We start from the raw sequence: 56,839 nt of genomic DNA, 5'->3' as shown, positions 1-56,839 counted from the left end.
GCTCCCGCACAGCGCCGATCGTCACGACCCCGGATCCGGAGACGGCGGTGGAGCCTGGAAGAAGGTTGGGTGTCGCTCATGACGAAACGCCGGCGGTCACGGGGACCGCCGGCGTTTCTATCGTTTCGGATCCGTCGGCTCCCTTGCGGGAAGGCCGACGTCCCGGGATGTCATCAGGCGTAGAGAACGTCCGTGCCGTGGAGGCTGGTGACACCGTCGATCTCGAAGGTCTCCTGGCCGCCGCTGTACTGGATCGTCCACACGTCCCCGGCATGGACCAGCTTGGCGCCCGTGCCGTAGCCCTCGAGGCGGAGCACGTCGCCGGCCTGGTCACCATTGCCATTGAAGTCGGTGATCAGATCGCCGTGTGCCTGGCCCTTGCGGAGCACGAAGGTGTCGTAGCCGCCGCCGCCGATCGTCTTGTCGCGCCCGCCGCCGCCGTTGATGACGTCGTTGCCGGTGCCGCCCGTGATGATGTTGTCGGCGGAGTTGCCGGTCGCCGTCGCGCCGTAGTTGATCTTGACGATCAGGTTGTTGACGTTCGCCGGCAGGGTATAGGTCTTCACGTACTGGTGCACCACGTCGACGCCGCCACTGCCGTACTCGACGATCGTGTCGCCGTAGCTGCTGACGACGTAGGTATCGTGGCCGCCGCCCCCGACCATCTTGTCGTCCCCGCCGTTGCCGCCGAGGATTTCGTTCGCGCTGGTGCCATACAGCGTCTCGTTGTTGACGGTCCCGTCGATCGCCTTCGTGGCGGTGGGAGTCTCCGACCAGCTGCCCTTGGGGGCGGTCGTCGGAACGGACGTGGTCGGCGCCGGGGTCGGCGTGGGGCTGGGGGTGGGCGTCGGCGTCGGCGTCGGCGTCGGCGCCTGGGTGGTCGCCTTGTACTCGTAGGCGCCGATATCGGGTGCCGAGCCCTGGACGCGGGCCTGGCCGTCGAGATCCGTCGAGGTCAGCTTGGTGCTGGTGCCCGTGTTGATCGCCGGAGACCCGGTGGCGAGATGATAGTCGCCCGACCCATCGGCCTTGTAGTTCACGAACTTCGGATCGGCCGTGATCGTGTCCGTGTGCTTCAATCCGTTCTGCAGCCGCCAGTTCGTGCCGCTGTCATAGACGAGGTTGTTGTCGTAGACGTTGTTCGTGCCGGTCTGGCCGCCCTCGACGATGCCGTAGCGGGCGTTGTCGTAGACGAGGTTGTTGAGCACGCGGATGTTGTCGGCCGGGGCCGAGCCCGTCACGTGGTCGCCCGCACCGACCCAGATGCCCATGTCGGACTGGAACACGGTGTTGTTGACGACGTCGATGTTCCGGGGATCGTGCCACAGGCTGATGCCCGCTGCCGCGACGTTGTGGATCAGGTTGCCCGACACTTCGCCGGTCGTGGTGTGATAGATGCCCTGGATGGTGCCGCTGGAGCCGACGCCCGCGCCGATGTCGTAGACGACGTTGTTCAGCAGCTTGATGTTGGTGTCGCCGTAATAGCCGTCGCCCTCGATGCCGGCGCCGCCGCTGGAGCCGCCGGTGCCAACCCGGGTGGCGATATCATGGACCTTGTTGCCCTCGACCACCGAGCCGGTGCCGGTGGTGTAGATGCCGAAGTTCCACGGCGTGCCGGACTTGTGGTTCGTGCCGTCGACCTCGAAGCCCTTGATGTGCACGTAGTCGCCGCTGTTGTTCCAGGCGACGCCGTTGCCCGAGCTGGCCGGCGGGACGATCTTGGCGCCCCACTTCACGTCCGAGACGAAGGTAATGGGGGCGGAGGCGGTGCCGCTCTTCGAGGTCGAGAAGCCGCCCTCGTAGGTGCCGGGCGCGACATGCACAGTCGTCCCGGGCTGGGCCGCCTGCGCGGCCTTAGCGATCGTGCGGAAAGGCGAGGACGACGTCCCGGAACCGCTGTCCGAACCACTCGTCGAGACGTAGAGATCAGCCATTTGCAATCGTTTCCTGTGCGGGCCGGGCGCGGCGGACGGGTTCGCGGTCGACGCGAAATCATGCCGTCTACAGCAGCCGGTCTTCAGTTGCGTGCGGACCTCGGCATGCCGCCGGGGTTGGAGACCGGTGGCACGTCCGTCGCGGAACCGTCTCCTCCGCAGAGGGAGGTTTCGGCCGGCACGGAAAGGTTCGGCGCATATGAACGGGTAGTTCGAGGCGCCGCTCTCCAAGCCGAGGCGCCGTATGTATCGAACAGATTACCCCTGACGGATAGAGTCAAAAACGGGTCATAGGTTCTGACATAAAGTGGATATCTGCATTTTTCATGATTGCAACTCGGTACGTGCACACTAGACGGCGGCCATCTTCGGACAGCCCCTCAGACTCCTCAGGTCTGCTCGCAGGAACTTCATTGCCCTCAAAACTGGCGTCTCCATTAATACTCCAGTTTCGGGATGAGCATGGGCGTCGGCGGCGACTTTTCTCGCTCCGTGGTGATGCGGAACTTGCAGATCGGGCAGCGCCCTGGCGGGAAATCGACCGGGCATGACGAAGCGTCGCCGGCCGCAAGGGCCGGCGACGCTCCCCCCAGCGAAAACGCCGCGGAAGCTATCCGATGAAGTGGATATCCGCGTTGCTCAGCCCGGAGAACCCGTCGAGCTCGAACGTCCCGTGTCCGTCGGGGAGTTCGATGGTCCAGACGTCGCCGGACTTGACCAGCTTGGCCACTCCACTGAAGCCCTCGAAGAGCCTGGGCGCCCCCTGATCTGCGGGGTCATTGACTTCGAGGTCGGCGTTCCGGCCGCCGTCCCCATCCCGGGCCTCGACGAGGCCGTCGGAATCGCTATCCCCCGTACCGTCGCCCACATCCGCACGCGTGTCGATGACGTCGTCGTCCTCGCCACCCGCGGCCACGCCGTCGTCCCCGGCCTCCGTCGAAGGAGGCTGGTCCTGGCCCTCGTCCTGGGCCTGATCCCCATCCCGGGGCTGGGCCTGATCCTCGTCCTGGGCCTGATCCTGGCTCTGGGCCTCCTTCGAGTCCTGATCCAGGTCCTCCGCGGCGTTGCCTGCATTGGTCGTGGAGCCCTCGTCGCGGGCCGCGCCGTCGATGTCCTCGGCGGGATCGGCCCTGGTCTCGGAGGGTTCCGTGCTGGTCGGCTTCAGGCCGTTCTGAAGGCGCCAGTCGGTGCCGTTCTGGGAGACGTCGTTGTTCACATAGACATTGTTCCGGCCGGTGTCTCCACCTTCGGCGATGCCATATCTGGCGTTGTCGTAGATGACGTTGTCGCTCACCCGGATGTTGTCCGCGGGACCATCGCCCGTGACGTAGTCGCCACCACCGACCCAGATCCCGAAGTCGGAATCGTGAACCGTGTTGCCGGAGACCTCGATGTTCCGGGCATCGTGCCACAGGCTGATGCCCGCTGCCGCGACGTTGTGGACGGTGTTGCCGGACACCTCGCCGGTCGTGGTGTGATAGATGCCCTGGATGGTGCCGCTGGAGCCGACGCCCGCGCCGATGTCGTAGACGACGTTGTTCAGCAGCTTGATGTTGGTGTCGCCGTAATAGCCGTCGCCCTCGATGCCGGCACCGCCGCTGGAGCCGCCATTGCCGACCCGGGTGGCGATATCGTGGACCTTGTTGTCCTCGACCACCGAGCCGGTGCCGGTGGTGTAGATGCCGAAGTTCCACGGCGTGCCGGACTTGTGGTTCGTGCCATCGACCTCAAAACCTTCGATGTGCACGTAGTCGCCGCGGTTGTTCCAGGCGACGCCGTTGCCCGAGTTGCCGGGCGGGACGATCTTGGCGCCCCACTTCACGTCCGAGACATAGGTGATGGGGGCGGAGGCGGTGCCGCTCTTCGAGGTCGAGAAGCCGCCCTCGTAGGTACCGGGCGCGACATGCACAGTCGTCCCGGGCTGGGCCATCTGCGAAGCCTTGGCGATCGTGCGGAAGGGTGAGGACGAAGTCCCGGAACCGCTGTCCGAACCACTCGTCGAGACGTAGAGATCAGCCATTTTAATTGTTTCCTCTGCGGGCCGGTTGCCGCGGACGGACGCGTTCGCTTTCGTCGCGAGTTGAATCGCGCCGTTCGGGATTTCCGGGGGTCAGTTGCGTGAGGACCTCGGCATGCCGCGAGGGGGGTGGGAATTTGCGGCATGTCCCCACGACTCCGCTGCCCTGTGGGCAGGAGCGAAAAGTCGGTGGGAATCAGAGAAAGTCAGGCGTGCTTCAAAGGACTTCTTTGAATGAAACCTCCTCGTTCCAAGGCGAGGCGCATATCACCCCGCAGACCCCGCCTCACGTAAGAGACAAAAAGCGGACAGCCCTCTCCTTTAGTATACAAGAAATCCGTCCTCTACGATGATGAACATCATCTACTTTGGATTCGATGCCTCAAACTATCCAGCTTCTATGCAGGGTTGCATCGCTCGATCCTTTGAAATTGCTGCAGTGCGAAGATGGAGTCTCCACTTATCCTTCAGGAATGCGCGGTGTATCGCCGCAGCGCCGCCGGGCGGCTATCGATGCCGGTCATGGCCATGACATTCGTGTGACCGGCTGTACAGATGTCCGCCGGAGCACCGGCAAGCGGCGACGAAGCCATCGTTCCGGCCGCGATCGAGGGCGTTCCGAGAATCTCGGCCAGGAGCGCAGACGCCTTTTCCGCCATCGCCGCCCCGGGCCGCCGGGGCGAGCAAGGGAGTTTTAGTTCTTTTGGGTGAAGATCCCGCGGCAATCATCACCCGGCCCTCTCCCCCTGCATGTCCGCTCTACAGACAGTTCTCCGTCCCGGCGGGTGGCGTTTCTCGATGAAGATCGCCGCGCCCATCATGGTCGTGACGGCAATGGTGCTCGGTTTCACGGCCTACGGCATCGTTCGGGCGGCGCGGGAGAGCAACGACGCATCGATCGCCCGGCAGATCCGGGTCGCCAACCACAACCTCGCTCATGTCCTCACCGAGATGGCGCACGAGCTCGAGGTCGTGGCCGTGTGGGACGATGCCGTGACCCGCACCAGTGCCGAGGGCCTGGACATCGCCTGGATCGACGAAAATCTGGGCGTGTGGCTGCACCAGATGTTCGGGCATGACCGGCTCTACGTCCTCAACGCGGTCAACCAGGCCGTCTATGTGATGGAGGACGGTGTCCAGACCGATCCCCAGCGGTATGCCGCCGTGCGAGCCGACTTGGCCGGGCTGGTGGCGGAGGTGCGCCTGTTCGGCTCTCTTGCGGACCACAAGGAGCGAAAGTCGACCGGCCGGGCCGTGCACGCGACGCGGCTGACGCGTGTCGGCGGGCGACCGGCCGTGGCCAGCATCATGCGGGTCGTCCCCTACGGCGACGACGGTCCGTCGCCAGTAGCGGGAGAGGAGAGCCTGCTGGTCGCTGTGCGCTTCCTGGACGGGTCCTTCCTTGAGGATCTCCGCACGAGGGATCTCATGGACGGCGCCCGCTTCTCCGTCGTGCCGGACGCCCGGGAGGGGGAGAGGGTCCTGTCCCTGATGGATGCAGAGAAGCCGATAGGATACCTGCTGTGGCGGCCCGAAGCTCCAGGAGCCCAGATCCTGCACAGGATCCTGCCGCTCTACGCGCTGACGGCGGTCGGCGTCGTCGGGATCATGCTTCTCCTCGTCCGCGTGCTGTGGAAGGCCTCCGGCGAGCTCCGCGCGAGCGAGGCCCACGCCCAGCACCTCGCGCTGCACGATGTCCTGACCGGGCAGCCCAACCGGGCGCTTCTGGCGGAGAGGCTCGAGCAGGCCGTCGCCCGGGTCCGGCGGTCCGCCCCGAGGGACGAGACGAGGTTCGCGCTCCTGCTCTTGGACCTCGACCGCTTCAAGCAGGTCAACGACACGCTGGGGCACCAGGCGGGAGACGAGCTGATCCGGGAGTTCGCGGCCCGGCTCTCCGCCCTCGTCCGGCGGGGCGACCTGGTCGCGCGGCTCGGTGGCGACGAGTTCGCAATCATCCAGATCGGCATCCGCGACCTGGACGATGTCGAGGGCTTGTGCCGACGCATCCTCGAATGCGCGCATCAGCCCTTCGCATTCTCGCGCGGCATGCGCGCGAATGTCGGCGTCACCATCGGCGTGGCGCTCGCGCCGGATACGGGCATCGACGGATCCGACCTCATGCGCAAGGCGGACATCGCACTCTACCGCGCCAAGGCCGAAGGCCGGGACCGGTACTGCATCTTCGCCGAGGGCATGGACGCATCGGTGCTGGAGCGCGGAAGGATAGAGGCCGAGCTGAGGGCCGCCCTTGATACCGGCGAAGGGCTGCTGGTTCACTATCAGCCCCTGATGTCGCGGGATGGGCGGACGCTGACGGGCCTCGAGGCGCTGATCCGGTGGGACCATCCGGTCCTGGGCATGCTGCCGCCGTCCAGGTTCCTGCCGGTGGCCGAGGAGTGCGGCCTTTCGGTGAGGCTCGACCAGTGGGTCCTGGATCAGACATGCCGCGCCCTGCCCACGCTGCCGGACGTGCCGGTCGCCGTGAACCTGTCGCCCGCGCAGTTCTTCACGGACGACCTTTACGAACGTCTCATGGGAACGGTGACGCTGCACGGTGTCAGCCCGCGGCGCATCGAGCTCGAGATCACGGAACGCGCCCTGCTCGACGAGAACGCCGCCTGCCATGGCGCCCTGATGCGGCTGCGCGCCGCCGGGTTCCGGATCGCGCTCGACGATTTCGGGACCGGCTATTCGAGCCTCAGCTACCTTCGACGCTTCCAGGTGGACAAGATCAAGATCGACCAGTCATTCGTGCGCCATCTCGGCAGCTCGGACAACTCGTCCTCGATCGTGCAGGCCATCATCACCATGGGCCAGTCCATGGGCGTCCAGGTCACGGCCGAAGGCGTCGAGACCTCGGAGCAGCTGGAGTTCCTGGCACGGTCCGGATGCAATCAGATGCAGGGCTTCCTCTTCGCGGGAGCGGTGCCTTGCAGCGATCTCTCCTCCATGCAGAGGGCCGAGGAAGCACGGGATCACCTGTTGGAAACCCGCGCCTCCTGATGCTCGCGCCCGAGCCCGTGCGTTCGCGCGGCTCCCAACCAGGGGACAGGCAATGTCGCCTCCGGCGACGCCCAGGGGGCTCCCTCCCCTCGCGTGCCCCTGCATCTAGATCTGGCCCCGCGCCACGTTGAGCGCAGCCTTTCCCGCCTCAGCGACCGGCGCGCCGCCGGTGCGCCCCGGCGCGCCCGGCTCCGAGACCTTGTCGAGCACCACGAAGCGCGCATCCCAGCGCGTCGGCGTCACATCAAAGGCGACATAGCCGCGCCGGGCTAAATGGTACTTGATGTGCGGGCGGTCGGCCTTGGCGTCCTCCCAACCCTCTGCCACCTCACTGCCGTCGCTATTCGACGAGATGCTGGTGTTCGTGAACTCGACGCCCAGCGTCGCTGAAGCCGGCTCATCGTAGCTCTCCTTGAGTTCGGACGCGTAGTGCAGGTGCACGTCGCCCGACAGCGCGACCGGGTTGCGGACTCCATGGCCCTTCAACGATGCCATGAGGCGATCCCGCGAGACGCGGTAGCCATCCCACTTGCCCATGCTCACCCTGCGCTCGCCGGGCTCGCCGTCGAAGTCGCGCTGGTAGATCGCAACCTGCTGCCCGAGCACCGTCCAGGTCGCCTGACCAGCCGCGAGCTGCCGGTCCAGCCACTGCTCCTGCGCACCGCCGAGGATTGTCCGATTCGGATTAGCGGCCTCGGCGCAGCCCGCGAGCTGCGGTCGCCGCAGGCCTGGTCCGAGCGGTACTGGCGCGTGACCAGGGAATGGAAGTCGATCAGGCTGCCGAAGCGAAGGGTCCGGTACAGCTGCAGGTCCGGCCCCTTGGGCAGCTGCGCGCGCCGGACTGGCATGTTCTCGTACCAAGCCTGGAAGGCCATGTCCCGGCGCAGCAGGAAGAGCTGGGGATCGGTGCCGTCCTGGTCGGCGGTCCCGGCCCAGTTGTTGTCGACCTCGTGGTCGTCCCAGGTGACAATAAACGGCGCAGCGTGGTGCGCCGCCATCAGGTCGGCATCGGATTTGTAGAGGGCGTAGCGGTTCCGGTAGTCGACCAGGGTGTAGATCTCGTCGCCGTTGTGCTGGCGCACCCGCCCGGGCCGCGCGGCGCCCTCGGCGCGGTACTCGTAGATGTAATCCCCGGTGTGGAAGACGAAGTCCGGCCGCTCGGCGGCGAGGTGCCTGAAAGCCTTGAAGTAGCCGGTCTCGTCGTGCTGGCAGCCGCACAGGGCGAAGCGGAGCCGGCCGACCGTGGCGCCCGGCGCGGGCGCGGTGACGAAGCGACCGATCTGGCTGGCCTCGTCGCCGGCGCGGGACCGGTACCAGTACTCGCGGCCGGGCTCCAGGCACTGCAGCTCGACATGCGCTGAATGGCCGAGGTCCGGCGGTGCGATCGCGTTGCCCTTGGCGACGACCTGGCGCATGCGCTCGTCCGAGGCCACTTCCCAGCCGACCTCCACGGCCTTCATGGGCATGCCGCCTTCCTCGAGCGGCTCCGGGGCAAGGCGCGTCCAGATGACAGCGCCGTCGGGCGCGGGATCGCCGGACGCGACGCCGAGGGAGAAGGGATAGCGCGAGAAGACGGGCTTGGCCCCGACGCGGCTTGCGAAAGCCGTCGGGGTGATGGCCAGCAGGCCCATGCCGGCCGCTCCCTTCAGCAGCTGGCGGCGATCGATACCAAGGCGCGCGACTTCGCGATCGAACCATATGGCCAAGCCCTCTTGCCGGTTGAGCGGGGAAGGCTAGGTGCGAGGGGTTGCCGTTTCTTGACGGGTACGGGCCGATGACAGGAGCGGGCGAAGGGCAGAACAGGACGGGCGCGGGCAAGCTGCGGCTGGGACCTGCGCGCCTCTGGCTCGTCCTGCGTCCGGGCGGCCGCGCCTGTGCCATGAACCTTCCGTGACGCATGATGACAATGACCTTCAGCGCTTGTTCCAGACCGTGTCGCAGACCTGTCCGAAGTCATCCGATGCGCATCCTGCAACTTGCGCTGGCAACACTGACCCTCACGCCCGGCTTGGCGATCGCCGAGCAGGGCGCCGACTGCCGCAGCCAGATCCGCTCGGTCCGGCAGACCCTCGAAGCCGGGCAGCCGATGCGCGACGGCGGCAAGGGACCCAGCAGCCAGGCGCACGAGGAGCCCCAGGCACTGAGCCCCGACCAGCGGCAGGACGTCCTTCGTCTCGTCGAGGAGGCCGAGACCTACGCGCGTAACGGCAACGAAGGGCGCTGCACCACAGCCGTGCAGTCGGCCGAAACCATGCTGTCCTCCACTGCCAACAGCGGCGTCGACGCGGAGGGGGCGGACGCGCCGGCAGAGCGGCGGTAGGCAAGCGTATTCTGAGTTTCTCCAATAAGAGGGTGGACATGATCGACCGGGACGCTGCAAGCGCACTCAGCACCTACGAGACCGCACGGCTGGAGGGCGCCGAGGAGGTCGTCGCCATACAGGCCGCGGTGTCTGAGCTGTGCGAGGAACACTCGGACATGACGCCTCGGGACGCGGCAAAGGTTACGGCCCGGGCCATAATTGACCGCAACACAGGCCATCAGGCCTGATCGAACACCGGTTTCAACGCTCGTCATGGCCGCAACGGCGTCTCCGCGCGCCCGCACCGCGGGGCGCCTATCTCCGTTCGGACGACCATCTCACGACTTGACGAACCCGCACCCAATTCGTGACCGGCTGACTTTACCAAGCCCTGAAGCCACCTCGCAAGGCGGACCACAAGGTGTGGAAATGGTGGACGGGGCCATGTCCCGTCCCGACGTCCAACTCTCCGCTCGCAGCGATCGCCTCTGACGTGTAGGTCTTGGCGTCGCGGATTGCGCTCGCGATGTCGGGCCTTTGCGGCAGCAGAGAGGCGATCGCAGAGGCGAGCGTGTCACCGGTGCCATGGGTGTTCTTCGTGCGAATGCGCGGAGCCTCGAAGGTGGTGAAGGCAGATCCGTCAAAGAGCACATCGGGACTTGTCTCGCCGCCGAGATGTCCACCCTTGAGCAGGACGTTTGCGGGGCCCAGCCGGTGCAGCGCGCGGCAGGTCTCACGCATCCCCTCCAAATCCGTTGGCGGCTCGCTCCCAAGCAGGACGGCAGCCTCTGGCAGGTTCGGTGTGATCAGCATGGCCATGGGGAGCAGAAATTGCCGGACCGCCTCGACGGCGTCGGGCGCGAGCAGTCGATCGCCGCTCTTAGCCACCATGACCGGGTCCAGGACGACGGCGCGGGCGCCGTGCTGCCGCAGGCGCTTTCCGATTACGGAAGCCAGGGTGGCGTTCGCGACCATGCCGATCGTGACCGCGTCGATGCGGAGGTCGGCGAACACGGTGTCGATCTGGAGTGCGACGAACTCCGGCGGGACCTCGTGGACCCCTGTGACGGCGCGGGTGTTCTGGGCGGTTAGGGCTGTGATGACCGCGGCGCCGTAGGCGCCGCAGGCCGAGATGGTCTTCAGGCCGGCCTGGATCCCGGCTCCGCCGCTGGGATCGGACCCGGCAATGGTCAGGATGTTCGGGATCACCGGAATACTCCCTTCGCTGGAATGACCCAGATCAGGTTCGCGGGTGTGATCTCAGCCCGCAGATGCGGGCACCCCGGATTCAACGGGTTTCACCGTAGCGGATCGTGGGCTTCGTTCAAGGCCCACCATGCGGCATGGTGCGGATGACGGCGCTTCCCGGATCGCGTGGGCTGGCTTCGCTCGCCTACGGGGAGCGCATCACGCGACGATCGTCTATCAGGCTAGCTATCCGGATCCGTTAGGTCCGCCTGGCGAGGCCAACTCGCGACGGCATAGCCGCCGCCGCGCCCGCAGACCGAGGCAGGCCGCGCCCGCAGAGCCCAGACCCAGGTGCGAGCGGGGATCAGCCCGTCCGCGAGCAACTTGCTCAGCGACGCGACATAGGTGCAGGACAGAGGCTCGCGCTCTTCAGGATCCCGGCCGGTGTTCCCGAAGGCCGAGGTCAGAAGACGGTTCAGCCATCCGAGCATCGGCAAAGCCTTCCTGGTTGCGCCTCGAGCCTGCATCGGAAGCCGGGTGAGAGGGACTGCGCGGTTGGTCGCATGGTGCGGCGCGTTCTAGCCAGCATTGCCCATGGAGAGGAGCTACTGCGGGCACCGGTACTGCGTGTGCAGGATGTTATCGACCACCGATGTGAGCGACAGGACAAACGGGATGCCCGTTTCGACATTCCGTCCTCGATAGTCCATCACCCTCTCCACGATGACCTCGGGGTCCGTGGGGAGATCGCAGAACTGCTGCAGCGGTTTTGAGAGCCCGTCCGAATAGCCGAGGAGCAGGCTGTCGTATGCCTGCAGGATCGCGCTGCGGCACGTCGGGGCCGCGGATTGCCCCGAGGCGCACCAATCCGTCATTGCGTCGCGCGAGAGCAGCGGGCTGCGAGCGAGAGGCGGCGGAGATGCCTTTGGGCTCACGCCCAAGGCAAGCTGTGGGACCAGGAGCAAGGCCGTGGCCACCAGGCACAGGGCGCAAAGCATTTCCAGGATCATCCCTTCGGAGTGATGTGGGGGCCTCTGCCAACATGTCCTCGGCCGATACCGTGTCGGCCTGGCGACGTGGCCGGAGCGTACCCGCGATCACCCGCCCAGAAGATTGGCCCGCACGACCTCAAGGTGCTCACGCAGGCTTCTACGAGCCTCGTCCGGGTCACGGTCGCGAAGGGCCGTGACTATCCTCCGGTGCTGCTCCATGTAGACCTTTCGCCGTTCCGTCGTGACGGTCCGGGCCTTGAGCTTGCCCCACTCGGCTTGTCGGCGGACGTCGTTGATCGCTTCGTAGAGGTCCATCAGGAGGCCGTTCTTCGTCGCCCCGACGATGGTGACGTGGAGCCTGCCATCCCAGTGCTCGAACTCGGGCACATCCCCGGCCGCCTCCGAGCGTGCCAGGCATTCCTCCAGCAGACGCAGGTCCTCGGCGTTCGCCCGCCCGGCCGCCAGTTCCGCAGCGTGCGGCTCAAGCATGAGCCGGACCTCCATCACCTCGGCGGGGCTCGCTCCGACAATGCGCCGGAGCAGGCTCTCACCTTCGGGTGCGGACGCCGGCTTCGTGGTCCCCACGAAGGAGCCACGGCCGACGTGCCGGACGATCCGGCCGCTGTCCTCGAGCGGCTTGAGCGTCTTGCGAAGCGTGTTTCTTGACAGGCCGAACATCCGCTCCAGCTCGCGCTCCGTCGGCAGCTTGTCGCCCGGCTGCCAAGTGCCCTCCGCGATCCCGCGCTCGATGAACGCGAGCACCGCGTCGACCCGCTCGGCGGCGCGATCCCGGATGTTCTCCAGCGTCATGCCCGACCTCATAATGATCCATTCGTGAGCCATTTTTAGCTGCCCCTGCCTCTATTGGCAAGGGCCGGTCGCCTCGACAACGGAGATGATAGCGTCGATTAGTAGGTATGGGTGACGATTGGCGTTGACCTCATTGTCCCATACGTGATCCATTTTGCGCTGAAACGAACCGCCTAGTGATCCAATCGAGCGGAAAAGGGCGGATTGGGTCACGATTGCCCGACCGCAGGAGAACACTGGATGAAGCTCGCGACCCTCGAACTCAACGGCCGGCTCACGGTTGGCGTGGTGGACCCTGACGCCGGCCTCGTCCGCATCCTTGACGGGGTGCTGGGCGACGCGGGCTCGGACATGCTCGCGCTCATCCGGCGCTACGACGAACTCAAGGCCGGTCTCGAGGAACGCGGAGAAACCGTCGCCCTGTCCGACGTCCGCATCCTGGCCCCGATCCCACGCCCGCCGCGCAACGTCATCTGCGTCGGCAAGAATTACCATGCGCACGCCGAGGAGTTCACCCGCAGCGGCTTCGACGCCGGCGCCAGGATCGAGGAGGCGATCCCCACCAGGCCGATCGTCTTCTCCAAGCCCCCAGAGACGGTCATCGCTGACGGTGAGCCGATCCGCTACCCGCATGGCGTCAGCGACAGCATCGACTACGAGGCCGAGCTCGGCGTCGTGATCGGCAGGGGCGGCCGCGGCATCAAGCGCGCCGACGCCTACGGCCATGTCTTCGGCTACACCATCGTCAACGACGTGACCGCGCGCGACCTGCAGAGCCAGCACAAGCAGTGGTTCCTGGGCAAGGGTCTCGACACCTTCTGCCCGATGGGGCCCTGGCTGGTCACCGCGGACGAGGTGGATCCGGAGAACCTCGCGCTGCGCTGCTGGGTCAACGACGAGCTGCGCCAGGACGCGAACACCCGCGACCTGATCTTCGACATCCCGACCCTGATCGAGACGATCTCCGCCGGCATCACGCTCGTTCCGGGCGATGTCATCGCGACCGGCACGCCGGTGGGCGTCGGGATCGGCTTCGACCCGCCGAAGTTCCTGCGGCCCGGAGACCGCGTGACCATTGAGATCGGCGGCCTCGGCCGCCTCAGCAACGTGCTCGCCTGAGCCCGGGCCAGGCGCTTCGGGGGGACGGCGCGCCGTCCTCTTCGGCCCCCCGGCCGGAGGGCCGGGACCGACACGATCCACAGGAGGAAACGATGCAGCAGGATTCCCGCACCATCGGTCTTGAGGAGCTGGGCGGCCAGGGCGAGACTCTCGTCCTGGTGCACGGGCTCGGCGGCAGCACGAACACCTGGTTCCCCCAGGCCCAGGTCCTCAAGCGCGACTTCCGCATCGTCGCCTACGACCTCGCGGGGTCCGCCCGATCCCGGGCAGCGGGCGACATCTCCATGGCGCGGCACGTCGAGGATCTCCTCGCAGTCGTCCACGACACGGGCTCCCCCCGGGTCCACCTGGCCGGGCACTCGATGGGCACGATCGTCTGCCAATACTTTGCCGCCGAGCATCCCGAACTCGTCGCGAGCCTGGCGCTGCTCGGAGCGTTTCCCGAACCTCCCGAGGCCGCCCGCAATGCGCTGCGCGAGCGCGCTGCGAAGGCGCGGGCCGAGGGCATGCGCGGCATTGCCGACGCGATCGTCGCGGGCGGAACCTCGGACGACACCAAGACCAACCAGCCCGCCGTGCTCGCCTTCGTGCGGGAGTCGCTGATGGCCCAGCCCCCGGAAGGCTATGCTGCGAATTGCGAGGCACTCGCCGGGGCCAAGGCGGCCGATCTCTCCCGCATCGCCTGCCCGACCCTGGTGCTCAATGGCGACCAGGACCGCACGGCGCCGCCGGATGTGGGCCGTGCGATCGTCAGCGCCGTCAGGGGTGCCGAGTTCGTGCTCCTCCCGGGCTGCGGCCACTGGCCGACGGTCGAGCGCGCCAAGCAGGTCAACTACGCCTTGAGCCTGTTCTACGCGCGGCTGCGCAAGCCCCAGCAGGCCCCGGGGGAGGGCGACGCTCCGGCCCAGCCCGAAGCTGTGCCCGTGCCGGGCTTCCAGCCCTGAGGAGGCGTGGATGGCCGGCAAGATCTTCGTCTGCACGACCTGCAACCGCTATGCCCACGCCCCGCCGGGCGAGCCCACGCCCGGGCAGAAGCTTGCCGAGGCGATGATCGCGATCGAAGGGGGCCGCCGGGGACCCGTGGCGATCCGGACCGTCGTCTGCCTGAACAACTGCCCCAAGCCGTGTGCCGCGGCGCTGCGCCAGCCGGGCAAGTACGTGATCCGCTTCTCGGGCCTGTCGGCAGGCGACGCCCCCGCACTCCTTGAGATCGCGGAACGCTATGCCGCCAGCATGGACGGCGACGTGCCGCTCCGGGACTTCCCGGAACACCTCCGCTGCAAGGTGTCGGACCGGATACCACCGGTCCGGGGCGTCGTGCCGCCGGTTTCCGAGCATGGTTTGGTCCATGACCCAGTCCCGGCCCTCCCCGGGTTCGCGCCCTGACTCGGGCGACCAGAAGAGGACCCGTCCTTCCCAACGGTGCGAGGCGGACTTTTATCGGTGGATGCTTGGCAAAAACGCAAGAATACGGAGGAGTACATGTCCAGGATACTGATCTCAAATGTGATGATCTTCGAGGGGACTGAGAAGGATCTTCGTCCGGGCGAGGTGCTCGTCCAGGGGAACCGGATCCAGGCGGTCGCCGGCCCCGGCGAGAGCCTCCCACGCGAGGGCGCCGAGATCCTCGATGCCGGCGGCGCCACACTCATGCCCGGCATGGTCAACACCCACTGCCACCTGACCTACAACAACGGCACGACGGTCGCCGAGCTGACCGCGTTGCCGGTCGAGGAGCATGTGCTCCTGACCATGCACAACGCCAGGCTGGCGCTGGACATGGGCTTCACCGCGGCGATCGGCGCCGCCTCGGCCAAGCCCCGCCTCGACATCGTCATCCGCAACGAAATCAACGCCGGCAAGATCCCCGGCCCCCGGCTGCTCGCCGGTTCGCCGGAGCTGACCGTCACGGGCGGCCTCGCCGACGACAACAAGTACGATCAGAAGCACCCGTCGATTTCGATCATCTGCGACACCCCGGACGAGTTCCGGAAGGTCGTCCGCACGATGATCCGGGAGGGCGTGGACCTCATCAAGTTCAACAACTCCGGCGACAGCTTCTGCTTCCCGCGCATGGCGGCCTATGACAACCCCATGACGGATGCCGAAGTGGCAGCGATCTGCGACACCGCCAACAACATCGGCAAGCGCCTGGCGGCCCATGCCCATGCGGACTCCTCGGTCCGGCAGTGCATGAAGTACGGCGTCGAATTCATCTTCCACGCCACCTTCGCGACCGACGAGACGATCGAGCAGCTCGAGAAGGTGAAGGACCGGCACTACGTCTCGCCGGCGATCGCGGCGCGCTACAACACCACCTACGAGGCCAAGGATTGGGGCATCACGACCGATGTCGCCGAGATCATCGGCAACAAGCGCGAGCTCGAAGAAGGCATCAAGGTGATGCGCAAGATGCGGGCCGCCGGCATCAAGGTGCTGCCTTTCGGCGACTACGGCTTCGCCTGGCTGCCGCACGGGACCGAGGCGCGTGACCTTGAGCACTTCGTCAACCTGTTCGGCTACGAGCCCTGGGAGGTGCTGCGTGCGGCCACCGCGTGGGGCGGCGAGGCCTGGGCCGGCAAGTCGGGCGAGAAGATGGGACGGGTCCAGCCCGGCTACCTCGCCGACATCCTGCTGGTCGATGGCAATCCCCTCTACGACCTGAGCCTGCTCCAGGACCGTCATTCGCTGCTCGCGATCATGAAGGACGGCCTTTTCCACAAGCCGTTCCAGGGCCGCGCGACCGACATGCGCGTCGCCGCCGAATAGGCGGGACCGACCGAACCTCCAGGCGCCCCGCTTCTCCACCACGCTTGGCGGTCTGATCGTGTGCTTATTGCCCTCTCCCTGAACCCTCCCCGCGTTGCGATGGAGGGAACAACGCCCCCTCTCCCGCGAAGCGGGGGTGGGATGGGGAGGAGGCAAACCTCCGCAACCTGCACGCCGGCTGCCCCGATGAGATTTTACATCCTCCTCTCGCTCAACGCGCTGACCGTGGCGTCGCTGTACTTCCTGGTGGCGAGCGGCTTTTCGCTGATCTTCGGACTGCTGCGCACGGTCAACATGGCGCACGGCGCCTTCTACCTGCTGGGCGCCTATGTCGGGTACGACATCGCCTCCTACAGCGGCTCGTGGGTGCTCGGGTTGGTGGGCGCGGCGGTGGCGGTGGCCGCGGTCGGGCTGGCCATGCACCAGCTGCTGCTGCGCACGCTGGGCAACGATGAGCTGCGGCAGGCGCTGGTCACCATCGGCTTCGCCATTGTCGTCGGCGACCTGCTCCTGGCGCACTACGGCGGCATTACTTACCAGTTCACGCCGCCCGACGCGCTGTACGGCACCACGCCGATGCCGGTGGTGAAGGGCTATCCGACCATCCGCATCGTGGTGATCGCCAGCGCGCTGATCATCGGGCTGGGGCTCTGGCTGCTGATCCACAAGACACGGCTGGGCATGCTGATCCGCGCCGGGGTGGACGACCGCGATATCCTGTCGGCCATGGGCTTCAATGTGCAGCGCGTGCTGCTGCTGGTCTTCGCGCTCGGCGCCGGCCTGGCCGGGCTGGCGGGCGTGATCGGCGGCAGCGCCCTGTCAATCTCGCCGGGCGAGGATGCGCGGTTTCTGCTGTCCTCGCTGGTGGTGGTGATCGTCGGCGGCATGGGCAGTCTGGCCGGCGCCGCGCTGGGCGCCCTGCTGATCGGCTTCGCCGAGCAATTCGGCCTCGCCTTCATCCCGAACTACGCGACGCTGCTGACCTTCCTTCTCATGATCGCCGTGCTGGCGGTCCGGCCCCAAGGCCTCTTTGGCAGAGGGTGATGCGCATGCCTCCCCGCTTCCTCGTCCGCCATCCCTACCTGCTGCTGGTGCTGGCCGGCGTGCTGTTCCCGCTGGTGGGCAGCGAGTTCTGGGTCGGCACCGTCGCCGCCCGCGCGCTGATCATCGGCACCATGGCGTTGAGCCTCACCTTCCTGACTTCCACCGCCGGACTGGTGTCCTTCGCCCAGGCCGGCGTTGCGGGGGTAGCAGGCTACACGCTGGCGCTGCTGTCGCCGAACGTCACCGGCGTCGGGGTCGAGGTGGCGTGGCCACTGGCGGTGGGCGCCGCGCTCCTCATGGGGACACTGGCCGGCGTGCTGGTCGGTTGGGTCTCCGTGCGCTCCAGCGGCATCTACTTGCTGATGATCACGCTGGCGATGTCGGTCAGCCTGTTCTACCTCGTCTCGCAGAACACCGAGGTGTTCAATGGCTTCGACGGCATCAACGGGCTGAAGGCGCCGGTGGTCTGGGGCATCGACCTGCGCGCGCCTCTGCCCTTTTACGGCATGGCGCTGACCGCCGCGGTGCTGTCGGCGGCGGCCGTCCTCTACCTTGACCGCACGCCGTTCGGCTCCCAACTGCACGCACTGCGTAATGCGCCGCGACGGGTTTCCGCGCTGGGGTTCAATGCCGTGGCGCTGCGTATTGTCGCCTTTGGCGTGGCGGGCTTCATCGCCTCGGTTGGCGGTGTTCTCAACACCTGGTTCAGCGGGCAGATGTCACCCGGTGCGGTGGACGTGCACGCGGCGGTCAACCTACTGGTCGTCGCAGTGCTCGGCGGCATCCGCCACCCGCTCGGCGCCTTTCTCGGCGCCATCACCTTCGTCCTTCTTGAGAACTACGCCGCCTCGGTGATCGATCGCGAGCGATTCAACCTCGTCATCGGCGTCGTTTTCATCGTCATCGTCCTGTTCGCCAAGGACGGACTGAGCGGCCTCATCAATCAACTGCGCGTCCATCTCAACCCGGCGTGGACCGGCGGCCGGCGCGCGAAAACCCGGAGGAAAGCAGCATGAGGAAGACCATCGGCACTGTATTGGGCGCGGTCGGCGTTTCCGCCCTCCTGTCCACCACGGCGCTCGCCGACGACATCCGCCTCGGCGCCCTGGCGACGCTGGAGGGGCCGTTCGCCCAGTCCGGCCTGGACGGCCTGCGCGGCGTCGAGCTGGCGCTGGAGAAGTACAACTACACGGTTGCGGGCAAGAAGATCACCCTGGTCAAGGAATCCTCCAATGCCAAGCCGGACGTCGCGGTCGCCAAGACCCGCAAGCTGATCGAGCAGGACAAGGCCGACATCGTTGTCGGCCCGCTGTCCGGCGGCGAAGGCATCGCGGTCAAGGAGTACGCAAAGTCGGTGCCCGACAAGACCTTCGTCAACGGCACCTCAGGAGCCCAGGACACCACACTGCGCGACCCGGCGCCGAACTTCTACCGCTTCACGCTTGACGGAGCGCAATGGCAGGCCGGCCTGGGCAGCTACGCCTACCAGAACAAGGGCTACCGCAACATCGCGGTCATCGGCGAGGACTACTCGTTCCCCTACGCCCAGGTGATGGGCTTCCAGGCCGAGTACTGCACGCTGGGTGGCAAGATCGCGCAGAAGAACTGGGTCCCCGTCGGCACCAAGGACTTCACCTCGGTGATCGCCAAGCTGCCCGACAATGTGGACGCCGTGTACGTGCTGCTGGGCGGCGCCGACGCGGTGAACTTCCTGACGCAGTACTACCAGTCAGGCGGCACGGCACCGCTGATCGGCAGCAGCGTCACAGTGGACCAGACCGTGCTCAGCTCCAAGGGGCCGTTCCGCCAAAAGGTTGTCGGCATGCTGGCCGCCGGCCCGGTGGCAGACTCCAACGAGGACCCGAAGTGGGTCGAGTTCGTCAACGCCTACAAGAAGAAGTTCCCGGATGGGCTGCAGTCGCCGTCGCTGTTCGCACACGGCTATTACGTCAGCACGCTGGCCGTGCTCCAGGCATTGGAGCAGGTGAAGGGTGACCTGTCCAATGACCAGAAGACCTTCCAGGCGGCGCTGGCGAAGACAGAGGTCACTACGAACTCGCCGACCGGGCCCATCAAGCTCGACCAGAATCGGCAGGCCATCGCCGACAACTTCGTCACCGAGGTCGCGCAGAAGCCGGACGGCACCTACTACAGCCAGATCGTGAAGGTGGCGAAGGCCGTCGACCAGACGCTCGGCATGGACCGCGCCAAGTTCCTCAGCCTCGGTCCGGCCAGCCGCGACAACCCACCCTGCAACTGAGGAGCCGCACCATGCACACGGCACCGATCCTGAGGGTGCGCGACCTATCGATCAGCTTCGGTGCCGTGCGCGCGGTCGACCGCGTCTCGCTGAGCCTGGAGCCGGGAGAGAGGCATGGGCTGCTCGGCACCAACGGCGCGGGCAAGACCACGCTGTTCAACGCCATCTCCGGCGACGTGAAGCTGTCGGAAGGCAGCATCGAGTACAAGGGGCGGACCATTTCGCGCCTGCCCATCCATCGGCGCGCCCGGCTGGGCATCGGGCGCACCTTTCAGACGACGCTGACCTTCGCTGACCGCACGGTGGAGGACAATCTGCGCGTCGCGGTGATGGGCAGCCACGGCCCGCGCTTCGCCATCGGCACCTGGAACCGCTACGGGGCGCAAGTGCAGGCGGCGCGTGCCGTTGCGTCCCGCTTCCGGCTGGACGAGGTGATGGAACAGCCGGTGGCGACTCTATCCTACGGCCAGCAGCGGGAGCTGGAGATCGCAATGGCCCTGGCCAGCGACCCCGAGCTGCTGCTGCTGGACGAACCGGCGGCGGGCATGTCGCCACAGGCGCGCGGCCGGCTGATCGAGGTTCTGCGCTCCCTGCCGCGCAGCATCACCATGCTCTTTGTGGAGCACGACATGGACGTGGCCCTGTCGCTGGCCGACCGCATCACGGTGATGCGTGACGGCGCCATCGTGGCATCCGGCACCCCGGCGGAGATCCGTGCCACCCCCCTGGTTCGGGAGATCTACCTTGGCGGCAAGCACTAACGCGCTGGTCATCAGCGGCCTGGAAGTCCACCGCGGCGTGGTTCCGGTGCTGCACGGCGTGGACCTCCAGCTCGATGGGCAGACGCTGGCCATCCTAGGCCGCAACGGGGCGGGGAAGACGACGCTGTGCAACACGCTCCTGGGCCTGCTGCGGGCGGAGAAGGGCTCCATCCGCTTCAACGGCGTCGAACTCGCCGGGCTGAAACCGCACCAGATCGCGGAGCATGGCCTGACCATCGTTCCCCAGGGACGCCGCGTCTTTGCCTCGCTGACCGTGGAGGAGCATCTGCGTCTCGTAGCCGGGCGGCGGCCGGGACCGTGGACGATTCCGCGCATACACGACGTCTTTCCGCGCCTCGCCCAGCGCCGCCGCAACCATGGCAACCACCTCTCCGGCGGCGAGCAGCAGATGCTCGCCATCGCCCGCGCCCTGCTGACGAACCCGAAGCTGCTGGTGCTGGACGAACCGTCGGAAGGGCTGGCGCCGAAGATCGTCGATGATTTGCTCGACGTGCTGCGCGCGGTGAACATGGAGGGCACGTCGATCCTGATCGTTGAGCAGAACCTGCGCGTCGGCACCACCGCGTCAGAGCGCGTCGCCATCATGTCCGGCGGCCAGATAGCGCTGGTCACCAGCTCCAAGCAGCTCTGGGAGGACGAGGAGATGCAGCACCGCTACCTGGGCGTCTCCACCCACTGACCAATCAAGAGGGATCAACACCCATGCGGCTCTCAGGGATGTTCGCAGTCGTCACTGGCGGCTCGGACGGCATCGGCTTCGGCATCGCGGAGGCTTTCGCGCGGAACGGTGCGGATGTCTGCATCATCGCCCGCAGTCCCGACAAGCTGAACGCCGCCGCCGCGACGCTGGAGGCGACCGGAACCAAGGTGACGGCCCTATCGGTGGATCTCGGCGCGCCGGACGGCGTGCAGGAGGCGGCCTCTGCGCTGAAGAATCTCGGCCGGCCCATCAATGTGCTGGTCAACAACGCCGGCACCTCGACCTTCATCCCTTATGTCGAGGCCTCACGCGAGCAGTACGACCACAGTGTCAACCTGAACGTCACCGTCCCGTTCTTTCTGACGCAGGCGTTGGTGCCGCTGATGCCGGCCGGGGGCGCGTCGGTCATCAACATCTCCTCCTACTTCGCGCACAAGATGCTGCCTGGTCGTCCCTCCAGCATCTATTCCCTGACCAAGGGGGCGCTCAATTCGCTGACCAAGGCGCAAGCCTACGAGCTGGCGCCGCGCGGCATCCGCGTGAACGCCATAGCGCCCGGCACTGTGGATACCGAGCTGCGCCGCCGCACCATTGCCGCCATGCCGGAGGAGGCTCAGCGTGCGATGGGCGAGCTGGTGAAGCGGCTCTACCCCCTTGGCCGCATCGGAAGGGCATCGGATTTGGGCGGCATCGCCGTGTTCCTGGCGTCGGCGGAGGCCGAATGGACCACGGGGGCGATCTTCGATATCGATGGCGGACTGACGATCACCTGATGGCCGTCGTGACGGCCTGCTCGCTTACCCCGCCCTGGCCGGACCCGCTCGAAGGATCGAAACCGCTGAGCTTCGGTGAATGGGTCCAGGACCGCTTCCCGATGGGATCCGGCGAAACCGCCCTCGTGCGCGAGCTCTCGTCAGAGGGCTTTGAGCCTGCGGAACCCGAGGGCGACCGTTCACGCACGGCGAAGCTGACGCGCTCCCCGGGATTCGGATGCGCAACCACCTGGATCGTCCCTTGGCGCGCCGTCGCCGACCGCATCACGAGCATCGAGGGGAATGAGCCGTCTGCCTGCTTCTGAGCTCTTGGCGCAGCGAGACCCCGGCATCGCCATCAGAGATTGGTGGATCAGGAGGCCTTCTTCTCAGGAGCTGCGCTTGTCGTTCTTGTACCGGCTCACCTGGCCCGTTCCGCCTTATCGAGTGGGGCGAGCAGCCGGGCGAGGTCCTTCCGCGTCGCCATGATGTTGGGCTCGGCCATGGGCCTCCATTTTCGGCAGGAGGCTCCGCAACTGCTCACGTCAGTGCGGCCTCGAGGCCGGCACGGTTTCGGATGAGCCAGGCGACGCTGCGGGTCTGCCACGCAACGCCCCAGATGCGCGGGGCATGTTCCGTTTTAGGTCCGATCTGCTGCTCGACCACCTCATTCGCGGCGCTCTGGGCCGCGAACTCGATGATCCGGTACGCGACGCGGTGGCGTGCCGGCGCAGGCAGCTCATAGGCGTCCGCCAGGATGCGGACCTGACGCAATCGGTGCGCCGCGTCCGGCAGCCCGTTCATTGCCGCCACATCATCGTCGTAGAGCTGGGCGTTGTTCCAGGCGGCCATGGCGAGTTCGGTCAGGCGATCTACGGGTCCCGCAACCTCCCAGTCGATCAGGGCAACGGGAAGGCCGTTCCGGGAGACGATGTTCCACGGCGCCGCATCGCAGTGGCCGATGGTGTCCGGTGTCCCGATCTCGCGGCCAAACCAGGGGCGCCAGATGGCGCGTTCTGGCGCTCGGAATTCTGCAGAGGCGTCGTGTAGGCGCCGCAGAATGGCGCCGAGTTCATGGATCGCATCGTCCGTCCAGGGCGCCGGGTTGATGACCCCTTCGATGAAGGTGAGGAGCTCGCGGCTCTGGTCGTCGAAGCCAGGACTAACGACGCGCGACGCCGCCGCGAAGCCGACGCGCTCGCGATGCCTGAGGAAGGTGTGCACCGAGGGTGCCCAGGGACCCGCCACCCTCACGACTGTGTTGCCGCGGCGCATAACTGCGGTTCGGCCGCCTGCCAGTGAGACGTCAAGCTCGCCAGTGTCGATGTTCATGCCTGGGTTCCTTGCTGTCTGGCCTGCGCGGGCGGCGCGCCGGGGCACTGATCCAGCAGGCGATACTGCCGATGGCCGATGATGACGATCCGAAGGAGGGCCCGGGGTCCCAGCATTTTCGGCTACTCGCGTTGCCCCTGGCACTCGTACCTGGCGGGTGGTGGGTCAGAACGCAATCCAGCGCGATGCACTCGCGATTGAGCGGCTGAAGCTTGAGGCTTGCAGCGGGGATCGCCGCGCCCTGAGCCGCCTTGAAAAGTGCCTGACGGAAGGTCTGCGGGAGATCGCCGAGAGCTATTGCAAATCGGCCCAGTACTCCGCTGCGCCTTCGGGCAACTCTGAAAGCACTCGATCCAGAACGACAGTGTCGACGTGCTTGCGCAAGGCCGTTGCGACATTCCGAATGCAGGTGTCCGGTGCGAAATTGTGATGCCTGCGCAGGACTTGGACTTCCATGGTCATCGCCGCGCGGTCGCCGAAGGGGAGTCGCGGTTCATCGACGTTCCAGTCCGAAACAAAAATCGCTCGTAGAACCGGCGGCAGTACGTTCGCGAAGAGGTTCGCTTCTCTCACGGCCAGGCGCCGACGGAATACGAGCAGCACGCCCTGCACAACTGTGTAAGCCTGATTCCGTGTCGTAAGGTGCGCCGCTTCGACAACATCGACCAGAAACCTGTCAAAATCCTCAGAGGCATGTTGGATCTCCATTGGCACCGTCATGAGAACGACCTCGTTGTGAGTCCAATGCAGGGGCGACAAGTCTGCGCGGGAGCGGGGTCGCCCAAGTTTACCTGAATTGGCCGTACTGGCCATCGCTCGGCAAATACCCCCTGACAATTTGGCGCGGGGCAGCGTGCGATCCGTCGCACCGAAGGGCGCGATGCGGGCATTGCATCGCGAGAGGACCTCGCTGGGCCTCCGTGTCGCTCCGGAGCCGATGGGATCCTAAGCCCAGCGGCTCCCCTTCCACCCCCCTGACCCGCCGCTCGCAGGCTGCTGGTCCGCGCTGGCTACGACACAGCGGCATGCCAAGTGGGATCTCGGCGCGCCCGTCAGGCAGGCCAATGATCAAGGCCTGCCTGGACACCTACCTACTCGCCGACGTCGTATGAGGAAACCGCGCTTCGGACCCGGTCGCCCTCTAACGCGTTGGAATCGACGATCTCATCGCCGGATACGACGAAGAGATCCGGCCCATGTCCGCCGATCAGGACGTATGCGGCATTCCCTCCGCGCAAGGTATCGTCGCCTGCCTGGCCGAGAAGAAGGTCATTGTCATTCCCGCGGTCGTGCATATCCCGACCGCGGCCGCCATCGGCGGTGGCGTCTTGCGCGTTCGCAAGGCTCGCTCCCGAGACCATGACGACGAACAGTAGACTTCCGTGCGGGCGGCCATCCCTAAACGGCCACTTGGTCGTGGTCGCCGGCGTCGTCGGTTGCGGCAAGACGATCATTCTGCGCCAGCTCCGGGAGGACCTGGGCCGCGGCGGCAAGGTGATCGTCTCGAAAGCCTGTCGGTCGATAAGGATCGCGCCACGATCCCGACGCTGATCACCGCTCTTTTCCACGATCTCTCGGCGGACAAGGATCCGAAGATTCTAACCCAAGGCAAGGGGCGAGACGCGGGAGCGCGTGCTCCAGCAGCACATCCGACGGGGCCGCAAACCGGTGGCTCTGTTCGTCGACGAGGCGCACGACCCGCACGTCAAGACGCTGATCGGCCTGAAGCGGCTGATGGAGGCCACGGCCGACGGCGGCATGCTGTCGGTCGTGCTGGTCGGGCATCCCAAGCTGCGCAACGACCTGTGCCGGCCGTCCATCCAGGAGATCGACTTCCAGACCGCAATCTTCGAGTCCGAGGGCATGATCGGGGCCCAGCTTCCCTACATCCGGTGGCTGCTCCAGACCTGCGCCAGCGAGGGCGTTGCCGTCAGCGACATAATCGATGATGCGGCGGTCGAGATGCTGGCCGACCGAATGAAAATACCGCTGCAGATCGAGCAGCACCTGACCACGGCCTTCGAGGAGGCGTTCCGGGTCGACGTGCGGCCGGTCACCAGCGACGTTGTCGAGAGCATCCTGTCCAGGCAGCTCGATGACCTTGAGCCGCGGTTGACGCGGCTCGGCTACTCGGTGCGGATCCTGCCGAGCAGCGCCGTGCCGAACAGTTCACGCACCGCCTCGGTGAGCGGCCCGAGCTTCGACTGGTCATGGTCGACAACGAAGGTCGTTATCTTGGCGACGTGCCGCGGTTCGGCACCCGCGGCGGACAGTACCGCTGCGAAATTCGTGAATGCACGGCGCACCTGCGCCTCGAAGCCAGAGGCCAGGATGCCGTTGCGGTCCTTACCTCCCTGGCCGGCAACGTAAATGGTGCGCCCGGCCGGGACCCCCAATATGATCGACGTCGGGAGATGTTCTCCCACCCCATCGACGAGACGGACCGGGCGAATTTGACATCGCGAGCGACTCACGAGTGGATCTTGCTTGCATCGCGTGCCGCCCCGCCTTTATCGGGGCCGACGCCATGAAGATCAGCGCGACATCCGCACACTCGGTCACGTTCGCGAACGTATCTAAACGGTGTTTGCTGGGTCGGTCGGGGATCGCCAGCGTCTTCTCGTCGAGAACCGCGACAAAGTCCGGCGGATTGCTTCGGAGAAACATCAAGGCGCTCGTCATGGCCGCGGGATGCGACCAGCAGGATCGGGCTCGCCGCGATGAACCTCCTGACATTCCCGCCGAAGCCGGCGGAGCACTCGTCTTGCGCCTCCGGGATTTGGTGGGCTCCCGCGCCGCCCACGTCCCCTCCGTTCGACCAGGAACCCGTCCGCAGCGCGACGATCCTCCCTCATCCGGGGCGCGGCGAGCTGGTTAAGGCCTCGGCCAGGACCGCCTGGAGATCACGCACGCCGAACGGCTTCCGAAGCACGATGACGGCATCGGCCGCCAGCGTGTCGGTCTCGACGTATCCAGTCGCGACCAGCACGCCGAGATCCGGACGCAGCGACCGGATGCGCGCGGCGAGCTCGATCCCCGTCATGCCCGGCATCGCGTGATCCGTGAGGACGAGGTCGACACCCTCGCCGCTTTCGATCCGGGCCAGCGCCTCGATCCCATTCCGCGCGGCGATTACGTTATGCCCGAGTTCCTGCAGCATAGCACCGCAGGCGGCGCGTGCCTCAGGGTCGTCGTCGACCAGCAGGATCGTCGCGCCGCCGCCTCCCTCGACCCCGTCCCAGACGGAGGACGGCGGTTCTGGATAGCCGGCCTCCTCCTGCGCCCGGGGCAGGTAGAGGCAAACCCGCGTACCCTCTCCGACACGGCTGTCGACTGTCACCTCGCCGCCGAGCTGCTTCACCGTTCCGTAGACCTGCGCGAGTCCCAGGCCTGTCCCTTTCCCTATTCCCTTCGTCGTGAAGAACGGTTCGAAGAGTCGGGCGAGCACCTCCGGCGTCATTCCGACGCCGGTGTCGCGCACCTCAATCAAAACGTGGTCGCCGGACTGCAGGACCGCCGGCCGGTTTTCGGCCGCGGCGGCGACATTCCGCGTCTCGATTGCGAGCTCGCCGCCCTCGGGCATGGCGTCGCGGGCGTTGATCGCCAGGTTCAGGACCGCCAGCTCAATCTGGTTGGCATCGGCTATGGCCGGCCAGAGCCCCTGGCCGAGACGAAGCGACACGCCGACGACACCGCTGAGCGTCCGGTGCAGGAGATCTCCCATGCCCGAAATGACCCGATTCAGGTCAGTCGGGCACTTCTCCAGGCGTTGGCGCCGTGCGAACGCCAGGAGCTGCGCGGTCAACCTGGCTCCGCGACGGGCGGCCTGCATCCCATTGCGCAGATGGTGAAGCACGCGTTCGTCCGCTCCCACCCGTCGCTCGGCGAGCTCGAGCGAGCCGAGTACGGCCTGGAGGAGGTTATTGAAATCGTGCGCGATGCCGCCGGTGAGCTGGCCGACCGCCTCCATCTTCCGCGCTTGGTGCGCCTGCTCCTCGGCCTCGTGCCGGAGCCGCGACAGCTCGAGGTGAGTACGCACGCGGGCCTGCAGCTCGCGGGCCGAGAACGGCTTGACAAGATAGTCATCAGCGCCGGCCTCGAGGCCCTCAACGCCCGCCTCCTCGCCGGCGCGGGCCGACAGCATGACGATCGGAAGCGTCCTCAGCGCTGGATCGTTGCGGACCGCGCGTACCAACGCGATCCCGTCCATCACCGGCATCATGACATCGGTGACGAGCATGTCCGTGGGCCGCGCACGCAGAGCGGCCAAGGCCGCTGCCCCGTCCGCAACGCCCTCCACGTCGTGATACGGCGCCAACAGGCGTTCGACATAGGCGCGCATGTCCGCGTTGTCGTCGGCGAGCACGATACGGGCACGCCCAGTCCAGATGGGATGGGATCCCGCAGGCAGGGGTGATGCCGGCCGCAGCGTAACCACGTTCGCCGGAACCGCGCGGGGCTCGGGTAATGGGGCTGCGGCAGACCAACGCAGGGCCTCTTCGACGAAGGGCGCCGAGCCCGTGGTGGTGCCGGCGAGACGGCGCGGCGCGGCGATCCGATCGGCCGGCAGATGGGCGGAGCCCACCGGGATCGTGACCGTAAAGGTCGTCCCGCGGCCCTCCTCACTTTCGACCGACACCGCACCGCCGTGGAGAGCAACGAGCTCGCGCACGAGCGCCAGACCGATGCCCGAGCCCTCGTGGGTTCGGCTCGTCGTACCCTCGATCCGGTGGAAGCGTTCGAAGATGCGCCCGAGTTCCTGGGCCGGGATGCCCACGCCCGTGTCCACGACCTTCAGCCGGATCATGCCGTCGCCGTCCTCCCGCAACGTCACCGCGATGCGACCGACGAAAGTGTGTTTGAAGGCATTCGACACGAGATTGAGGACGATCTTTTCCCACATGTCGCGATCGACGTAAGCCGGCTCGGCGATCGGCGCGCAGTCGACCTCGAAGGCGACGCCGGCTTTCTCGACCGCCGAACGGAATGTGCTCGCGATCTCGGACGTCAGCGCCGCCAGATCGCTCGGCTCGAAGCTCGCCTCGGCGCGCCCGGCCTCGACGCGCGAGAAGTCGAGGAGCGTGTTGACGAGGCGAAGCAGCCGCAGCGCGTTGCGATGCGCGATGGTCAACTCGCCGCGGACGTCCTCCGGCAGGTCGGCACGCGCGAGCACGTCCTCGACGGGCCCCAGCATGAGCGTCAGGGGCGTGCGGAATTCGTGGGAGACATTGGAGAAAAAGCGCGTCTTGGCGCGGTCGAGCTCCGCCAGCGCGTCCGCCCGCCGGCGCTCCTCCTCGTGGGCCCGAGCGTTGCGGACGCTGGTGGACACCTGCCCGGCGAGGAGGTCGAAGAAGGAGCGGTAGCCGTCGTCGAGCGCCCGGTTCGGACTGACCCCTGCGACGAGGATCCCGAGAGGACCGGATCTGCCCGGACCAAACAGAGGCATGGCGACGGCCGAACGGACCTGGTCGGACCAGATCCCGCACTCGAGGCCGAGCATTTGTCCGATGCCGTCGCACATGACGGTTTCGCCGGCGAGGACCTTGGCCGACGGCCACGGGACGACGTCGTTCGCACCGATCGAGGGCGCGGCGCTCGGATCCCCGGACCGCAACCCGGCCGTCCCGCGGAGACTCAGGGTCGAACCTCCGACGTCCATCAGGTAAAGGAGGGCGAAGGGCACGTCCAGCGGGTCCGAGGCGATGGCGGCCGCGACGTCCCGGCAGGTTGCCTCGACGCTGCGGAGGTCGGCGGCGTTGGCGGCGAGGTCGCGCAGCAGCTTGAGCCGGCGTTCGCCGACAACCTGCGCGGTCACCTCGCTGCAGACGGCGAGCATGCCGGCAACACGGCCCTCATCATCTTCCGCCGGGGCGTGCGAGACGCTGAAGTACGCCTCCTCCCTATATCCGGCCCGCTCCATCAGGAGGGGGAGTGCCGGGGTCCAGTTCGCCACGCCGGTCGTCATGACCTTGTCGATCATAGGCCCCAGCGTGTCCCAGCTGGCTGCGAGGGTGACGCGAATGTCGCCTCCGAAGGCCGCGGGATGCCCCTTTCCGATGAGCAGGGCGTAGGCGTCGTTATAGATCTGAGTGAACTGCCGTCCCCAGGTCAGCACCATGGGGTACTGAGAGGAGAGCAGCGTCCTGACAGTCGAGCGTAGGCTCTGCGGCCAGGACGCCTCGTGGCCGAGCGGGGTGCTCGACCAGTCGAGCGTGCGCCCGAGGGCCCTGACCTGGCCGGGGCCTGCGAAGACGCTGATCGGAGAGCGGGGCGCGCGCATCCGGCGACAATAGGTTACGCGGTCCTCGGGCGTCCAGGGAGCGCCGTTTACGAACCTGGCAGCGGGACATGGCTTTCTCGTTGCGGACCGGACCAGCCGCCGGACAATTTCTCGGAGCCCGAAAGCTCTACAGCACACGCAATACCGACGCCCGGAACAAGGGATTTGCCACCTTCTTGCAAAGTGGAAATATTACCGACGAAATTAATCGAGAACTGCGCAAGTGGAACTGATCGCGGGTATCGCCGTTGAGCCTCGGTCTCTCGCAGGTGCGAGATGAATCTTTCAGCGGGTTGAGGAAATCAATGGACACGCATCATCCGCAGCAAGCCGGGCCCGCCGCGGCAACCCGTCAAAGCCCTGCTGGAGCTCGCGTCGCCCTGGTGCTCGGAGGTGGGAATGCGCTCGGCGCGTATCTGGCGGGCGCCTATGAACGACTCAGCGAGGATGGTTTTTCCCCCGACTGGATCATTGGCGCGTCAATCGGAGCGGTTACGGCAGCCATTCTGGCCGGAAACCCGCCTGAGCATCGGTTGGACAAGCTGCGCGTATTCTGGAGCGAGGCAACCCAGCACACTATGGCAACCTCCCTAGGCGGACACTCCATGTCGCGCAAGGTCTACAATGGCGCCCATGCCGCGCTCGCCGCTCTTGCGTGCCGACCGAACATGTTCCGACACCGGTTCCCCGGCGCCTGGTCCGTGCTGCCATGGATGCCGAACGATGTCGCGCTGTACGACGCCTCGCCACTTCGGGAGACGCTTGTGCGCCACGTCGATTTCGATCGACTGAACAGCGGTGCCGTGCGGCTCACCGTCGGCTGCGTGGACATGGAGAGCGGGGAAGAGGTGTTCTTCGACACGGAGCGGGACGAGATCCGGCCGGAGCACATCCTGGCGAGCGCCGCGATCACCCCCGCGTTTCCGCCCGTCGAGATCGGCGGGCGCCTGTTCTGCGACCCCGGATACGCCAACAACATGCCCTTGGATGTGCCTTTCCGGGAACCCTCCGACTGCGACCTTCTCTGCTTCGCCGTCGAACTCTTCAGTCTTCGGAGCGAGAGACCGGCTTCCCTGGATGCCTCGATCGAGCGGACCCAGGACATTCTTTTTGCAAGCCATGCCCGCCGGAGCGTGGAGTGGCTGCGCCGGGAATCTGCGCTGCGGGAGCGGATCGATCCGCGGGGTTCGTCAGCGACTCTGGTCCACTTGGCGTATCGGGCGGCAAACCACGAGCTCGCAGCCAAAGGCTTCGACTTCTCACCGTCCTCGATTACCGACCGATGGGCTACCGGACGCAACGACATGGACGCGGGACTGCAGCGCCTCGCCCGCAATGAACACGGCGAACAAAGATTCAGGTACGTCTCGGTCTGAAGTTGTGGCGCAATACATTGCGCCTTTTCAGTTTCCCAAGGTGTCCCCAAGGTTTTGACACGGAATTACGTTAGACATCGAATCGTTTCAATACCTCCATTTGCCTTAGCTTTTACCCCCCATACGGGGTGGCGCTGTACAGTGCGAATGCGTGCAGCTGAGGGTCCTTCTCTTGCGGCGGTGCCGACATGCGAGGTGCCGGCGACCGCCAGGAGCCGGCGCAAGGCCCGATGGGCCTCAATGTTGTCCGCCACCCCACAGTGGCCGGCGTAGTTCGTTCTGCTACCCTGCCGACATCTGGCGGTATCGCTGCAGCAGCAGGACCGAGGACGTCAGCATCACCGTGAGCACCACTCAGATAAGATCGTGATCATGGCCTGTCCGGGACCAGACGGCTGGGAGCACACGAAACGCGGGGGTTCAGGGAGTTGCACGGCAGAGGAGACGGCGGGCGAAAGATCCTACCGTCGACCGTGGCACCCGCGTCACGCTCTCGGAAACTGCACAATATTGCCTTGGCCGAGATCCGGCTGGCTACGTGAGCCGACCGATTGGAGGGCCGCCGTGAAGTCCTCGACTCCGAATGGCTTCGTCAGGATCGTAAAGCCACGACCTGCACCCACTGATAGTGCCTGGCTGTATCCCGTCATGAGCACGACGGGTAGGCTGGCATGGCGCTTCCGGATCTCCGAAGCGAGATCGAGGCCCGACATGCCGCTCCCCAGCATGATGTCGCTGAGCACAACGTCAACGCCTAGGCCGCCGTCGAGCATCGCGAGGGCCGCCGCCGCGCCCGTTACGACAGTCGGACGATAACCGGCTGTGTCCAGCATTGCCTCCAGGGCCTGCGCGACCTCTGCGTTATCCTCGACGACTAGAACCCGCGTACCGCCCACCGCTACCACGATTCCGGGATCCGACGCCGATGGCTCGGCGATGTTCGGGGAGCGTGGCAGGAAGAGGGTAAACGTCGCGCCGCGCCCAGGACCGCTGACCACGGTAACGGCGCCGCCCGATTGCTTCGCGAAGCCAAAAACTTGGCTCAACCCCAAACCGGTGCCTTTGCCAGCTGGCTTGGTCGTGAAGAAAGGTTCGAAGATCCGGCCGAGGACCTCGGCGGGAATGCCGTGACCTGTGTCCTGCACGTTCAGCGAAACGAATTCGCCGTGAAGTCCCGCATCGGCGCGCGTTCCGCGCATTACGACGTTCGTCGCGGTTACCAACAGGCTGCCACCGGAGGGCATGGCATCCCGGGCGTTGACCGCAAGATTGACCAATGCAGTCTCCAGTGCCTGCGGATCTGTGCGGACCGACCACAGGCTCTCCGGCAGCGCCAGTGAAACGTTGATGCCGGCGCCGACGGCCTGCCGCAGCAGATCCGCCCAGCCGCCTGCCCGTTGCCGAAGGTCCAGATCGACGGGGCGGTACTCGCTGCGCCGCGCGAAAGCCAGCAACTGGCGGGTCAGAGCGGCTCCCCGCTCGACCGCCGCGATCAAGCTGTCAGCGATCCGCTCTACCTGGGCTGCGTCGCCCTTTCGGCGCTTGATGAGATCGGCGCCGGCACGTGCAACCATGAGCAGGTTGTTGAAATCGTGCGCGACACCGCCCGTCAGCCGGCCCAAAGCCTCCAGCCGTTCGCTCTCCTCACGCGCCACGGCCTCGCGGCGCCGGTGGCGGAACTCGCGCACGAGCAGCCACATCATCGCAGCCACCATCGCCAGACTGACGGCGGCGCCTGTTCCCAGCAGCCATGCAGCGCGGACCAGTGGTGCCCTGTAGACGCCCCGCGGGATACCAACATGGACGGACCATCGCGTGCCAGGAAGGACCTTGAACACGCTGACTGTGCGAAGCCCCTCGATCGTCACACTCTCATGGATGCCTTCGTCGGCCCGATCCCGCGCTGCCCGGACACTGTCGCTCGCCGGTTCGCCGATCAACGTGGCGGGACCAACCGTGCGCGCTGCCAAATTGCCGTCGCCGTCGACCACTGCGCCAATCCAGGTCTGCGGCAGGCCAGCGGCGAACAGGATGTCCCGGACAGCATCCGGCATGACGACGGCCGACAGGACCAAGACGGGACGACCGTCCCTGATGACCGGGACACGGATGGCGAAGGCGGGCCGACCACGCGGCCCCCGTCGTACGGCACCGATAACGGCTTCCCGCCGCGCGACGGCCCGCACATGGCTGTCCAGATCGACGACCTTGCCGGTTGCGGTCGGCATGAGTTCCGGCGTCTCGACAAGCCGGTTTCCAGCATCGTCGCTCAACGCCACCACGCTCCACAGCGGCATCATGCGACGAACTCGGTCGGCGGCTTCGGTGAAAACCGTCCTGTCGACGGGGCCGTCCAGCAGCGGCGATTCCGCAAGTGCTCTCAGGAGGGTGATTTGGGTAGTCAGTTCGCGTGCGACGGCCGTAGCGATCCGATCGGTGCGTGCAAGGGCGTCCTGCTCCATGGCGGCGTGCTGTTGGCGCAACCATGCGGTACCGAGGCTTGCGGAGAGAATGACGAGGGGCAGCAATGCCGCCAAGGCGAGAAGCCAGGCCGGGCGCAGGAATTTCATCGGAGACTGCTCGCGGAAGGCCAGGCCAGGTTGCGAGCGATAATGGCATGAATGGCTAGCGGACCGCACCGGCATTGTCGCCGCGGCGAGCCTGTTTGACCGCTCGCGACCTCTGAGGACGCCAATCTCTCTGGCGACGTCCATTACCCATATCAAGGTGCGAGCCACAGCATCGTCGGCCCCCGGGGGCATGATGACATCCGGGTTCCGGACCGGCTTCGCGCGCCGAGACCCGGGGAAACCCTCGGCGGCCCTGATAGCGCTTTCGGACTGCATGCGGCGCGCCAGCCGCAGCGGAGGCCATGTTCAAGGGGGCGGGCTAATCGCTATCCAGCCAACAGGCCTTTGACATGTTCGACAAGTGCAGTCGGATCGACGGGCTTCTGGAGGAACACGGCGCCCTCGACCATCGAGATCCGCTCAAGGGTCTCCCGCTCGCGCGATCCGGACACAAAGATCAGCCCGCACCGGTGGTCCTTGCGCAGGCGCTCCGCAACACGGATGCCATCGGGTCCCGGACCCAGGCGGATATCGATGACCGCCACATACGGCCCGACAGCTTCCGCGATGACCAGTGCTTCCTCGGTGGCGTTCGCCACTCCGGAAATCGGTGTCCCTGCTCGCAGTCCGCAGATCGAGCCGCCTGAAGGGGGAGCGCGTCGAAGCACAGCCGTCGCGACCGCTCAGATCGAGGCCAGCGATCCAGCCAGGCAGGCGTTGCCGCGCATGAACATAGCCCGGTTTCGCCCGGCCCGCTTAGCCTCGTACAGCGCCTTGTCGGACGAAGCTGTTCGACCAAGGCGCCTCACGCACCGGTAGGCGTGGACGGCCGGGTTGTGCGTGAGTCCTGGCCCATCAAGCTCGGAAGTGGCTTGTATGTCTTGGGCTTGGGCTTCGGCGGAACATGGTCCTCGAAGCGGCCGAACTTAGGGTCGAACAGAACGTCGAACTCGCGCTCGCTGATCAGCCAGCCACGCGGGCAGCCGGCGCGGACGACCATGTCGTCATCGTCGTCGTCCGATAACGAGGCGGCTTCTGCCACGGCTTCGACAAGGCGGGGGCGCTTGCGCTCGACCTCGACTGCGACGGTGGTGCTGCGCGTGCTTTTGGCAGCGGGGCGGCGAGCCTCGGGCCGGACGGTGCGCACCGCGGCCTCCGTCGAATCCGCTACCGGCATGGCGACTGGCGGATTTGGCAGCGCGGGCTCGACGGTGCGTGTGCTGACGGGAGCGAAGGGATGCACCGTGCCGCCCGAATCTCCTTCCGTCGTCCGGACGCGACGGGCGCCCATGCCCGGCGGCTGAATGCCGAGACGCCGAATGCGGCCGACGATGTCGATCATTCCGAGACCGAGCGCCTGCGCGATTTCCGATGAGCTCTCGCCCGCGGCGTAGCGACGCGCGACCTCAGCGTCAATCTCCGCGTCCGACATCGCAAACGATGCCTGGATGAAGCCACGATCCTCTTGTGCCGAGATTTTTCGCGCTGCGGACATCTTGTCTCCCTCACGATCCGTGAGGGGTTCTTAACGCGCTATGGTTAACGGAAATAAAAGGACCGCGGTCCCAAACGGGCACGCAATGGAGGTAGGTGTTTTTACGGTTCGGCCGATGGCTTCGCGAATGGGATCTGCACTTTGCAGGTCGGGCTCTGGTGCTGCCCCGAACGGCACCTCGACGATACCTCCCGAACCACCGTACCTCGCGGCGTTGTCAACAAGGTCCGCCAGCGCCCCGCGCAGCGTGACTGGGGCGCCAGTGGCCTCGCGGCTTCGACATCGCCACGCCGAGGCTCAGCCCGCTGCATGACGGTGCACCGCTGACGGCCGCCGGCCTTCTATCCTGACTGCGGAGAGGCGCCTACGCGCGTGGGATCCGTGGGAAGGGCACTTCGAGGCGAGGCAGGTGCTCGGGCCGGAATTCCGTTGGGGAGATGCAACGCGCTGCGCCTCGGCCACTGCAACGGGAGCCGGTTGCCCCTGTTCACCATCTGCGAGGCGCCTGGAGCCGGATCCGGTCGGCCGTGCAGCCGATCGGTAACCGGCGCAAGGGCCACTGAAGTTCGAACAGCCGCGTCCTGTTACGTCCGATCGATTGCCATGGCGCCGTGGCCATGGCCCGCCTGGCGGTCAAAGTCGTCGAACCACATGTCCGAGGCGTCAATCGGCGCCGCCGAGCTTCACCTCGGACGTGGAGCTGGAAAGCGGGGAGGATTCGTCCATTGCCGGAACAGGAAGGTCATCCGCTGCTGAACGGCGGAAAGATTATCCCGAAGGACAAGATCGTCACTGCCGACGATGCCGTCCGTCTGATCCGCGACGGCGCCACCGTCGCGACAGGCGGCTTCGTGGGGATCGGCTTCGCTGAAGCCATCGCAGTGCGGATCGAGCGGCAATTTCTGGACACCGGCCGCCCCCGCGATCTGACCCTGATATACGCAGCGGGCCAGGGCGACGGCAAGGAAAGCGGTCTCAACCATCTCGGCCACAAGGGGCTGCTTGCTCGGGTGATAGGCGGACACTGGGGTCTTTGCCCGAAGCTGCAGCAGCTCGCCATCGACGGCGAGATCGAAGCCTACAACCTCCCGCAGGGCGTCATCAGCCACCTGTTCCGCGACATCGCGGCCGGCAAGCCCGGCACCATCACCCGGGTCGGCACGGACACCTTCGTCGATCCGCGCCATGGCGGCGGCAAGATCAATGCCCGCACGACCGCGGACATCGTGGAGACCGTCACGCTCGGAGGCGAGGAATACCTCTTCTACAAGGCACGCCCGATCGACGTGGCGATCCTGCGCGGCACCACGGCCGACCCGGACGGCAACATCACCATGGAAAGGGAAGCCCTGGTCCTGGAAGCTCTGGCGATCGCCACAGCGGCCCGGAACTCCGGCGGTGTTGTCATCGTGCAGGTCGAGCGGATCGCCGAGCCCGGCAGCCTCAACCCCAGGCTAGTCCGTATACCCGGGATCCTGGTCGATTGCGTCGTCGTGGCTCCGCCGGAGCAGCACTGGCAGACCTTCGGCACCGCCTACAACCCTGCCTTTAGCGGCGAGATCCGCGCGCCGATACGCAGCATCCCGCCGATGGAGATGGGGCCTCGCAAGATCATCGCTCGCCGCGCGGCCTTCGAATTGCGGCCCAACAGCGTGGTCAATCTCGGCATCGGCATGCCGGAAGGCATCGCGAACGTCGCCAACGAAGAGCGGATCCTCGAATACCTGACCCTGACGACCGAGCCCGGGACGATCGGCGGGATGCCGGCTGGCGGGCTCAATTTCGGCGCCGCGAGCAACATCCAGGCGCTCGTCGACCAGCCCGCGCAGTTCGATTTCTACGACGGCGGAGGGCTCGATGTGGCTTTCCTCGGCATGGCGCAGGTCGACCGCGAGGGCAATGTGAACGTGAGCAAGTTCGGCCGCAGGGTGGCGGGCGCCGGCGGCTTCATCAACATCAGCCAGAACGCCAAGAAGCTGGTGTTCCTCGGCACCTTCGAGGCACGCGGGGTTCCGAAGTTCCTCGAACGGGTCGAGCATCGCACCTTCAGCGGCCCCCTGGCGGTGCGCCGCGACCAGCCGGTGCTCTATGTCACGGACCGCTGCGTCTTCCGCCTGACTCCCGATGGGCTGGAACTGACCGAGGTGGCGCCAGGCATCGATGTCGAGCGCGACATCCTGGCTCAGATGGCCTTTGCGCCCGTCGTCACGCGCGACCCGGCGCCCATGGACCCGCGCATCTTCCAGCCCGGCCCGATGCAGTACCGCGAGGAGTGGCTGAGCCTGCCCCTGGAGTCCCGCCTGACCTTCGAACCGACGGAGAACCTGTTCTTCATCAACTTCGAAGGGTTCCAGATCCGCCGCCCCGAAGACATCGAACGCGTCCGTCGAGCGGTCGAGGAGCGCCTGGAACCGATCGGCCGCAAGGTTCTGGCGATCGTCAACTACGACAATTTCACAATCCTCCCCGAGCTGTTGGACGCGTACACCGACATGGTCAAGGGATTGGTCGACCGGTTCTACTCCGGCGTGACCCGCTACACCACGAGCGCGTTCCTGCACATGAAGTTCGGCGGCGCGCTCCAGCGGCGCGCCGTCTCTCCGCATATTTACGAGAGCCGCGAAGAGGCGGAGCGCTACCTGCGCGACCTCGGGCGCGATACCGAGGCCCCCTCGTGAACTCGCGGAAAAGCGATGAGGAGCAGTGATCATGGACCGGCTCGGAAAGACGGTTGCGGAACTGTTGGGCGATCGGCGCGCGGTGTTCCGGATCTCCCCGGAGGCAAGCGTCCTTTCAGCCCTGGAGAGCCTGGCGGAGAAGGACGTCGGCGCCTTGATCGTGTGTAACGGGGAACGGCTGGTCGGCATCGTCTCCGAACGCGATTGCGCCCGGAAGGTCGAGCTGCTGGGGCGGACGGCCCGGGGCACGGCGGTGAGCGAGATCATGACGACGGACGTGCTGTGCGTGACGCTTGCACATACGATCGAACGGTGCGTGGGGCTAATGGCAAGGGATCGGCTGCGGCACCTGCCCGTGCTCGAGGACGACCGCGTGGTCGGCGTACTGTCCAGTCGCGACGTCCTCGAGGAGATGATCTCCGAGGACCAGCATCTCATCCACGATCTCGAGACCGAGCGCCTGAGGATGACCACGAATACGGGCACTTATTAGCGCGCACCCTCGGGTCGAGGCGTCCGCTCCGGATGGGCCGCACAGACGGCCGGCCGTTCAAAAGAAAACCACCTGACAAGCCAACGGGGAGCTGCCCATGAGTTTTCTGATCGCCGTGGCGGCGCTGGTCTTCCTGATGTTTGTCGCTTATCGCGGCTTCAGTGTCATCCTATTCGCCCCCGTCGCCGCCCTGCTTGCCGTGCTGCTGACCGACCCGAGCGCGGTGCCGCCGATCTTCACCGGCCTGTTCATGGACAAGATGGTCGGCTTCGTGAAGCTCTACTTCCCGGTCTTCCTTCTTGGTGCCGTCTTCGGCAAGGTCATCGAACTATCAGGCTTCTCGAAATCCATTGTCGCCGCAGTGATCCGTATCGTCGGCCGCCAGCGCGCCATGCTGGCCATCGTGCTGGTCGGAGCCCTGCTGACCTATGGCGGCGTATCGCTGTTCGTTGTGGTCTTCGCGATCTATCCCTTTGCGGCCGAGATGTTCCGCCAGAGCGACATCCCCAAGCGCCTGATCCCCGGCACGATCGCGCTCGGCGCCTTCACCTTCACCATGGATTCCCTCCCCGGCACGCCTCAGATCCAAAACATCATTCCCACGACGTTCTTCAAGACCGACACTTGGGCCGCCCCGATCCTGGGCACGCTCGGCGCGGCCTTCATCCTCGTGGTCGGCCTCAGCTACCTGGAATGGCGCCGCCGGCAGGCCGCCGCGGCAGGCGAAGGCTATGGCGATGACCACATCAACGAGCCCGAACCCGTCGGGGAAAAGGGGCTCGCGCATCCCGCAATCGCCATCCTGCCGCTGATCGTGGTCGGCGTCATGAACAAGGTCTTCACGTCGCTCGTGGCGGGGATCTACGGGACCACCCATGAGGTCCGCCTGGAAGGCATGGCGAAGCCGCTGGTCACGGACGTCTCGTCGGTGGCGGCGATCTGGGCGGTCCAGGGTGCCCTGCTAGTGGGCATCTTGACCGTCCTGGCCTTCGCCTGGCGGCCCGTGACCCAGCGTTTCGCCGAGGGCACGAAGGCTGCGATCGGCGGTGCGCTCCTTGCCTCCATGAACACGGCGTCGGAATACGGCTTCGGAGCGGTCATCGCCGCCCTGCCGGGTTTCCTCGTGATCCGCGACGCGCTCCGGTCCATCCCGGACCCGCTGATCAACGAGGCGATCAGCGTGACCGCGCTTGCCGGCATAACAGGCTCGGCTTCTGGCGGCATGAGCATCGCGCTCGCCGCAATGGCGGACCAGTTCATCGAAGGGGCGAACGCTGCGGGCATTCCCCTGGAGGTCCTGCATCGGGTCGCGTCCATGGCGAGCGGTGGCATGGACACGCTGCCGCACAATGGCGCCGTGATCACGCTGCTCGCAGTTACCGGGCTGACGCACCGGCAGGCCTACGGCGACATCTTTGCCATCACCTGCACGAAAACGGCTGCGGTCTTCGTGGTGATCGGGGTCTACTACTTGACCGGCATCACCTGACCGCGCGCAAGACCCGTGAGTTCATCGAGATCGGCGATCGGTTGCGTGGCCTGCAACCAGAACCCAAGAGGACAATCCATGTCCGCTGCACAGGCGGTCGCATGCTTCAGAATGGACAAGTACGGATCTCCAGGCAGCGCCAAGGCACGGGCGGAAGCCGGCTCGGTGCACGCCGCTCCTGGACATCAAGCCGGACCGGCGCCAGCCGGGCGCTGCGCGCGGTTTGTCCCTGTCAATCAAGTATCCTGACGCTGGGCGAGCGACATTCAGCAGCGGCCTCCGGCATTCCACGTGATTTGGGCCCGAGCCGATGATTGCAGGCTGGTGCCAAAAAGCGTGAGCCGAGTCTCACTCAGTGCGAGCTCAGGTGACGCCTCCGCATCACGCATCTTGAGCCGGAAAGTGGCAATCAATTCGAGCCAGGCCACCGATGAGTGCGATCCGCTAGAAGTATCGGACACCTTCGGACTGGGCTGACGATCCCGGCGTGGATGCGATGCCGGGCTTTGACAGCCGTTCGCGGAACTAGACGTGATGGCGGTGAGGGTGGCGCAGGGCTGGTACTTCACCCGAAATGCCTGACTTGGCGCCATGGACTGAGCGCCTTTCTAAGCGTTCGACCCCGAACTTGCGGAAGTGCTGGCCAAGTGAAAAGTTTCGTGAAAGATATCGTTCTGCTCTTCGCCTGATGCGTCCAGGCAGAACAGGTAAAAGCCCTGGTCGTCTTCGTACTGCTCGATGCACCGGCATGACGGCGGGCCTGGCCACCGGTCCACCCGCAACGCCAAGCTCAGGACTCACAGCAGCCTCCCGACTCCCTCCAGGCGGGGCGTAGAGTTCCCAAGCGGCCGTGGATGATGATCCTCGCCCCGCGTTCCCGGCCGGGCCGCCCGTGCCTCAGCGCGGGTTGATGAGGTTGAACACAGCGTCGAAACGGGCGGTGGATTCCGCCGCCCGTTGCGGCTTCACCCGCTCTACCAGGATTTCGGCGGCGTCCGGGTTCGCGGCCAGCAGTGCCATGCTCTCGTGGATGAAGTCTGCGAGCGGCAGGGCGTGCGGGTTGTCGCGCTGGCCGGGCGTCAGATCGGTGGCGACCAGCGGCGGCACCCACTCGATGACCTGCACGGCCGTATCACGAAGCTGGTGGCGCAGGGACATGGTGTAGGAGTGGATCGCGGCCTTGGTGGCCGAGTAGGTGGGCGTGTCCGCGCGCGGTACGAAGGCCAGGCCGGAGGAGACATTCACCACTGTGGCTTTCGGCTGCGCCAGCAGGTGCGGCAGCAGGGCCAAGGTCAGTCGGATCGGACCCAGCAGGTTGGTGGTGATCGTGGCCTCTGCGGTGGCCAGGGCTTCCGGGTCGGTGAGCACATGCTCGAACCGCATGATGCCCGCGTTGTTGACCAGGACGTTGAGGCCCGGGTGCTCCGCCACCACGCGCGCGGCGAAGTCGCTGATGGCGGCAGCATCGTCGATGTCGAGCAGAGCGAGGTGCATGCCAGGATTGGCTGCCGCCACGGCCTCCAGCGGCCCGTTGCGGCGCCCGGCGACAATCACGGTGTTGCCTGCAGCGTGCAGGGCCTCGGCAAGGCCGCGGCCGATGCCGGTGCCGCCACCGGTGATGAGGACGGTGTTGCCGGTGATGTTCATGGCTGGCTCCAGGTTGGCCGAGGTCGATGGGTGATCTTGTGCCCTGGAAACGGCCGTTTGATAATCTGGACTTCACTTCCTGGACCGTGAAGGGAAACTCAACAATGGCGTCGCGCAACCTGGCCGAGTTGGACGCCTTCGCGGCCATTGCCAGAGCGCGGAGCTTCCGCAAGGCGGCTGCGGAACGCGGCGTCTCCGTCTCGGCGCTGAGCCTGACCATGCGGAACCTTGAGGAGCGCATGGGGGTGCGCCTGCTCCATCGCACCACCCGCAGCGTCTCGCCCACCGAGGCCGGGCAGCGGCTGCTGGAGCGGCTGCAGCCCGCCCTGGATGACATCGCCGCGGCCGTGGACATGGTGAACGACTTCCGCGATCGCCCCATCGGCACCGTCCGGATCAACGCGCCGATCCCCGCTCTGGAGATCTGCCTCGCGCCCCTGGTGCGTCCGTTCCTCGCGGCCAACCCGGATGTCTCGCTCGAGTTGGTGAGCGATGCCGCGCGCGTCGACATCGTGGAGGGCGGCTTCGATGCGGGCGTGCGCTTCGGCGAGGACCTGGCGCGGGACATGATCGCGGTGCCGCTGGGTGGCCCGCTGCGCTACCTCGTGGCCGGGGCGCCGGACTATCTGCGGCGGCATGGCACGCCGAAGCAGCCGGAGGACCTGCTGCGGCACCGATGCGTGCGGCACCGCTTCCCTGGCGGAAGCATTTTCCAATGGGAGTTCGAGAAGAACGGACGGGAGGTGACCATCACACCCGAGGGTCCGCTGACGGTGAACGATCCGCGCATGACCTTGCGCGCCGGGCTGGACGGCCTGGGCCTGATCCGTCTCCCAGAGGGCTATGTGCGACCTGGAATTGCGGCAGGTCACCTCGTGCCAGTGCTGGAGGACTGGTGTCCAAGTTTGCCGAGCTGGTTCCTGTACTATCCCAGTCGGCGCCAGATGTCCTCCGCCTTCCGGACCTTTCTCGACTTCGTCGGGCGGCATGGGCTTGTGCTGGCCAATTCGGAGTAAACCGCTCCTGCCCTCGGGGATAGCGGCTTGAATGCGTCTGGGTGGCGAAGGGAGAGCACCTCATCTGGAGCCAGATTGGTTGCCATTGACAGGTCGCCACAAGAAGGCCGAACAGAACCATCGCCTGATGAGGCGCCACGAGATGAGCGCTGCGCGAGATCCAGGGAGCCGAGGTGGATCCGGGCTGGATGGGCGGCTCAATCGCCGCCCAGAGGTCGTCTGGGAGGATTGGGGCCGCAGTCGCTCCAATAGCCCGAAAGCCGTGTTCGACGCCATGCGGGAGCTTTGGCCCCTGTTCGGCTGCCTGCTCTGCGTTGACCGCTTTCGGCGAGCCAGGGCCGAAGGGGATCAGCGCCGGATTGGCAGCATCTACGGCGATATAACCTGATCCCCGCGAGCAACGAGAGAGCCACGTCTCGTGGTACGCTGTTTCGGATGCCGACGCGGCGCGCCACTCGGGAGGGATGACGCTGCCGTGGCGTGGCTGCACAGCCACGGCCCCCCAGATCTCGGGTCGCCGGAAGGCATAGAGGTAAGTCGCGACAATTGGCAGCAGGGGGAACCCAATGCCCACCAGGATCATCAGGCTAATGGCCAAGACGATGGTGAAACCGACTGGGTCAGTGATCAGCGCCATCAGGGCCTCGGCGCCCTCCGCAAGTTGGCGATGCTCCTCGGGAGAGAGTTCGATCGTGGTCGGAGTCCCGAGCAGATAGCCGATCTTGGCGACGAAGACCGCCTTCCAGAAGGTTTGACCCAGAATCGGCCTCCGGTAGGCAAGGCCGTAGAAGCCCAGGAGGTTCAGGAGGAGGAACAGCCAGGCCAGTGCGGCCCAGAAGCCGGGTACGGCCCTGATCTCCGAACCCGAAGGACCGAGTGCGATCAGCCCTCCTGTTGGCAGGGCATAAGTCCAGAAGACCGTCTTCACGCGCGGCGCTCCACCGACGACACGCGAGATCATGCACGTCCTGGCCGGCCGACAGGTGAAGGCAATGTAGCATTGTGCAATGAGGAGCGCGCAGCCGTCTTGGCCCGGGAAAACCTGCCTGGTCTACGTGCAAGCAGGTCGGCTCGGTGTCATTGCCTCTGGCGACCGGCGTAAGGCTCGTTGATCCTTCGTTTGACCTCGCTGGATGGCGTGGTCACGAAGCCGACGCCCAGAGAAAAACCAGGGCCGCTGCGAAGCCTAGAGCGGTCCGGACCGCGTGGAGCGAGCCCCAGCGTTCGATCATGGAACGACTTTCGGGGCCGGCCATCACAGGGTTGATCCCCATCAGCCTGTGGTTCGTGGGCATGATGGCGAAGAGGGTGAAGGGCCAGTTGGCAACCATCAGCAGCCCACCGATGACCCATCCAACGTGGCCCGTCTGCCACCATGCCGCCAGCCCGAGTAGAAAGCCGATGACGGCCAGCGGCGCCTGCATGGCCGTGCCGCGCTTGTAAGCCGGTTTCCACTCGGTCAGCAGAGACTGGTTGTCCAACCGCAGGCGGGCGGGTTGCTCGACGAGGTTGATGTAAAGCGCAGCGCCCGTGAAGAGGGCGGCCGTAAGGAGCGCAAGTTGACCGACGAACATGCTGTCCTTTCTGGGCTTCGGGCCCCTCTAAACTTCATCGCCCTCTCCGCTCGCGGACTGGGAGTCAAGGCGCTGTCGCACGGTCCGGAGCAGCGCAGTAGCGGCCTCAATTTCGTTCGTGGCCACGCCGTCCCCGAGTGCCGCAGCCCAAGGCTGCTGACGCTCGGCCGCGGTATCGTAGAGAGCGCGCCCTCGCGCGGTCAGTGAAACGAGCTTGGCCCGCTGATGGTGCGGGTTCGGTTCAAAACGGAGGATGCCCTGAGCCTCCAACTCATTGGCAATGCGCTGCACGTTCTGCCGGGACAGGCCCATGTTCCGCGCGATGTGGGACACCGGCAGTGGAACCGGCGATAGAGCGATAGCCCCAAGGACCTGCCAGCGCGCGCTTGTAAGACCGAGGTCGCGGACGAGGGCATCACCTGCGGCGAGCAGGCGGCCGTTGAGGCGGAAGCTCTCCAGGATCAGCTCGGTGATGGCAGCGGCTCCCAGCATGTCCACACATCACCACATTGACATCATATTGTCAATATGAGGTGGCCAGCTGTCCACGATGACGATCAGGCGCTGTTCGTCGAGGGCATGCGCCGTGAGCAGGAAAACCCCGTCCCTTTTCCTTGAAGCCAGAAGCGGCCACGATCATGCAAACGGCGTGTAGGCAGGCTGCCAGCCGGCAGCCTGCCTGCTGCCTGCGGCTTCCATGTCCTCAGTCGTATTCTGCTCTCCTCGCTCGATGACCACAGAGCAGGCAGCAATCTCGCGGGTGCGGATCGTCGTGCCGAATGGCAGCGCCATGGAGATGGTCACCTGGAATCAGAACCGGATGGCGCGCGCTCGAGTCTCGGTCGCGCAGGGCTCTCGCCATGTCGGCATAAACCGCTGAGCTCGCAGGAAGAGCGACCTGCGCCAGGGACGCTCCCGAAGCCGGGTGGGCGAATGGTGCGGAGCCACGGTGGCGGGCGTTCCGATTGCTGTCGGGCCAACCGGCACCGGGGCATCCGCTCCGGATCGGTAGTGGCGAGCGGCTCGAAGCCTACGGCGGCTTTCGAACCGCTCGGGACAAGGGTGGATCAGAGGAAGAAGTCCGATCCCGAGATCGAGAGCGGCGTTTCCACGAAGATCTCGAACTCGGCCGCGCCGTCGCCGGTCGTGTTGAACTGGATCAGCTGGCCGTTGTTCTGCGCGATCGCGCGGACCTGGCCCTCATCGCTGAACCCCTTGGTGCCGATAAACGAGAAGGCCTGATTGCCCGAAAGGGCGGCGTTGGCGTCGAGCACGGAGACGTCGATCTTGTCGAGCCCCTTTTCGAGGTCCGTGATGACGTCGCGGCCGCTGGCGCCGACCCCGACGTCCTTGAGGAAGGAGAATTGGAATGTGTCGGCGCCGCTGCCCCCCGTCAGGTTGTCGCCTCCCTCGCCGCCGGCGATCTTGTCCGCTCCTGAACCGCCGTTGATGAAGTCCTTGTTGATCCCGCCCATGATGATGTCGCCGCCGCCACCGCCATTGAGGAAGTCGACCCCGCCATTGCCGATCAGGAAGTTGTTCTCCCCGTCGCCGGTGATCGTATCGGTGAGGTTGGTGCCCTGTACGTTTTCGATTTCGATCAACGTGTCGGTGCCGGTGCCGTCGTTGGCCGTGCCCTTCACGAGATCGACTGTCACGCCGTTGCTCTTGATGCTGCGGTAGTCGGCGGTGTCGACACCCTGATCGAGGATGGAGCCGCCGTCGAGAATGTCACTGCCGATGCCGCCGTCGAGGATGTCTCCGTCTTCACCGCCGAGGAGCGTGTCGTTGCCGCCGCCGCCGGACAGGACGTCGTCGCCACGGAGCCCCCTGATGGTGTCGGCACCAGAGGTGCCAGCAAGCGTCTCGCTGCGGTTGGAACCGTTGATGTCCATGATCGCGTGTCCTTTTGGATGGCCATGCCGCGTCCGTCCGCCGACCCACACCGATTGCGGGGCCGTCGTGGCGGTCTTGCCGGATGGCATGGCGCCGTGGAAATGGGGGACGATGCGGGAGCATCGTTGAAGGCGCGTCGGGGATCGGACGCCTGCACGCGCCTCGCTTCGGTAAGAGGCCGACCACGGCCGATTGCCGAAATGGTCGCCGGATTGGGCCCAAGTATTCCTACATGTCCGCTTCTCCTACATTCGGGTGACGCGCCATGGCGCCTGGGGCTGTCATGCCGGCGGACGTGCGACTTGGACACCGTGCCGGCCGCATGATCGCGACGTGATGGGTGTCACGGCCGCAGAGGCCTCGCCCGGCTCACCGACGGGCTTCGATGACCAGGTTGAACGGGCTTTCGGCGGCTCTCCGGAGCCGATGGAATCCCGCCTGGCGGAAGATCTCGGCGAGGCGCATCTCGCCGGCCTGGGCCCCCAGGACATGGGTTCCGTTCTCCGAGATCGCATGGGCGCAGCACATGGTGGTCGAGGCCGCGTAGTACAGTCGGCCCACCGGGTTGATATTGTTTTCGATCCGGTCGCCCGCGAAGGGCTCGATCAGCATCACCGTGCCGTCGGAAGCCAGCGTGCGGCCCGCGTGCTCGACGGCCGCAACCGGCCGACCCATATCGTGCAGGCTGTCGAAGAAGCAGATCAGGTCGTAGCGGCGGTCGGGATAGGCGTCGGCCCCGGCGACCTCGAAGCTGACCCGGTCGGCCACGCCGGCCTCGGCCGCGGTGCGGCGGGCGGCCGCGACCGATCCCTCGTGGACGTCGAAGCCCCAGAAGCGCGAGTTGGGGAAGGCCTTGGCCATCAGCACCGTAGAATGGCCATGTCCGCAGCCCACGTCGGCCACGGTGGCGCCCGCCTCCAACCGCTCGACCACGCCGTCGAGCGCGGGAAGCCAATCGCCGACCAGGCTGGCGCTGTAGGAGTTGCGGAAGAAGCCCGCGACACCGCAGAACAACCGCTCGTCATGCTCGCCCCAGGCGACGCCCTTCCCGGTGCGGACGGCCTCGAGTGTCTTCTCCTCGTCGGCCCACATCGAAGCCACGACCAGCCAGCCGTGCGGCAGGTAATACGGGCTCGTGTCCTCGGCCAGGACGACGGCCTGCTCGGGGGTCAGCTCGTAGGTCCGGCTGGTCGGATGATAGGCGACGTAGCCGCCGGCGACCTGGGAGTTCAGCCATTCCCGGACATAGCGCTCGGCGCAGCCAGCTCTGCGCGCGACCTCGGCGGAGCTCAGCGGACCCGCGCCGGCCATGGTCTTGTAGAGGCCCAGCTTGGCGCCGATGCTGACCATGACGCCGCCGTATCCCGCCGAGAGATCGGCGAACAGCCGACCGACGAGCGTCTCGAGTTCTTGTGGATTGACCTGCATCCGTGCCTCCCTGCATTCTCGAAAGACGCGCCATTGCGTCGTTTCGAGAGCGGAATGTGCGCGCAGCCGCTACCTGAGACGAGAGCGACAGCCGCCACGATCGGTCCATTTCCGCCACGGGGCCGTGATGACAGGGATCTCCAGACCGCTCCGCGTCAGCCTGTTGGCCTTTCCCGATGCCGGCCTTTCGACGCTGACCGGCATCTACGACGTCCTGAACGGGTTTCGCATGCTGGCGGGGGCGGACGAGGCGCTTCCCGTCGACCCGCCGTTCCACTTGGAGGTTGTCGGGGCCCGGCCGGGTCCGGTGGCCTTGGCGGGCGGCATGCCGCTCGTGGTCCAGCGCGCCGTTCACGATGTCGACATGACCGATATCGTGATCGCGCCGTCCGTGCTTGTCGGCGGGGCTGGCTGGCGGAGCGGACGCTACCCCGACTTGGTCGCCTGGGTCTCGCGCATGCATGAGGCCGGCGCCATCCTGTGCTCGGCCTGCTCGGGCGTCTTCCTGCTGGCCGAGACTGGACTGTTCGACGGCCAACCCGCGACCGTGCACTGGGGCTACGCCGAGCATTTCAGCCGAGCTTTCCCTCAGGTGCCGCTCCTGCCGGACCGCGTGCTGGTCGTGTCCGGCGAGCGCGAGGACCTGGTCACCTCGGGCGCCTCCATGACATGGCACGACCTCGTCCTCTATTTGATCGCACGTCATGTCGGAACCACGGCCGCCCAGGCGGTCGCCCGATACTTCGCGCTGCAATGGCATCATGAGGGACTTGCGCCCTACATCGTCTTCCGCGGACGCACGGACCACGGCGATGCCCTCATCAAGGACGCCCAGGCGTGGCTCGAGAAGCACTTCGCGGTGGCAAACCCGGTCGAGGAGATGGTGCGGCGCTCCGGCATGGCCGAGCGCACCTTCAGCCGGCGATTCACCGCAGCCACGGGCCTGTCGCCGCTGGACTACGCGCAGCGCCTGCGGGTCGAGGATGCGAAGCGCCGCCTGGAACGGACGGAGGTGTCGGTCGACGAGATCAGCTGGCAGGTCGGCTACGAGGACCCCGCCTTCTTCCGCCGCCTGTTCAAGCGCACGACCGGGCTGGCCCCGGGTGCCTATCGGCGCAAGTTCCGCGTGCCCTCCTTCGCCAGCGGCCCCCAGGCATGACGGTGTCGCGGCGATCCGATCGCCGACCGGCTCGCATGGCAGGACGACGACAAGAGAACTGTACAGCTTCACGCTGACTTCGACAGGTCGGGAACTTGCCGTTGCCGCGGTGGCAAGCGCGCGAAGTTGCGCGCTCGACCGCATCGTCGGCCAATGAGCGGACACGTGGGATTGCGGCGCCGGTCACGGCTGCGGCGAAAAGCGCTCGGGAACATCGAAGGAGGGGACGCTTGCGATGGCATGCAATCCGACCATCCGGCCCTTCGACCCCGGGGTCCTCCCCGCGCTCCAGCGCATTCGCCGGGCCGCGTTCGAGCCGGTGTTCCGGTCATTCCGCGAGATCGTGGGCGCGGAGATCGCCACCGTTGCCTTCGCCCATGCCGATTCCGAGCAGGCAAAGTTCCTGGACGACATCTGCGCGGACGGATCCGGCCATCATGTGATGGTCGTCATGCTCGGTGAGGACATCGTTGGCTTCGTGTCATTCACCATCCACGCCGACATGCGCATAGGTGAGATCGGCCTGAACGCCGTGCATCCGGATCATGCAGGCCAAGGTATCGGGACGTGGATGTACGGGCGCGTCCTGACGCACATGAAGGACCTCGGAGCCGTGCTCGCAACGGTCAGCACGGGCGGAGATCCGAGCCACGCCCCTGCACGACGCGCTTATGAGAAGGCCGGCTTCGGACCGGCGATCCCGTCCGTAGCCCTTTACAGGCTTCTCTGAACGCTGATGCCGTGGACCCCGCCGTTTCCGCCAACGCCGGCCGGCCACAGGGTCTGCCTGCCAACTCGGACCAAGTCCAAGAAGCGAAGCTGACGCCTCTGCGCCACGGGACGTTTCCTGGTTCGTTCTGAGGCGGGCGACCTTAGGCGCGGTTGTCAGAACCCGAGAGCCTATAGCAATCCGGTGACGGTCAGCCGGTTCCGGTGCCTTTGGCACGGGAGTAAACATGGGACCGACGGCGGCGGAGCTTGTGGCGGGGATTATTGACCGGACCGGGGATCGGCCTCCCGGCCCCGGACGTCCGCCCGTGCCGACGGTGGAGGTCGTCGAGACGCTACGGTTCTTCCTGCGGGAGGGCGTTCAATGTGGATTCGGGTCCCTCTTGTAACCAAGATCCACCTGCTCCAAGGTTTTGAGTTATGAGCACCGCCAATCCCGCTGCCGACCCACCATCCTGCTGCGATGATGCTGACTATGATGTCCGTCAGTGGGACGTGCGCGAAGGCTGCGAGGTTCGCCAAATTCTCGACCGCATTGCCGACAAGTGGTCACTCTTGGTGATTTCACTGCTGGAGCGCCGCAAGCTCCGCTTCACCGAACTCAAGACCAGCATCGACGGCGTAAGTCAGCGGATGCTGACCACGACACTTCGCCAGCTCGAGCGTGACGGGATCGTCAAACGCACGGTCTATCCAGTCGTACCTCCGCGCGTGGAGTACGAGCTGACGGACCTCGGGTGTAGCCTGCACAAGACGATTCGGGCGCTGGTGGTATGGACCGAGAAGAACCAGGCCGCTATCGCCGCCGCACGACGCCGCTACGATGCTCTCGAAGGCACGCCGGACTAACTGACCGAACCAATCTCTCAAGACGTGCGGAGAGAAGCGCTTCCAACAGGGATCCGGCAAAGGCCGCGTTGCCATGTACGGCTCGATGGCACCGCGGTTCAGCGCTTGCATGCAGCGGACGTCCAACCTCCAACACTCTTCCCCTTCCCCGCCTTGAGGCACAGGCCCGTATTGCAACGATCGGGTTTCCGGCAGGTGAGCAAGTTGATGGCGTTGCCGGTGTACGGCCTATCTCGAGCTGAAACAAATCGAGCGCGGGAAAAAGTCAGAGTCCCCGCTTTTCATCCACAATGATGAGATAAGGGCACTACCAGAGATGCCCAGGCTTCCGCCGGCGGGGTCAACGTGCGCGTCCAAGGTGACTGAGGTCGCGTCCGTTAGACGCCATTTCGCTGTCTGCGTCCAACGCGCCATCTGTCTTCCTCATCCGGACCAACCCGGCGGGCACGCCACTTTGCACCGCGACCAGCTATGGTGCAGACCATCTCACTCGGTGAACTGAAAGTGCCTACTTCCCGCCGCGGCAGAACCGTCTCAGCATTTTGGTTACGAAAGGGAACTGAATGCGGAAAGCGCACTCCCGCTCATATCCATGCAGGAGGAGATCCATGCGGCTTGCTGACACGTCGCCATCCCAAGACATCTCTCCGACGCGGGCCGCCGGTGCGCTCGTCGTGCTGTGTGGTGCCATCTTTTTGGAAGGCATCGATGTGGCCATGCTGAACGTTGCCCTGCCGGCGATCCGCGCGGAGCTCGGGATGCCAACCACAGCCCTCAGCGCCGTCGTCAGCGCTTACGTCCTCGGCTATGCCGGCTTTATGCTGCTCGGCGGTCGCGCAGCTGACCTGTTCGGCAAGCGCCGAGTATTTCTCGCGGCGCTCGCCGTCTTCGTCGCCTTCTCAGGGCTCGGCGGCCTGGCGGCCGATGCGTGGATGCTGCTCGCAGCCCGCTTCGTCACTGGAATCGCTGCAGCCTTCATGACGCCTGCCGGCCTGGCCCTCATTACAACGACATTCCCCGAGGGGCCACGGCGCAACCGCGCGGTTCTCGTGTACGCTGGCACCGCAGCAGCCGGTTTTTCACTTGGGCTCGTCGCTGGCGGATTTTTGGCCGCAATCGAGTGGCGGCTCGTCTTCTTTGCGCCCGTGGTGCTTGCCACTCTAATCCTCGTCCTGACACCCGTGTTCGTGCCGGAGGACAGCGACCGCCGCGATATGCCGTTCGATATTCCAGGTGCCCTCACGCTTACCTCGGCCATGCTGCTCGCGGCCTATGGCGTGACGAGGCTCGAGCGGCCAACCGAGGGTGCCATGACGACGCTCGCCGTCTTCGCCGCTGCCGCCGGCATGGGGCTTGCCTTCGTCGCCGTCGAGAGCCGATCGCGCGCCCCTCTGGTCCGCTTCGGTATGCTGAGCTCTGCTGCATTGTTGCGCACCAACGCCATCGCTTTGCTTTTTGCGGGCTCCTTTTTCAGCTTCCAGTTCTTGGTTTCGCTCTACCTTCAGGAACTGCTGGGCTGGACGGCCTTGCAGACCAGCCTCGCCTTGCTGGCGGTAGCCGTCGATGCAGTCCTTGCTCCGACCGTGACGCCGTGGTTCGTGAACCGCTATGGTACCCTGCGCGTGATCGTCGGCGGCCTGGCTCTGGCTACCCTGGCTTATGCTCTGTTTCTACGGGTCGACCTGGACTGGACCTACGCCGCGCTCTTCCCGACGATGATTCTCCTGGGCCTCGCCTTTGCGCTCGCCTACGGTCCGATGACGATCCTTGCCACCAACGGCATTGCTCCGGAGGAGCAGGGCCTCGCGAGCGGTCTCTTCAATACCGCCTTCCAGTTTGGTGCTGGGCTCGGCCTATCGGCGGCGGCGGCTGTTAGTACGCTGGCGCTAGGCGACGCGCTGTCCCCAGAGGCGAGACTTGCGGCGCTGCGTCTGGCGCTGCTGATTCCCGTTGCAGCGACCGCCTTGGCCTTCCTTATAGCCTCAAGGGGTCTTCGCGCTGCGCGGCCCGCCATGGCCAGCTGACTCATGCCTTGGCGCGCAAACCCGGAACATATCGGGGAAGCGACCTCCCGTCCGGTTAGGGTGCCAGCTGGGCCGCTCTCGCGGACATGCACCTGATCAGGGCCTCATCGACCCTACCCTGCTCGTGATCCTGCGTTTGGACGGAGCTCTCCGGGGATCGCAGCCCGAAGTTGATTGGAGCCACGTTGTGCCGTGCCACGCGTCCATTTTGATGCGTCTTCTAGAGGAGGGAATGCCGGCCCCTACTCCAGGGAACATGCAGTATCCGCATTGCGTGACCGGCGTCCTACCAAGCGATGCCCCCGAGACCAGCAGGTGGACGCTGTCTTTATGCTACGTTCTTTCTCTTGGTGTAAGGGTCGTCTAACAGGTCAGGCTTCTGGAAAGCGGCTGCGCATCAGTCCATGCAAAGCCTGACCATTCGACTATGCCAGCTTGTGCTGTCCCATCGATGCCGGAGTTGCGGAACCGGCTCAGGAGCATGCCTGCTTCGCTCATCGAGCTCTCTCGTCATCCCGAACTATGAGGCATGCTTGCTCGGTGTGAAGCGACGCTATCGTGACCGCTGCGCTCGGGGGTTTCCATGTTGGACCTAGCTGCCGCATCCGCCACAAAAGCTGAGATCTATGAGGAGATTGCCGACCGGCTTTATCGCCTTGTCGAGGGGCGGGATCCGATTGCCAACACCGCCAATGCGGCCGCCCTGATCTGGCAACTTTTGCCCGACCTGAACTGGGCCGGATTCTATCTGGCCAAGGGCGGCGAGCTGGTGCTCGGTCCATTCCAGGGCAAACCTGCATCCCCGCAGATCGCCATTGGCCGCGGAGTGTGCGGAGCCGCAGCGCTGTGGCGAAGAACGGTGTTGGTACCGGATGTCAACAATTTTCCAGGACACATCTCGTGTGACGCAGCGTCATGGTCCGAACTTGCCGTGCCCTTGCTCCGCGGCGACTCCGTCGTCGGGGTGATGGACCTCGACAGTGCCTCCCCCGCCCGCTTCGACGACCGCGATCGACACGGGTGCGAGATTTTGGCCGAAATCCTCGTTGCTGGTACGGATTTTTAGGATCGGTTAGACCGATCGAAGCGTATTCGGCTTTCTGGTAGAGGATGCCCACGCCCGGTCGCAGCTCTTCGGGTTGTGGCGGCACGTGACCGGGACACAGTTCGTCAGCCAGCGGAGTACCTTGACCCGAGCCTCCGGAGCTAATGCTTAGAGAAACCGCATGGACCGCCCACGGCATGCCGCGAGCTCGTGCCGCTGATAGAAGCAGGGCGGATCGCACCCGCATTCGGCGGGCGCCAATCTCCTTGAATGCCATCGCGAGCGCCCGGCCCGCAGCAGCGGACCGGGGTTCATGAATGATCTCGGTCTCGACGATGGGACCTTTGCTGCGGTTCACCGTGCTGGGAAGCTCCGCGTCGCACGTTCTGTCACTTACTGTTTGCTTGAAGGTCCTAGTCGGACCGAAGCGCCATGGGGCCTGGAGCGCTCCGGGCCACACTGCCGACGTTCGGTCGGATCACGGGCGCAGGCGAGCAATGCCAGGATGCCGAACGTGGCGCCCGCCATGCAGACTGCGCCCCATCCGCCTGCGGCAAGGACGGCTCCGGAGAGCGCTGCCCCGACTGCACTTCCGACGAAGAAGAGCCCCGTGTAGAGGCCGTTGAGGCGACCGCGCGCCTCCGGCCTTATCAGGTTGACGGCGCGCCGACCGAGCGTCTGGTCAGCTATCACGCAGAAGTCGAGCAGGACGGCGCTCGCGCACAAGAGGCCCAGCATCGCGCCCGGCCACATATCGGTTTGGCCGGCCTCCACGAATCCTGCCGCCCCGGCCAGCAGACACGCCACAACCACGCCGCAGCAGGCGAGGGCCTGGATAACGCGCCCGCGACCGCGATCCCCGGCCAGCCCAGCCAGAGGGGCTGCAACAGCCCCGGCTGCCCCCGCCAGGGAGAAACCGGCGATGCCCGTGGGGGTCAGCACGAACGGCTCCCCGGCCAGCCGCAGTGCCACGCTTGTCCAGAACATGTTGAATGCTGCCATGCAGGCCCCCTGGCGTAGCGCCGATCGGCGCAGCACGGGCTCCTCGCGCACCAGCGTCCACAGCGAGGCGAAGAGGTCAGAAAGGCGCACGCCGCCTTCGGGGCGCCGCTCGGGTGCGCACAGAACGAGGGCGAGAAGGGCCGATGCCGACGCCGTGGCCGCCACGACATAGAAGGCGCGCCAACCTAACGCCCCACCGACAAAGCTCGCGAGCGGACGCGACAGGAGGATGCCGACCATTAGTCCGCCCATCACATTCCCGATCACTTGCCCTCGCCGGCTTTCCACGCAGAGCGAGGCGACCAGCAGCACCAGGATCTGGATCGCGCTTGACGTGGCTCCGGCAGCGAAGCTCGCGCCGACGAGCCATGCATAGGTCGGCGCCGCAGCGCACAGCAGCAGGGAGGCGATGTTGACGGACAGCGTCACAACGGCCAGGCGGCGGTTCTCAAGGCGGTCAGCGAGCGGGACGATGGCCAGTAGCCCGGTGCCGTAACCGAGCAGCGTTGCCGAGGTGACGTAGCCCGTCGCTGCGTCATTCAGCGCGAAGGCAGCAGCAATCATGCCGACCAGGGGCTGGCTGGCGTATAGGTTCAGCACAACAAGCGCCACTATCGCGCCGAACAGCGCCTGCATGCGTGGCGACGGCGCCCCCTCAGCCATGAGCGCTGCTCCCGAGCACTGCCGCCTGATACCGCTCCAGGCGCTCGAGCGCACCAAAGGAGCCGAGGTGATAGCCTCGGCGCCACCACTCTGCGATCCGTCGAAACAGCCGGCCGGTGCGGATCCTCAGCTCGACGGCCCAGCCCGAGACCGCGGCCGGGCCCGTCTCCTGCCACGCAGCCGCGAGCCCATCGCCGTAGCGGTGGATCACACGCTGACGGAGGTCGACCTGGACGCGGGCGGATCCCCAATTTGCGTCGATCAGTGCAAGGTCGCCGCAGACGAGCGCGGGGTAGAACTCGGCAAGGGCCCCGATCAGCTTCATGCGATCAGCGGAATCCTTGCTGGTCGTGACCATGGTCGACGCATCTGTTCCTTGGCTCGGCAATGTCAAGCTCCGTCGCGCGGTTCGGACGGCGCAAAGATGGAGCTCAGCAGCAAACGTGATAATGAGTTAGCATTGAGAAACATTCTCCAACCACGTTGGAAAATGCGATGATCTCGCTCGTCGACTACCGGACCTTCGTTGCCATCGTGGACGAAGGCCACCTGACGGCGGCGGCACGCCGGCTTGGGCGGTCGGTCCAGGCGGTCAGCCGCTCGCTCGCCCTGCTGGAGAAGGATCTCGGCGTCACCCTGATCCGGCGGACCACGCGACGCCTGCAACCGACAGCGGCGGGCCTAGCCTTCCATGCGCGCATCTGCGCGGCACTCGCCGACATCGAGAGCGCGCGCCAGGAGGCTGCCTCGACCGAGGGTGAGATCGCCGGGTCGCTGCGCGTCGGGGCCTCAACCCTGTTCGCGCCGGCATTTATCACTCCGATCGCCGCTGCCTTCATGAACCGGTACCCAGCCGTGCGGATCGAACTCGACCTGGCCGACGACTATGTCGACCTGATCGCGGCAAGCCTCGACCTGGCGGTGCGGATCGGCGATCTGCCCGACAGCCGCCTCGTCGCCCGCAAGCTGGGCGACCTACGCCGGGTCGTCTTTGCGGCACCGGGGTATCTCGCCAGGCACGGAAGGCCGGAAGAACCTTCCGATCTCAAGCGGCACGACTGCGTGGTGCGTACCGCCGCTCAGGCCCCATGTTCTTGGCGGTTCAGAGTGGGCGGGGACACGCTCGCGGTGGAGATCGACGGCCGCTTCCGCTCTTCTGGCGCAGCGGTCTGTAATGAGGCGGTCGCCCTCGGTCTCGGGATCGGGTATGCCCCGCTCTGGCAGGTCAGGCCCCTGCTCGATGCGGGCCGTGTCGAGCTCCTCCTGTCCGACTACGAGGCGGAGCCGACCCCGGTCCATGTTGTCTGGCCAGCTGTCCCTGTCCTTCCGGCCCGAACCCGCGCCTTCGCTGACATTCTCGCTGCTAGGCTGGCCGTCGAAAGGATCTGAGATACCCCAGACCCCTCGCCTGCAACGACGGCCAGCGGCGGCTCCCACATCCTGTGCGGCGAGTGCCAGCAATCCGTTACGCCACTTTGGAGCGGGACCTAACGGGCGGACATGCCGGCCCCCGGCTTTCGGTAGACGGCATCCCTTATCTCCACGGGAAAGGTGCCGCCGCCCGACATCCCCTCAAACGCCGTGTTCGTCAGGGCGACGACGCTGAGTCTTTCGACGGGGTCGACGAACCAGCTGTGTCCGTAGGCGCCACCCCACTGGATGGTTCCCTTCGACTGCGGCGTGCGCGATGACGCAGGATCCACCAGGACCGCCCAGCCATATCCGAAGCCCCAGCCGGGCCCTTGGGTCTGGGCTTGCATCCCAACCTGGTCGGCCATCATCGCCTCTACCGTCGACCGTGCCAGGATCGGTGCGCCGCCCGTTCGGATCGCCTCCAGGAACTTCAGGACGTCCCCGGCCGTCCCGACCATGCCGGCCCCGCCGGAGGGATAGGATCGCGGATCAAGGATGCGGCTCGGCGCGAAACGGGCCACTCTGCCGTGGACTGGAACGCCGATGCCATCGTGCATGCGCACGGGCTCCGGCTTGCCGTCGGCATAGGGGGTCACCAAGCGCCCGGGATCGGCAACGGTGAACCCGGTATCGGGCATGTCGAGCGGTCCTGTCACTGTATCGCGGACGAGCTGGGCGAGCCCTGTGCCGGCAGCCCGCTCCATGACAGCGCCCAGCACGTCCGTGCCGAGCGAGTAGCGCCATGACGTGCCGGCCGGAAAGGCAAGAGGAGCCTGCGCCAGGCGGCGGAGGTTCTCCTCAAGACTCATGCCCGGTTCAGCCAATCCATCCGAGATGCCGAGGACGTGGTACGCACCTTCTGGCGGTTCTTGGAAGCCGTAGCCGAGACCGGCGGTGTGTGTCAGCAGGTGCGTCACGGCGATAACCGGTTCGGTACCGTCTGAGAGTCGCGGTCGAAACTCCGGCAGCCACCGGGTCACCGGGTCCTCCAGGCGGAGCCGGCCGGTCT

General features: G+C 66.0%; 52 protein-coding genes, 1 pseudogene and 1 riboswitch. Of the genes and pseudogenes, 25 read left to right on the top strand and 28 right to left on the bottom strand.

All coding sequences use genetic code 11. The features are described 5' to 3' along the window. Nucleotides 1-173: 173 nt before the first annotated feature. The 3 genes from JUB13_RS28000 to JUB13_RS27990 form a co-directional block, all read right to left on the bottom strand. On the bottom strand, nt 174-1,934 hold the full coding sequence (locus JUB13_RS28000; RefSeq protein WP_207485263.1) for a choice-of-anchor Q domain-containing protein: 1,761 nt from the start codon (nt 1,932-1,934) through the stop codon (nt 174-176). 610 nt (nt 1,935-2,544) lie between these two features. Continuing rightward, the gene (locus JUB13_RS27995; protein ID WP_207485261.1) at nt 2,545-3,954 is read right to left on the bottom strand and encodes a right-handed parallel beta-helix repeat-containing protein; all 1,410 of its coding nucleotides are present in this window, start codon (nt 3,952-3,954) and stop codon (nt 2,545-2,547) included. A gap of 464 nt (nt 3,955-4,418) precedes the next feature. Next, nucleotides 4,419-4,610 (bottom strand): hypothetical protein, encoded by a 192-nt coding sequence (locus JUB13_RS27990; RefSeq protein WP_207485259.1) that lies wholly within the window; start codon nt 4,608-4,610, stop codon nt 4,419-4,421. Between the two features lie 139 nt (nt 4,611-4,749). Here JUB13_RS27990 and JUB13_RS27985 point away from each other — a divergent pair, with 139 nt between their 5' ends. After that, nucleotides 4,750-6,954 carry a putative bifunctional diguanylate cyclase/phosphodiesterase gene (locus JUB13_RS27985; protein WP_207485257.1) on the top strand — a complete coding sequence of 735 codons (2,205 nt, stop codon included), beginning with the start codon at nt 4,750-4,752 and terminating at the stop codon, nt 6,952-6,954. Nucleotides 6,955-7,059: 105 nt separating this feature from the next. On the opposite strand, the gene JUB13_RS32295 is transcribed toward JUB13_RS27985, so the two are convergent. Then, nucleotides 7,060-7,626: an alkaline phosphatase D family protein gene (locus JUB13_RS32295; protein WP_407928184.1), complete on the bottom strand. Its 567-nt coding sequence runs from the start codon at nt 7,624-7,626 to the stop codon at nt 7,060-7,062. A 53-nt stretch (nt 7,627-7,679) separates the two neighbouring features. Beyond that, nucleotides 7,680-8,585, bottom strand: a pseudogene (locus JUB13_RS32290) (alkaline phosphatase D family protein); the annotation flags it as partial. Nucleotides 8,586-8,914: 329 nt separating this feature from the next. On the opposite strand from JUB13_RS32290, the gene JUB13_RS27970 reads away from it, so the two are divergent. Continuing rightward, nucleotides 8,915-9,274, top strand: a complete 360-nt coding sequence (locus JUB13_RS27970) for a hypothetical protein (RefSeq protein WP_207485253.1) — start codon at nt 8,915-8,917, stop codon at nt 9,272-9,274. Nucleotides 9,275-9,312: 38 nt separating this feature from the next. Next, nucleotides 9,313-9,504, top strand: coding sequence for a hypothetical protein (locus JUB13_RS27965; protein WP_207485251.1), 192 nt, complete (start codon nt 9,313-9,315; stop codon nt 9,502-9,504). 133 nt (nt 9,505-9,637) lie between these two features. On the opposite strand, the gene thiD is transcribed toward JUB13_RS27965, so the two are convergent. From thiD to JUB13_RS27945, 4 genes are all read right to left on the bottom strand, one after another. After that, nucleotides 9,638-10,465: a bifunctional hydroxymethylpyrimidine kinase/phosphomethylpyrimidine kinase gene (thiD, locus tag JUB13_RS27960; RefSeq protein WP_207485249.1), complete on the bottom strand. Its 828-nt coding sequence runs from the start codon at nt 10,463-10,465 to the stop codon at nt 9,638-9,640. Then, nucleotides 10,456-10,551, bottom strand: a riboswitch (TPP riboswitch). It overlaps the preceding gene by 10 nt. Nucleotides 10,552-10,686: 135 nt before the next feature. Beyond that, on the bottom strand, nt 10,687-10,935 hold the full coding sequence (locus JUB13_RS27955) for a hypothetical protein (protein WP_207485247.1): 249 nt from the start codon (nt 10,933-10,935) through the stop codon (nt 10,687-10,689). 114 nt (nt 10,936-11,049) lie between these two features. Beyond that, nucleotides 11,050-11,454: a hypothetical protein gene (locus JUB13_RS27950; RefSeq protein WP_207485245.1), complete on the bottom strand. Its 405-nt coding sequence runs from the start codon at nt 11,452-11,454 to the stop codon at nt 11,050-11,052. An 87-nt stretch (nt 11,455-11,541) separates the two neighbouring features. Continuing rightward, the gene (locus JUB13_RS27945; RefSeq protein ID WP_236025279.1) at nt 11,542-12,246 is read right to left on the bottom strand and encodes a FadR/GntR family transcriptional regulator; all 705 of its coding nucleotides are present in this window, start codon (nt 12,244-12,246) and stop codon (nt 11,542-11,544) included. 240 nt (nt 12,247-12,486) lie between these two features. Between JUB13_RS27945 and JUB13_RS27940 the strand changes: the two genes are divergently transcribed. The 11 genes from JUB13_RS27940 (at nt 12,487) to JUB13_RS27890 (ending at nt 21,998) form a co-directional block, all read left to right on the top strand. Further along, the gene (locus JUB13_RS27940) at nt 12,487-13,365 is read left to right on the top strand and encodes a fumarylacetoacetate hydrolase family protein (RefSeq protein WP_207485241.1); all 879 of its coding nucleotides are present in this window, start codon (nt 12,487-12,489) and stop codon (nt 13,363-13,365) included. A gap of 92 nt (nt 13,366-13,457) precedes the next feature. Continuing rightward, the gene (locus JUB13_RS27935) at nt 13,458-14,309 is read left to right on the top strand and encodes an alpha/beta fold hydrolase (RefSeq protein ID WP_207485239.1); all 852 of its coding nucleotides are present in this window, start codon (nt 13,458-13,460) and stop codon (nt 14,307-14,309) included. Between the two features lie 10 nt (nt 14,310-14,319). Further along, nucleotides 14,320-14,751 (top strand): DUF1636 family protein, encoded by a 432-nt coding sequence (locus JUB13_RS27930; RefSeq protein WP_207485237.1) that lies wholly within the window; start codon nt 14,320-14,322, stop codon nt 14,749-14,751. Nucleotides 14,752-14,847: 96 nt separating this feature from the next. Then, entirely contained in the window at nt 14,848-16,134 is a 1,287-nt protein-coding gene (locus JUB13_RS27925) for a metal-dependent hydrolase family protein (protein WP_207485235.1), read from the top strand. A gap of 186 nt (nt 16,135-16,320) precedes the next feature. Then, nucleotides 16,321-17,178 (top strand): branched-chain amino acid ABC transporter permease, encoded by an 858-nt coding sequence (locus JUB13_RS27920; protein ID WP_207485233.1) that lies wholly within the window; start codon nt 16,321-16,323, stop codon nt 17,176-17,178. Further along, a complete protein-coding gene (locus JUB13_RS27915; protein WP_207485230.1) occupies nt 17,178-18,194 on the top strand; it encodes a branched-chain amino acid ABC transporter permease in 1,017 nt (338 codons plus the stop codon). The genes JUB13_RS27920 and JUB13_RS27915 overlap by 1 nt, the downstream gene beginning before the upstream one ends. Further along, nucleotides 18,191-19,438: an ABC transporter substrate-binding protein gene (locus JUB13_RS27910; RefSeq protein WP_207485228.1), complete on the top strand. Its 1,248-nt coding sequence runs from the start codon at nt 18,191-18,193 to the stop codon at nt 19,436-19,438. The genes JUB13_RS27915 and JUB13_RS27910 overlap by 4 nt, the downstream gene beginning before the upstream one ends. A gap of 11 nt (nt 19,439-19,449) precedes the next feature. Further along, nucleotides 19,450-20,199, top strand: a complete 750-nt coding sequence (locus JUB13_RS27905; protein WP_207485225.1) for an ABC transporter ATP-binding protein — start codon at nt 19,450-19,452, stop codon at nt 20,197-20,199. After that, a complete protein-coding gene (locus tag JUB13_RS27900) occupies nt 20,183-20,899 on the top strand; it encodes an ABC transporter ATP-binding protein (RefSeq protein ID WP_236025278.1) in 717 nt (238 codons plus the stop codon). Before JUB13_RS27905 ends, JUB13_RS27900 begins: the two co-directional genes overlap by 17 nt. Before the next feature lie 23 nt (nt 20,900-20,922). Next, entirely contained in the window at nt 20,923-21,693 is a 771-nt protein-coding gene (locus JUB13_RS27895; protein ID WP_207485223.1) for an SDR family NAD(P)-dependent oxidoreductase, read from the top strand. Further along, nucleotides 21,693-21,998, top strand: coding sequence for a hypothetical protein (locus JUB13_RS27890; protein ID WP_207485219.1), 306 nt, complete (start codon nt 21,693-21,695; stop codon nt 21,996-21,998). Before JUB13_RS27895 ends, JUB13_RS27890 begins: the two co-directional genes overlap by 1 nt. Nucleotides 21,999-22,212: 214 nt before the next feature. On the opposite strand, the gene JUB13_RS27885 is transcribed toward JUB13_RS27890, so the two are convergent. From JUB13_RS27885 to JUB13_RS27860, 6 genes are all read right to left on the bottom strand, one after another. Continuing rightward, a complete protein-coding gene (locus tag JUB13_RS27885) occupies nt 22,213-22,896 on the bottom strand; it encodes a phosphotransferase (RefSeq protein WP_207485216.1) in 684 nt (227 codons plus the stop codon). Between the two features lie 402 nt (nt 22,897-23,298). Then, entirely contained in the window at nt 23,299-23,724 is a 426-nt protein-coding gene (locus JUB13_RS27880) for a DUF2267 domain-containing protein (protein WP_207485214.1), read from the bottom strand. Nucleotides 23,725-24,095: 371 nt separating this feature from the next. Then, complete coding sequence (locus JUB13_RS27875) at nt 24,096-24,458, bottom strand: calcium-binding protein (RefSeq protein WP_207485211.1); 363 nt, start codon at nt 24,456-24,458, stop codon at nt 24,096-24,098. A gap of 97 nt (nt 24,459-24,555) precedes the next feature. Continuing rightward, on the bottom strand, nt 24,556-25,011 hold the full coding sequence (locus JUB13_RS32285) for a hypothetical protein (protein ID WP_207485208.1): 456 nt from the start codon (nt 25,009-25,011) through the stop codon (nt 24,556-24,558). Nucleotides 25,012-25,130: 119 nt separating this feature from the next. Continuing rightward, on the bottom strand, nt 25,131-25,430 hold the full coding sequence (locus JUB13_RS32280) for a RidA family protein (protein ID WP_207485205.1): 300 nt from the start codon (nt 25,428-25,430) through the stop codon (nt 25,131-25,133). Nucleotides 25,431-25,855: 425 nt separating this feature from the next. Continuing rightward, a complete protein-coding gene (locus tag JUB13_RS27860) occupies nt 25,856-28,984 on the bottom strand; it encodes an ATP-binding protein (protein ID WP_207485202.1) in 3,129 nt (1,042 codons plus the stop codon). A 605-nt stretch (nt 28,985-29,589) separates the two neighbouring features. On the opposite strand from JUB13_RS27860, the gene JUB13_RS27855 reads away from it, so the two are divergent. Beyond that, entirely contained in the window at nt 29,590-30,660 is a 1,071-nt protein-coding gene (locus JUB13_RS27855) for a patatin-like phospholipase family protein (protein WP_207485200.1), read from the top strand. Between the two features lie 485 nt (nt 30,661-31,145). Here the strand turns inward: JUB13_RS27855 and JUB13_RS27850 are convergent, their stop codons facing one another. The 3 genes from JUB13_RS27850 to JUB13_RS27840 form a co-directional block, all read right to left on the bottom strand. Next, complete coding sequence (locus JUB13_RS27850) at nt 31,146-33,230, bottom strand: ATP-binding protein (RefSeq protein ID WP_207485198.1); 2,085 nt, start codon at nt 33,228-33,230, stop codon at nt 31,146-31,148. A gap of 326 nt (nt 33,231-33,556) precedes the next feature. Then, nucleotides 33,557-33,829, bottom strand: coding sequence for a response regulator (locus JUB13_RS27845; protein ID WP_207485196.1), 273 nt, complete (start codon nt 33,827-33,829; stop codon nt 33,557-33,559). Nucleotides 33,830-34,035: 206 nt separating this feature from the next. After that, nucleotides 34,036-34,725, bottom strand: a complete 690-nt coding sequence (locus tag JUB13_RS27840) for a hypothetical protein (RefSeq protein ID WP_207485194.1) — start codon at nt 34,723-34,725, stop codon at nt 34,036-34,038. A 617-nt stretch (nt 34,726-35,342) separates the two neighbouring features. On the opposite strand from JUB13_RS27840, the gene JUB13_RS27835 reads away from it, so the two are divergent. From JUB13_RS27835 to JUB13_RS27825, 3 genes are all read left to right on the top strand, one after another. Continuing rightward, on the top strand, nt 35,343-37,403 hold the full coding sequence (locus tag JUB13_RS27835) for an acyl CoA:acetate/3-ketoacid CoA transferase (RefSeq protein ID WP_211115663.1): 2,061 nt from the start codon (nt 35,343-35,345) through the stop codon (nt 37,401-37,403). 31 nt (nt 37,404-37,434) lie between these two features. Continuing rightward, on the top strand, nt 37,435-37,896 hold the full coding sequence (locus tag JUB13_RS27830) for a CBS domain-containing protein (protein WP_207485192.1): 462 nt from the start codon (nt 37,435-37,437) through the stop codon (nt 37,894-37,896). Nucleotides 37,897-37,993: 97 nt separating this feature from the next. After that, a complete protein-coding gene (locus tag JUB13_RS27825) occupies nt 37,994-39,385 on the top strand; it encodes a GntP family permease (protein WP_207485189.1) in 1,392 nt (463 codons plus the stop codon). On the opposite strand, the gene JUB13_RS27820 is transcribed toward JUB13_RS27825, so the two are convergent. After that, on the bottom strand, nt 39,364-39,504 hold the full coding sequence (locus tag JUB13_RS27820) for a hypothetical protein (protein WP_207485187.1): 141 nt from the start codon (nt 39,502-39,504) through the stop codon (nt 39,364-39,366). The genes JUB13_RS27825 and JUB13_RS27820 overlap by 22 nt on opposite strands. A gap of 778 nt (nt 39,505-40,282) precedes the next feature. Next, nucleotides 40,283-41,032, bottom strand: a complete 750-nt coding sequence (locus JUB13_RS27815; protein WP_207485184.1) for an SDR family oxidoreductase — start codon at nt 41,030-41,032, stop codon at nt 40,283-40,285. Between the two features lie 104 nt (nt 41,033-41,136). Between JUB13_RS27815 and JUB13_RS27810 the strand changes: the two genes are divergently transcribed. Beyond that, nucleotides 41,137-42,048 carry a LysR family transcriptional regulator gene (locus tag JUB13_RS27810; protein ID WP_207485181.1) on the top strand — a complete coding sequence of 304 codons (912 nt, stop codon included), beginning with the start codon at nt 41,137-41,139 and terminating at the stop codon, nt 42,046-42,048. A 1,142-nt stretch (nt 42,049-43,190) separates the two neighbouring features. On the opposite strand, the gene JUB13_RS27805 is transcribed toward JUB13_RS27810, so the two are convergent. From JUB13_RS27805 to JUB13_RS27785, 5 genes are all read right to left on the bottom strand, one after another. Next, nucleotides 43,191-43,622 (bottom strand): DUF1772 domain-containing protein, encoded by a 432-nt coding sequence (locus JUB13_RS27805; RefSeq protein ID WP_207485178.1) that lies wholly within the window; start codon nt 43,620-43,622, stop codon nt 43,191-43,193. Nucleotides 43,623-43,649: 27 nt separating this feature from the next. Further along, nucleotides 43,650-44,114 carry a MarR family winged helix-turn-helix transcriptional regulator gene (locus JUB13_RS27800; protein ID WP_207485176.1) on the bottom strand — a complete coding sequence of 155 codons (465 nt, stop codon included), beginning with the start codon at nt 44,112-44,114 and terminating at the stop codon, nt 43,650-43,652. 144 nt (nt 44,115-44,258) lie between these two features. Beyond that, nucleotides 44,259-44,426: a hypothetical protein gene (locus tag JUB13_RS27795; protein WP_207485174.1), complete on the bottom strand. Its 168-nt coding sequence runs from the start codon at nt 44,424-44,426 to the stop codon at nt 44,259-44,261. Between the two features lie 263 nt (nt 44,427-44,689). Next, a complete protein-coding gene (locus JUB13_RS27790; RefSeq protein WP_207485172.1) occupies nt 44,690-45,517 on the bottom strand; it encodes a calcium-binding protein in 828 nt (275 codons plus the stop codon). Nucleotides 45,518-45,887: 370 nt separating this feature from the next. Continuing rightward, on the bottom strand, nt 45,888-46,946 hold the full coding sequence (locus JUB13_RS27785; RefSeq protein WP_207485170.1) for a class I SAM-dependent methyltransferase: 1,059 nt from the start codon (nt 46,944-46,946) through the stop codon (nt 45,888-45,890). A 127-nt stretch (nt 46,947-47,073) separates the two neighbouring features. Between JUB13_RS27785 and JUB13_RS27780 the strand changes: the two genes are divergently transcribed. The 5 genes from JUB13_RS27780 (at nt 47,074) to JUB13_RS27760 (ending at nt 52,773) form a co-directional block, all read left to right on the top strand. Continuing rightward, nucleotides 47,074-48,105 (top strand): GlxA family transcriptional regulator, encoded by a 1,032-nt coding sequence (locus tag JUB13_RS27780; RefSeq protein WP_207485168.1) that lies wholly within the window; start codon nt 47,074-47,076, stop codon nt 48,103-48,105. Between the two features lie 235 nt (nt 48,106-48,340). Next, complete coding sequence (locus tag JUB13_RS27775; protein WP_207485166.1) at nt 48,341-48,835, top strand: GNAT family N-acetyltransferase; 495 nt, start codon at nt 48,341-48,343, stop codon at nt 48,833-48,835. Nucleotides 48,836-49,254: 419 nt separating this feature from the next. Continuing rightward, complete coding sequence (locus JUB13_RS31905; protein ID WP_207485164.1) at nt 49,255-49,683, top strand: winged helix-turn-helix transcriptional regulator; 429 nt, start codon at nt 49,255-49,257, stop codon at nt 49,681-49,683. A 608-nt stretch (nt 49,684-50,291) separates the two neighbouring features. Then, complete coding sequence (locus JUB13_RS27765; RefSeq protein ID WP_207485162.1) at nt 50,292-51,707, top strand: MFS transporter; 1,416 nt, start codon at nt 50,292-50,294, stop codon at nt 51,705-51,707. Between the two features lie 583 nt (nt 51,708-52,290). After that, nucleotides 52,291-52,773, top strand: coding sequence for a GAF domain-containing protein (locus JUB13_RS27760; RefSeq protein ID WP_207485160.1), 483 nt, complete (start codon nt 52,291-52,293; stop codon nt 52,771-52,773). Nucleotides 52,774-53,145: 372 nt separating this feature from the next. On the opposite strand, the gene JUB13_RS27755 is transcribed toward JUB13_RS27760, so the two are convergent. Both JUB13_RS27755 and JUB13_RS27750 read right to left on the bottom strand, forming a co-directional pair. After that, nucleotides 53,146-54,390, bottom strand: a complete 1,245-nt coding sequence (locus tag JUB13_RS27755) for an MFS transporter (RefSeq protein ID WP_207485158.1) — start codon at nt 54,388-54,390, stop codon at nt 53,146-53,148. 19 nt (nt 54,391-54,409) lie between these two features. Then, complete coding sequence (locus JUB13_RS27750; RefSeq protein ID WP_207485156.1) at nt 54,410-54,775, bottom strand: hypothetical protein; 366 nt, start codon at nt 54,773-54,775, stop codon at nt 54,410-54,412. Between the two features lie 137 nt (nt 54,776-54,912). On the opposite strand from JUB13_RS27750, the gene JUB13_RS27745 reads away from it, so the two are divergent. Beyond that, nucleotides 54,913-55,806 carry a LysR family transcriptional regulator gene (locus JUB13_RS27745; RefSeq protein WP_207485154.1) on the top strand — a complete coding sequence of 298 codons (894 nt, stop codon included), beginning with the start codon at nt 54,913-54,915 and terminating at the stop codon, nt 55,804-55,806. Nucleotides 55,807-55,904: 98 nt separating this feature from the next. Here JUB13_RS27745 and JUB13_RS27740 read toward each other — a convergent pair. Continuing rightward, nucleotides 55,905-56,839, bottom strand: a 935-nt coding sequence (locus JUB13_RS27740) for a serine hydrolase domain-containing protein (protein ID WP_207485152.1), incomplete at its 5' end; no start/stop codon positions are given.

This window comes from Arenibaculum pallidiluteum, assembly GCF_017355985.1.
Taxonomy (GTDB): Bacteria; Pseudomonadota; Alphaproteobacteria; order Azospirillales; family Azospirillaceae; genus Arenibaculum; species Arenibaculum pallidiluteum.
Note: the sequence above shows the minus strand (reverse complement) of the source record. Positions and strands in the feature narration are given on the sequence as shown.

Excerpts from the sequence above, each read along its gene's own strand:
- JUB13_RS28000 (WP_207485263.1), bottom strand. The coding sequence starts at position 1,934 with ATGGCTGATCTCTACGTCTCGACGAGTGGTTCGGACAGCGGTTCCGGG.
- JUB13_RS27995 (WP_207485261.1), bottom strand. The coding sequence starts at position 3,954 with ATGGCTGATCTCTACGTCTCGACGAGTGGTTCGGACAGCGGTTCCGGG.
- JUB13_RS27990 (WP_207485259.1), bottom strand. The coding sequence starts at position 4,610 with ATGGCGGAAAAGGCGTCTGCGCTCCTGGCCGAGATTCTCGGAACGCCC.
- JUB13_RS27985 (WP_207485257.1), top strand. The coding sequence starts at position 4,750 with ATGAAGATCGCCGCGCCCATCATGGTCGTGACGGCAATGGTGCTCGGT.
- JUB13_RS27970 (WP_207485253.1), top strand. The coding sequence starts at position 8,915 with ATGCGCATCCTGCAACTTGCGCTGGCAACACTGACCCTCACGCCCGGC.
- JUB13_RS27965 (WP_207485251.1), top strand. The coding sequence starts at position 9,313 with ATGATCGACCGGGACGCTGCAAGCGCACTCAGCACCTACGAGACCGCA.
- JUB13_RS27955 (WP_207485247.1), bottom strand. The coding sequence starts at position 10,935 with ATGCTCGGATGGCTGAACCGTCTTCTGACCTCGGCCTTCGGGAACACC.
- JUB13_RS27950 (WP_207485245.1), bottom strand. The coding sequence starts at position 11,454 with ATGATCCTGGAAATGCTTTGCGCCCTGTGCCTGGTGGCCACGGCCTTG.
- JUB13_RS27945 (WP_236025279.1), bottom strand. The coding sequence starts at position 12,246 with ATGACGCTGGAGAACATCCGGGATCGCGCCGCCGAGCGGGTCGACGCG.
- JUB13_RS27940 (WP_207485241.1), top strand. The coding sequence starts at position 12,487 with ATGAAGCTCGCGACCCTCGAACTCAACGGCCGGCTCACGGTTGGCGTG.
- JUB13_RS27935 (WP_207485239.1), top strand. The coding sequence starts at position 13,458 with ATGCAGCAGGATTCCCGCACCATCGGTCTTGAGGAGCTGGGCGGCCAG.
- JUB13_RS27930 (WP_207485237.1), top strand. The coding sequence starts at position 14,320 with ATGGCCGGCAAGATCTTCGTCTGCACGACCTGCAACCGCTATGCCCAC.
- JUB13_RS27925 (WP_207485235.1), top strand. The coding sequence starts at position 14,848 with ATGTCCAGGATACTGATCTCAAATGTGATGATCTTCGAGGGGACTGAG.
- JUB13_RS27920 (WP_207485233.1), top strand. The coding sequence starts at position 16,321 with ATGAGATTTTACATCCTCCTCTCGCTCAACGCGCTGACCGTGGCGTCG.
- JUB13_RS27915 (WP_207485230.1), top strand. The coding sequence starts at position 17,178 with ATGCGCATGCCTCCCCGCTTCCTCGTCCGCCATCCCTACCTGCTGCTG.
- JUB13_RS27910 (WP_207485228.1), top strand. The coding sequence starts at position 18,191 with ATGAGGAAGACCATCGGCACTGTATTGGGCGCGGTCGGCGTTTCCGCC.
- JUB13_RS27905 (WP_207485225.1), top strand. The coding sequence starts at position 19,450 with ATGCACACGGCACCGATCCTGAGGGTGCGCGACCTATCGATCAGCTTC.
- JUB13_RS27895 (WP_207485223.1), top strand. The coding sequence starts at position 20,923 with ATGCGGCTCTCAGGGATGTTCGCAGTCGTCACTGGCGGCTCGGACGGC.
- JUB13_RS27890 (WP_207485219.1), top strand. The coding sequence starts at position 21,693 with ATGGCCGTCGTGACGGCCTGCTCGCTTACCCCGCCCTGGCCGGACCCG.
- JUB13_RS27880 (WP_207485214.1), bottom strand. The coding sequence starts at position 23,724 with ATGACGGTGCCAATGGAGATCCAACATGCCTCTGAGGATTTTGACAGG.
- JUB13_RS27875 (WP_207485211.1), bottom strand. The coding sequence starts at position 24,458 with ATGATCGTCTTGCCGCAACCGACGACGCCGGCGACCACGACCAAGTGG.
- JUB13_RS27860 (WP_207485202.1), bottom strand. The coding sequence starts at position 28,984 with ATGATCGACAAGGTCATGACGACCGGCGTGGCGAACTGGACCCCGGCA.
- JUB13_RS27855 (WP_207485200.1), top strand. The coding sequence starts at position 29,590 with ATGGACACGCATCATCCGCAGCAAGCCGGGCCCGCCGCGGCAACCCGT.
- JUB13_RS27850 (WP_207485198.1), bottom strand. The coding sequence starts at position 33,230 with ATGAAATTCCTGCGCCCGGCCTGGCTTCTCGCCTTGGCGGCATTGCTG.
- JUB13_RS27840 (WP_207485194.1), bottom strand. The coding sequence starts at position 34,725 with ATGTCCGCAGCGCGAAAAATCTCGGCACAAGAGGATCGTGGCTTCATC.
- JUB13_RS27835 (WP_211115663.1), top strand. The coding sequence starts at position 35,343 with ATGGCCCGCCTGGCGGTCAAAGTCGTCGAACCACATGTCCGAGGCGTC.
- JUB13_RS27830 (WP_207485192.1), top strand. The coding sequence starts at position 37,435 with ATGGACCGGCTCGGAAAGACGGTTGCGGAACTGTTGGGCGATCGGCGC.
- JUB13_RS27825 (WP_207485189.1), top strand. The coding sequence starts at position 37,994 with ATGAGTTTTCTGATCGCCGTGGCGGCGCTGGTCTTCCTGATGTTTGTC.
- JUB13_RS27815 (WP_207485184.1), bottom strand. The coding sequence starts at position 41,032 with ATGAACATCACCGGCAACACCGTCCTCATCACCGGTGGCGGCACCGGC.
- JUB13_RS27810 (WP_207485181.1), top strand. The coding sequence starts at position 41,137 with ATGGCGTCGCGCAACCTGGCCGAGTTGGACGCCTTCGCGGCCATTGCC.
- JUB13_RS27805 (WP_207485178.1), bottom strand. The coding sequence starts at position 43,622 with ATGTTCGTCGGTCAACTTGCGCTCCTTACGGCCGCCCTCTTCACGGGC.
- JUB13_RS27800 (WP_207485176.1), bottom strand. The coding sequence starts at position 44,114 with ATGCTGGGAGCCGCTGCCATCACCGAGCTGATCCTGGAGAGCTTCCGC.
- JUB13_RS27790 (WP_207485172.1), bottom strand. The coding sequence starts at position 45,517 with ATGGACATCAACGGTTCCAACCGCAGCGAGACGCTTGCTGGCACCTCT.
- JUB13_RS27785 (WP_207485170.1), bottom strand. The coding sequence starts at position 46,946 with ATGCAGGTCAATCCACAAGAACTCGAGACGCTCGTCGGTCGGCTGTTC.
- JUB13_RS27780 (WP_207485168.1), top strand. The coding sequence starts at position 47,074 with ATGACAGGGATCTCCAGACCGCTCCGCGTCAGCCTGTTGGCCTTTCCC.
- JUB13_RS27775 (WP_207485166.1), top strand. The coding sequence starts at position 48,341 with ATGGCATGCAATCCGACCATCCGGCCCTTCGACCCCGGGGTCCTCCCC.
- JUB13_RS31905 (WP_207485164.1), top strand. The coding sequence starts at position 49,255 with ATGAGCACCGCCAATCCCGCTGCCGACCCACCATCCTGCTGCGATGAT.
- JUB13_RS27765 (WP_207485162.1), top strand. The coding sequence starts at position 50,292 with ATGCGGCTTGCTGACACGTCGCCATCCCAAGACATCTCTCCGACGCGG.
- JUB13_RS27760 (WP_207485160.1), top strand. The coding sequence starts at position 52,291 with ATGTTGGACCTAGCTGCCGCATCCGCCACAAAAGCTGAGATCTATGAG.
- JUB13_RS27755 (WP_207485158.1), bottom strand. The coding sequence starts at position 54,390 with ATGCAGGCGCTGTTCGGCGCGATAGTGGCGCTTGTTGTGCTGAACCTA.
- JUB13_RS27750 (WP_207485156.1), bottom strand. The coding sequence starts at position 54,775 with ATGGTCACGACCAGCAAGGATTCCGCTGATCGCATGAAGCTGATCGGG.
- JUB13_RS27745 (WP_207485154.1), top strand. The coding sequence starts at position 54,913 with ATGATCTCGCTCGTCGACTACCGGACCTTCGTTGCCATCGTGGACGAA.